Here is a 56375-nt window from a genome sequence, read left to right on the forward strand (position 1 = left end):
GCAACTCCGCCAATAACGGCGACCAGTCCTCGGGCTCGGATTCGCTCGTCAWCGRCAYCGCCCACATCGCCCTGACCGGCGGTTCGATGGGCGGAGCGGTGCTGCGCACGGCTGCGGAAGACGCGCGTGCGTCGGAGATCGACTGGTCGCTGGTCCACTTCTGGTGGGGCGACGAGCGCTTCGTCCCGCGTGACGACCCCGACCGCAACTCCCTGCAGTCGCGCCACGCGCTGCTCGATCACATCCCGGTGCCGCCGGAGAACGTGCACGAGGTGGCGGGTCCCGACAGCGGACTCACTCTCGACGAGTCCGCCGCGGCCTATGCCGCCGAGCTCGCGCGGTACGGCACGGAGGAGCACCCCTGGCCGTCGTTCGCCGTGTGCTTCCTGGGCGTCGGTCCCGACGGGCACATCGCCTCGCTCTTCCCGGATCGCGACGAGGTCACGGTGACGGACGCCGCGGCTCTGCCCGTGCGCAACTCGCCGAAGCCTCCGCCCGAGCGGGTGACGCTCACGCGTCCCGTCCTGAACTCCTCCAAGCGCGTCTGGCTCGTCCTGACCGGCGCCGACAAGGCATCCGCCCTCGGGCTGGCGCTGGCCGGCGCGAGCTACACGAGCGTGCCGGCAGCCGGCGCGAAGGGTCGCAAGCGCACGGTGTTCTTCGTCGACGAGGCGGCGGCCTCCGAGGTCTCCCCCGACCTCATCGATCAGGCGTACTGACGCCTCGCGGCCCCGCGCGGTCCGAACGCCCGCTACGGAGCGTCGGGCCGGCGGTTCTGCTCGGCCTGGGTCCAGGCATCCGACGGGTTCTGCTGCTCCGTCGACTCCTGGCTCGGCTCGGGAGCAGGCGAGGACGGCGACGAGTCGCTGCCGCGCACGATCGGGAGCTCCTGACTCTCGCTCAGCACCTGCGGGTGGTAACGGGCGAGGTTGACGACGCCCCAGACCGCGATGGCCCCGGCGACGCCGAAGATGATGAACACCCACCACGGCGCCGCAGCGGCCTCGCCGAGAACGATCATGCCGATCAGGACCGCGATGAGCGGGTCGACGACCGTGAGCCCGGCGATCACGAGGTCCGGCGGGCCCGAGCTGTAGGCGGTCTGCACGAAGTACGCGCCGACCGAGGCTGCCGCGAGCAGAGCGATCACGCAGATGGCCGTGATCCATTCGAACTGGCCGGCCTCGATCCGCTTGATGACGACCTTCGCGAGCGTGGCCACGAAACCGTAGAGGATGCCGGCGCCGATCACGTAGAACAGCGCGCGCATGCGGTGGCGGAGGATCAGCCAGCACGCCCCGAGCGCGATGATCACGACGAGGAGGAGGGCGAGGATCACGAAGAGCTCGCGTTCGGTGACCTCCTTCTCGGTGGCGTAGATGGCCGCGAAGAAGACGAAGAGGAAGATGCCGCCCACGCAGAAGATGATCGCGGTGACCGACTTCCGGGTCGGCGAATGGCCGGAGATCCGCGCGTTCAGGAGCGTCGTGATCACGAGCGCGATCGCGCCGAGGGGCTGCACCACGATGAGCGGTGCCTTCACGAGCGCGGCGAGCTGACACACGATCGCGAGCCCGAGCATCAGGGTGCCGAGGATCCATGAGGGCCGGGTCAGGAGCGCTTTGATCTGGCCGCCGGTGAGGCCGGTGGTGCCGTCGGAGCCGCTCAGGCGCTCGACCTTCTCGACGCCGCGGTGCTGGTACTGCGCGCCGAGGGACATGAAGACCGCGCCGGCGAGAGCCAGCGGGATGCCGAGCAGCAGGCCGGGGTTCTGGAAGGCGCCGACGAGCTGTTCGCCGACCTCTTCAGCCGCATTCGTCCACACCCCAGCGCTCACACTACGACCCTACCCGGCACATCGCACACAGTAGGGTTGTGACGTGGCTGTACTTCCGATTCGCATCATGGGCGACCCCGTGCTTCACTCCCCCGCATCGGCCGTCGAGGAGATCACGGACGACATCCGCACACTCGTCGCCGACATGTTCGAGACGATGGATGCCGCGCCGGGAGTCGGTCTCGCCGCACCGCAGGTCGGCGTGCCGCTGCGCATCTACACCTACGCGTACGTGGACGATGACGATCAGCCCTGGCGCGGCGTGCTGATCAATCCCGTGCTGTGGATCGCGCCGATCGAGCCGGGCGATCCCGACCCCGATCTCGAGTCGGAGGGATGCCTCTCCTTCCCCGGGGAGCGATTCCCCCTCCGTCGCTCCGAGCGGGTTCACCTCACGGCGACCGATCTCGACGGGCAGCCGGTCACGATCGACGTCGACGGCTGGCGCGCGCGGATCATGCAGCACGAGTTCGACCACCTCGACGGGGTCCTCTACGTCGACCGCCTCTCCGACGGCGACTGGAAGACGGTTCAGAAGATCGCGCGCAAGCGCGGCTGGGGTCGACCCGGAGCCAGCTGGATGCCGGGCGTCGACGACCTCGAGGGCTGATCCGCTCCCAGCGCGATCACAGCATCCTCGGAGTTGCATCACAGACTCGGAGGCGGCTAGCGTGATCGCGGCGGGCTTCTTTCTTTCGCATGCCCGCGCACCAAGAGGCTCTGTGGAGGGGACACAATCATGATGAAACTGCGCAATCGACGCGCTCTGATGCTCGCAGGTACCGCGGTGGCGCTTTCCATCGCTCTGAGCGGCTGTAGCGCCATCAACAGCATTCTCGGGGGCGGGGCCGGCGACGCCGACCGCGACCAGGAGACCGGTCAGGTCACCGAGAGCGCGAACATCGACGTCTTCGCGCTGAAGGTCGGGGACTGCAAGATGTCCAGCGCGACGGGTCTCATCGAGGCCGTCGACGTCGTGCCGTGCGAGGAGCCGCACGACGAAGAGGTCTACCACGAGTTCTCGATGGAGGACGGCGAGTTCTCCGAGGAGGCCGTCGACGCGGCGACCGAGGGATGCATCGGCGACGCGTTCACCACGTTCGTCGGCGTCGTCTGGGACGAGTCGGCCCTCGACGTCTACCCGATCACCCCGACCAAGGACACCTGGGACCAGCTCAACGACCGCGTGATCCAGTGCGTGATCTCCGACCCGGCCGGCCCGGTCACCGGAACCCTCGCGGGCGCCGCTCGCTGATCCGGACGCATGCAGTGATCTGAGCACGATTCCAGAGAGGGCCCCGCCGTTCGGCGGGGCCCTCTCTGCGTCAGGAGGCGGCCGGGCGCGCGCGCAGGTGGATGCGCTTGCCGTCCTTGCTGAAGATCGACACGATCTCGGCCGGCCCGGACCCCGCGGCCGACAGCCAGTGCGGGACCCGCGTGTCGAACTCCGCGGCCTCGCCGGGCCCGAGCGTCACGTCCTTGTCCCCGAGCACGAGCCGCAGACGCCCGGAGATCACGTACAGCCACTCCTGGCCGTCGTGCACCTTCGGCTGAGGCACGGCGGTGATGCCGGCGGGGCGGGCGGGGAAGGTGACCTTGTAGGTCTGCACGGGGCTCGATGCCGGCGAGAGCGACTCGTAGCGGATGCCCTCGACCTCCCTGGTCGTGCGTGACACCCGCGGGTCGGGGACCGCGCGCGGCACGATGTCGTCGAGACCGAGACCGAGCGCTCGCGCGATCGGCACGAGAAGCTCGAGATTCGGCGCCCGCTTTCCCGCCTCCAGACGCGACAGGGTGCTCGGGGAGATGTCGGTGAGCGCGGAGAGGTCCGCGAGGGTCAGGCTGCGTTTCTCGCGCCAGCTCTTCAGACGTGGTCCGATGAGGGCCAGGGATTCGTCGGGCACGTCGGCATCCTTTGCTGATTCAGCATGAATAGTTGCCGAAAGCGTATCAGGCGCGGAAGCTGGACGCATGATCGACGACACCTCTTCCCCCGCATCCACTCTCCGCCCAGATGAGTTCTCGCACACCCCGATCTCGGGCGAGCACTGGGATGTCATCGTCATCGGCGGAGGCGCAGCCGGACTGAGCGCCGCGCTCATCCTCGCTCGAGCCCGACGCCGCGTGCTCGTGCTCGATGCTCAGGAGCCGCGCAACCGGTTCGCGCCCCATATGCACGGCGTGCTGAGTCGCGATGGCTACTCCCCGCTCGATCTGGTCGCCGACGGCCACCGGGAGGTGCGCGCGGTCGACGGCGTGATCGTCGACGCCCGTGTCGCCAGCGCGAGCGCGATCGCCGACGGCTTCGAGGTCGTGACGGCGGCGGGCGACCACGCGACCGCGCGCCGCCTCATCGTCGCGACCGGCGCACGTGACGTGCTGCCCGACATCCCCGGACTGGCCGAACAGTGGGGACGTGGCGTCGTCGCCTGCCCGTACTGCGACGGATACGAGGCCTCAGGGCGCGCGATCGGGGTGCTGGCGACCTCCGTCGGCGGACTCCACAAGGCCCACATGCTGAGGGCGTACTCGGACGACATCACGGTGTTCACCGGCCTCGTCGACGGCATCCCCGACGAGGACCGGCTCGTGCTGGAAGCGCGCGGGATGCGCGTGGAGACGCGTGCCGTCACCCAGGTGATCACCGCGGCAGGCGAGCTGACCGGACTCGGTCTGGACGACGGCTCCACGATCCCCGTCGACGTCGTGTTCGCCGAACCCGCTCTGATCGCACTCGACGAGCCACTGCGTCAGCTCGGGGCTGAGCGCTCCGACACGCCGATCGGCCCGTGGACGACCGTCGACGCTCTCGGACGGACGAGCGTCGAGGGCGTCTGGGCCGTGGGGAACGCGGCGAACCCGGCCGCTCTCGTGCCGATCGCCGCCGGGTCCGGCGCCGCCGCAGCCCTCGCGCTGAACGGGGAGCTCGTGGCGCAGGACGTCGCTGCGGCGGCGGCGCTGGTCGCGAGCGCGGCGGTCGCATCGTGAGCGAGACCGAGTCCTCGGTCGATCCGGCGCCGAACCCTGCGGAGTTCTGGGAGGAGCGCTATCGGAGCACCCGCGGCGAGCACGGCCGGGTGTGGAGCGGTCGCGTGAACGCCGCCGTGGAGCGCGAGGTCACCGGCCTCACTCCCGGGACGGCTCTCGAACTGGGGTGCGGCGAAGGCGGGGACGCGCTGTGGCTCGCCGCGCACGGATGGACGGTGACGGCGGTCGACATCTCCGCGACGGCCCTCTCCGTCGGCCAGGCGCAGGCGCAGCGTGCGGGGCTCTCCGACCGGATCCGGTGGATCCGCGACGATCTCTCGACGTGGGAGCCGACCTCCGTCTTCGACCTCGTGACGTCGGCGTTCCTGCACTCCCCGGTCGAGCTTCCGCGTGAGGCGGTGCTGCGGCGCGCGGCATCGGCGGTGGCGCCGGGCGGGCGGCTCCTCGTCGTCGGGCACGGGTCCGTCCCGCCGGGGTCGAAGCTCAGCCACCACGACCACGACGGGCCGCCGCTCCCGACCGCCGAGGAGGTGCTGTCGTCGCTCGATCTGCCCGAGGGGTGGGTCACGGAGACGAGTGCTCTCGTCGACCGGGTGGCGATCTGGCGCGACGGTTCCGAGGTGACGCTCGTCGACGCGGTACTGCGGGTCAGGCGGGGCACGGTCGCGTGAACAGGCACGGACGCTGAGCTACGCTCGCTGAGGCGGCGCGCCCTTCCCGAAGCGCGCCGGAAGACAGGAGCACCGATGTTCACCGGCCTGAGTGCCTTCCCTCTCACCCCGCTGCGCGACGACACCTTCGACGAAGCCGCCTACACGCGACTCATCGAGCGGCTGGTCACCGCCGGCGTCGACTCGATCACGGCGCTCGGCTCGACCGGCTCCTACCTGTACCTCGACCGCGACGAGCGTCGGCGCGTCGCCCGCGCAGCCGTCGCGCTCGCGGGAGACGTGCCCGTGATGGTCGGCATCGGCGCGCTCCGCACCTCCCAGGTGCAGCGCCTCGCCGATGATGCGCAGGATGCCGGCGCGAGCGCCGTGCTGCTCGCGCCGGTCACCTATCAGGCGCTGACCCCGGACGAGGTGTTCACGCTGTTCGAGGATGTCACGGCCGGACTCTCGGTGCCCCTGGTCGTCTACGACAATCCCGGCACGACGCACGTCACGTTCACCGACGAGCTCCATGCCCGGATCGCCGCGCTGCCGAACGTGGCCTCCATCAAGATCCCCGGTGTTCCGGTGGATCCCCAGGATGCCTCCGCACGCGTGCATCGACTCCGCGATCGCATCCCCGACACGGTGTCGATCGGCGTCTCGGGCGACTGGTTCGCCGCCACGGGCATGAACGCCGGATGCGATGCCTGGTACTCGGTCATCGGTGGCACGCTCCCCGACCCGGCGCTCACCATCACGCGTGCCGCGCAGGCCGGTGACCAGGATGCCGCGACCGCCGAATCGGCCCGCCTCCAGCCGCTGTGGGACCTGTTCCTGGAGTTCGGGAGCTATCGCGTCACGGCCGCCATCGCAGAGCACCTGCAGCTCGTCGCCCCGGACTGCCTTCCGCGCCCGGTGCTCGGGCTTCGTGCCGGAGCGCGGGAGCGGGTCGCGGAGGTCGTCGACCCGCTGGGACTCCGCGGCTGAGGGTCGTCGAGGCCGAAAAGGGAATGGCCCGGAACTCGCGAAGGAGTTCCGGGCCATCTTGGCTCCCCGGCTTGGACTCGAACCAAGAACCTGCCGGTTAACAGCCGGCTGCTCTGCCAATTGAGCTACCGAGGAATGTGCACCGCTGCGCGGGCAACTCGACAAGCTTAGCAAACTCCGAGCCCCACTCGTGACACCGGGGCGGGGTCGGCGCAGGTCGGGCGTGTCGTGTTCAGTGCCGCGAATCCGACTCGGCGTTGGGAACCCAGAGCAGGTCCTTGCCGACGCCGCGAGCGACCACATGACCGCCGCGGAGCATGAGCGTCTCGGCGTTCAGCTCGCGGATGAACGCCGCATCGTTGGTCACGAGGAGAGCGGCCATCGACTCCTCCCTCCGACGACGAGTGATCGCGTCGAACACCACCGGACGCACCTCCAGGTCGAGGTTCGCGAGCACCTCGTCGGCGATGAGCACCTTCGGCTCCAGGATGAACGATCGGGCGATCGCCACGCGCTGACGCATGCCAGCGCTGAGCTCGTACGGGAACTTGGCTGCGGTGCCGAGCGGAAGGTGCAGCTCGTCGAGCAGGGTCGCGACGCGGATCGACAGCGCCTTCGTGTTGACCCGGCGCTCCCGGATGAGGATCGGCTCGGCGATCACCTCGTTGACGGTGAGACGGGGCGGCAGGTCGGCACCCGCACCCTGAGGCACGAAGCCGGTGCGATACGTGAGGATGCGGTGCTTCCGACCGGGCCTGCGCACATCGACGCCGCAGACCACGGCGCTTCCGCCGACGACGCGCACCGAGGGGTCGGTCGACCCCGCGAGGGCGGCGACCAGGGTGGACTTCCCCGAACCGGTCGGTCCGGCGACGCAGATGAGCTCGCCCGGCGCGAGAGAGAAGGTCACACCGTCGACGGCACGGGTGGGAGTGCCGTGCCCGATGCGGTCGATCACCAGATCCGAGCATTCGATCGCGTTCTGGGATTCTGGCCTGCGGGACATGTCTCCATCCTGCCCTCTGCCGACCCGGCGGGCGCGTTACGACTCGGCGAACCTCTGACGCTCCGCGTCGATGTCTCTCAGACGCATCCGCAGCGCGCGGCCGCCGTCCGACTCCGCGGGCACCCGCTGCACCGCGCCGAGCAGCTCCTGCTTCTCGCGCTCCAGCTGGCGGAGGATGAGACGACGGGCGAGATCGGTCGTCGAGGCGACCGCACCCTCCTCGTTCCTGGCGGGGAACGGCGTCATCAGCAGCTCACCGGCCAGGGACCGGTAGGGCTCGCGCACGCCGTTGACGGCATCCGTCACCCAGCCCGCCCTCGTGCGGTCAGGAGCGGATGCCACGGCCTCGCGCACGGCGTCGAGACCCGGTGTCCGGAACGGGGCGCCGAGGGCGCGGTTCAGGAGATCCTGGTCCACCTGGTGCCCGTACTGCAGGGCACCCATCAGAGCATCGCGCTCGACCGCGACGTCGGCCGTCCGGGGCAGGCTCGCGAGGGTGACGGGCGCGACGCCGGCGATACCGGTCGACGGATCGGCCTGGGGCGTCTCGCGCCGCGCCGCGGGCTGCTGCGAAGCACCGCGCGCGGCACGTTCCACCTCGCTGTGCACCTCGGTGGGATCCATGCCGAGGCGACGCGCCAGCACGCGCTCGTACCCGGGGCGCAGCAGCCGGTCCCTGATCTCGGCGACGATGGGCGCGGCCGCACGCAGCGCGCCGACGCGACCCTCGACCGTGGAGAGGTCGAAGCCGCCCAGCTTCCGGTCCATCGCGAACTCGAACATCGGCACCTTGGCGTCCATGAGCCCGCGCACCGCGGCATCCCCTCGCTGCAGTCGCAGATCGCACGGATCGAGGCTGTCCGGCGCGACTGCCACGAAGGTCTGGGCGTTGAACCGGTCGTCCTCGGTGAACGCGCGCAGCGCCGCCTTCTGGCCGGCCTCGTCACCGTCGAACGTGAAGACGACCTCGCCCGAGGCGTTGTCGTCGCCCATCACCCGGCGCAGCACCTTGATATGCTCGGTGCCGAACGCGGTGCCGCACGTCGCGATCGCCGTCGTGAGACCGGCGAGATGGCAGGCCATGACGTCGGTGTACCCCTCGACCACGACCACGCGGCGCGGATCTCCGCGCGAGATGTCGCGCTTGGCGAGGTCGAGCCCGTAGAGCACCTGCGCCTTCTTGTAGATCGGGGTCTCCGGCGTGTTCAGGTACTTCGGCCCCTGGTCGTCGTCGAAGAGCTTGCGGGCGCCGAAGCCGATCGTCTGCCCGGAGACATCGCGGATCGGCCAGACCAGACGCCCGCGGAACCGGTCGTAGACGCCGCGCTGACCTGTCGAGACGAGGCCTGCCGTGGCGAGCTCCTCACGGGTGAAGCCCTGCGCCGTGAGAGCCTTGAGCATCCCGTCCCAGCCGCGCGGAGCGAAGCCGACACCGAAGTGCGCCGCGGCCCCGGCGTCGAATCCGCGTTCACCCAGGAACCGCCGTCCGGCCTCGGCGTCCGGCGAGAGCAGCTGCGCGCGGAAGAACTCCGCGGCGGCCGTGTTCGCGGCATAGAGGCGACTGCGTCCGCTGGTCTCGGGGGCCGCTCCCCCGTCTTCGTAGTGGAGCGTGTACCCGATTCGGCCGGCGAGGCGCTCGACGGCCTCCGTGAAGCTGACGTGGTCCATCTCGCGGAGGAACGAGTAGACGTCTCCCGACTCGCCGCAGCCGAAGCAGTGGTAGTAGCCGACCTGCTGCCGCACGTGGAAGCTCGGGCTCTTCTCATCATGGAAGGGGCACAGACCCTTGAGCGATCCGACCCCGGCCGACTTCAGCGCCACGCGCTCACCGACGATGTCGGCGATGTTCGTGCGCGCCTTGACCTCGTCGACGTCGGCCTGCCGGATGCGGGGCATCAGCCCACCCCTTCGGCGACGGGCCGCCTCTCGGCGTGCGCGCCTGCCCGCGCACGGGCGTGCCGCGGCGTCCAGATCCCGACCTCGGCGGGGTCGATCTCCCCCACCAGACGGTTGTGCCAGTCGATCGCGCTCTGGTCGGTGAGGCTCGCGATCTGGTCGACCACGACGCGGGCGCGCTCGGCGTCGTCGACCGCGGCGACGAAGTCGGCGGCGAACGCGGGTTCGAGCACATCGGCGCCCGCCGACCACAGGGCGTCGGTCGACCACAGCGAGTCGGCGAGCCTCTTCAGCACGCGCCGCTGCTCCTTGTAGACGCCCTTGCGCGCGTCGATCGTGACGATCGCCTGGCCCATGATGCCCTTGAGCACCGCGATCTCGGCCTCCACGACACGGGGCACGACGACGTGAGCGTTGTAGCGCACGAGATGGCTTCCCCCGTAGGCGTCGCGGGTCGCCGAGACGGAGGCGCGCGCGAAGCGGCCGATCAGATCGCTGGTCAGGTTCTTCAGACGGGCGAGCGCCTGCCGCGACCGGTCGAAGGACGGGAGCCACATCGACTGCGAGGCCAGACGATAGAGGGCGTCGGCGAGCTCGTCACGGGTGAAGTCGTAGCCCACCCACTGCTGGATACGGCCGACGAGAGCATCGTGTCCGCGCGGATCCGCGAGCTGCGCGACGTCGACGTAGCCGTTGACGATCGCGTCCTCGAAATCGTGCACGGAGTACGCGATGTCGTCGGAGAGATCCATGATCTCGGCCTCGATGCAGCGGAGGCGACCGGGCGCACCCTCGCGCATCCACCGGAACACGGCCTCGTCCTCGGGATACACGCCGAACTTGAGTCGACCGCCCGGGTCCGGGACCGGACTGTCGACCGTCCAGGGGTACTTGCAGGTCGCGTCGAGGCTGGCCCTGGTGAGGTTGAGCCCGACGGAGTGGTCGTCGTCGTCGAGGACCTTCGCCTCGAGCCGGGTCAGGATGCGGAGGGACTGGGCATTGCCCTCGAACCCCCCGATGTGCTCGGCCCACTCGTTGAGCGCGCGCTCGCCGTTGTGCCCGAACGGCGGGTGTCCGAGGTCGTGGCTCAGGCAGGCCGTGTCGACCACATCGGCGGAGACGCCGAGGGCCGTGGCGAGCTCGCGTCCGACCTGGGCGACCTCGAGCGAGTGGGTCAGGCGGTTGCGCGCGAAGTCGGCGGTGCTCGCTGGGCTCAGGACCTGGGTCTTCGCGGCGAGACGGCGGAGCGCCGCCGAGTGCAGCACACGGGCGCGGTCGCGCGCGAAGTCGTCGCGCTCGGATCGGTGCGTCTCGGCGAAGAAGCGCTCGGCGTCGCGGGCGTCGTAGCCGTCGGCGCGCACACCGGCCTGAGAGTCAGCCACCACTGTTCTCGATCTCCGCTCCACGCATCATCTCGGAGGCCGACGACTCGATCTCCCGCGACTCCAGCCACTTGTCCGGCAGGGCCGTGCGCTTCGGGTGACCGGCGCGTCCGCGCTGGCCCTCCGCGTCGGCACCCGGGTACGGCGCGGTGTGGTCGAGTCGGCCGAGCAGGTCGTCGATCTCCGCGAGGCTGGATGCGGTGGCGAGTCCGGTGCGGATGTCTCCGCCGACCGGATAGCCCTTGAAGTACCAGGAGACGTGCTTGCGGATGTCGCGGCAGCCGCGATCCTCGTCGTCGAAGAACTCCACCAGCAGCTGGGCGTGCCGACGGAACGCGTTCGCGACGAAGCCGAGAGTCGCGTCGACCACATGGCCGGTCCCCGAGCTCGTCGCGGGGCCCGCGCCGAAGACCGCGGCCAGGTCGCCGAAGAGCCAGGGACGGCCGAGACACCCGCGTCCGACCACGACGCCGTCGCAGTCGGTCTGCGCCATCATGCGCACGGCGTCTTCGGCCGACCAGATGTCGCCGTTGCCGAGCACCGGGATGCTCGTGACCGCCTGCTTGAGCTCGCCGATCGCGTTCCAGTCGGCGTGCCCCGAGTAGAACTCGCCCGCCGTGCGGGCGTGGAGCGCGACTGCGGCGGCACCGGCGTCCTCGGCGGCGCGCCCGGCCTCGATGAACGTCAGGTGGTCGCGGTCGATGCCCTTGCGCATCTTCACCGTCAGCGGGATGGAGCCTGCGGCCTTGACGGCCTGGTCGACGATGTCGGCGAACAGCTTCGACTTCCACGGGAGCGCCGCTCCCCCGCCTCGGCGCGTGACCTTCGGCACCGGGCATCCGAAGTTCAGGTCGATGTGATCGGCGTGGTCCTCGGCGACGATGATGCGCACGGCTTCGGCGATGGTCGCCGGGTCCACGCCGTAGAGCTGGATCGAGCGGGGCGTCTCGGACTCGTGGTGCTGGATCAGGCGCATCGTGGTCTCGTTGCGCTCGACCAGCGCCCGCGACGTGATCATCTCGCTGACGTACAGCCCCGCGCCGTACTCGCGGCACAGGCGTCGGAACGCGGTGTTCGTGATCCCCGCCATGGGCGCGAGGACGACCGGCACGTCGAGATCGATCGGACCGATGCGAAGAGGGCGGGCGGGGGCGGTGGCGAGAGTCATGTCCCCTCCATTCTCCCAGACGCGGAGCCGGTGCGGATGCTGCGACCTAAGCTGTGAATATGACCGATTCTGCGCTCCGTTCGATCCCCTTCACCGACGCCCAGGGCAACGAGAAGACTCTCGACGACCTCGGTGCCGATGTGGTGCTGGTGGTGAACGTCGCCTCGAAGTGCGGCCTCACCCCGCAGTACGAGCAGCTCGAGGAGCTGCAGCGCCTCTACGGCGACCGCGGCTTCAGCGTGGTGGGCTTCCCGTGCAACCAGTTCTTCGGGCAGGAGCCGGGTTCCGTCGACGAGATCCTCGAGTTCTGCTCCACGACCTACGGCGTCTCGTTCCCGGTGAACGACAAGGTCAAGGTGAACGGCAAGAACGCCTCCGAGCTCTACAAGGCTCTCAAGGAGGCCCCGGATGCCGGAGGCAAGGCGGGCCGCGTCGAGTGGAACTTCGAGAAGTTCCTCGTGCTGCCGGACGGCGAGGTCCTGCGCTTCCGCCCGAAGCAGAAGCCGGACGCCCCCGAGATCGTCAGCGCGATCGAAGCGGCTCTGACCCGCTAGACCGCTCGACGGGCGGGTCGTTCACCTGCGCGTCACCCGAGCACCCGCCCGGGAGGCGCAGCTCCACCGGGGTCCGTTCACCTGCCGGTCGCCACCGCCCCACCGCCGGTCCTTAGTCTCTCCGCGGCGAATCCGCCGGAAGACGAAGGAGACCGACCATGCCCGACCGACTGCCGATCAGCCGGCGAACCGTCCTCACTGCCGGAGCGCTCGGCGCTCTGGGCACCGCTCTGCCGCTCGGCACCCCGCCGGCGAACGCGGCTTCGCCGTCCCCTCAGATGAAGCCCGGCAAGGCAGGGCGGCTGCAGTTCCGTGCGGACGGCACCTTCAAGGTGGTGCAGTTCAACGACACGCAGGACGACGAGCTCACCGACCGCCGCACGGTGGAGCTGATCGAGAAGGTGCTCGATCAGGAGGCGCCGGACTTCGTCGTCATCAACGGCGACGTCATCACCGGAGGATGCGAGACGCGGCTCGCCGTGAAGCAGGCGATCAACAACGTCGTCTGGCCGATGGAGGCCCGACAGATCCCCTGGGCGGTCACCTTCGGCAATCACGACGAGGACTCGCTGCCCGAGTCGGGCGTCGACGAGGCGGGGATGCTGGCGATCTACCGGTCGTACGACTACAACATGAATGCCGAGAACACCCGAGGCGTGACGGGCACGAGCAACACGATCGCGACGATCGCCTCGTCGGCGAAGAAGAACCGCGAGGCGTTCGCACTGTGGTTGATGGACTCCGGCCGCTACGCCCCCGACGCGTTGAACGGCCAGGACTTCGCCGGCTATCCGACCTGGGACTGGCTGCGCATGGATCAGGTCGCGTGGTATCGCCAGCAGTCGCAGGAGCTCGAGAAGCGCCGCGGAACGAAGCTGCCCGGTCTCATGTTCCTGCACATCGCCCTGTGGGAGCACCGCTTCATGTGGTGGGGAGGCGTTGACACCCGCACGGAGGCGGACGCCGCACGCGGCCAGGCCCGGCACGGCATCGTCGGCGAGAGGAACGAGGACGAGTGCCCCGGTCCGTTCAACTCGGGCATGTTCAACGCGATCCTCGAGCGCGGCGACGTGAAGGGCGTGTTCGTCGGGCACGACCACATCAACGACTACGTGGGCGACTACTACGGTGTCCTGCTGGGATACGCGCCGGGCGCCGGCTTCGGTGCGTACGGTCTCGACGGAGAGGAGCGCAACCGCATGCGCGGCGGTCGCGTGTTCGAACTCACGGAGGCGGGCGAGGACGTGTCGATCGCCACTCGCGTCGTCTATGCCCGCGACCTCGGCATCGACCTCACCGCCGACGACCAGCCCATGGAACCGCTCCCCCTCGCCCCGAAGCAGGAGCGCCTCTGACACCCCGAGACAGATCGAGGCGGCGGGAGCAGAGCTCGCGCCGCCTCGATATCCGAAAGGTGCCTCAGGCCTGGACGGCCGCTGCTTCGTCCTCGGTCTCTCCGCGCTTCGCCCAGAGATCGCGGAGCACGTTCTCGAACGCTGCGGGCGGCTGCGCACCCGAGATGCCGTACTGCCCGTCGATCACGAAGAACGGCACGCCCTGGATGCCGTAGGCCTGCGCCTGCGCCTGGTCCTGACGGACCGCCGGCAGGTACGTCTCGCTCTCGAGCGCCTCGCGCGCCCGATCGGCGTCGAGACCGACCTCGACTGCGAGCTCGACGAGGTCGTCGATGCGACCGACGTGCTTGCCCTCGGTGAAGTACGCGGACATCAGGCGCTCCTCCATCGCGTGCTGCAGGCCCTCGGCCTTCGCGAAGTGGAGCAGCTCGTGCGCCTTCACGGTGTTGGTGTGCTGCAGGAGATCGAAACGGTACTCGAGGCCCGCGTTCGCCGCGACGCCCGTGACGTTCGACAGCATCTGCTCGACCTGCGCGCGCGGCATCCCCTTGTGTCCGGCCAGGAAGTCGATCTCATCGCCGTCGAAGTCGACGGGGGTGTCGGGCGAGAGCTCGAAGGAGTGGAAGGTCACGGTGACCTCCGGGGCGTCGTCGTCGGCGGAGACGGCTTCGAGGCCCTTCTCGAGGTTGCGCTTGCCGATGTAGCACCAGGGGCAGGCGATGTCGGACCAGATGTCGATGGAGATGGGTTCGCTCACACCTTCATCCAACCGCATGGTTCTGTGAGCTATTCCGGATCTCGCAGTTCCGGAGCGTCCTTCGTCTCGTCGCTGCGCTCCTCACTCAGGAACCGAGGAGCGCGACAATCCCCGCGATCGATAGGATTTCCGGATGCTCTCCGCCGACGATCCGCTGCCTCTCAGGCCGGAGCGCGTGCTGATCGCGGGAGTGTCCGGGTCGGGCAAGACGACCCTCGCCGGGCGGATCGGCGACGCGTGGGGCCTGCGGCACGTCGAGATCGACGCACTGTTCCACGGGCCGAACTGGACGCCGCGACCGGAGTTCCTCGACGACGTGCGCGCGTTCGCGGCCGAGGATCGCTGGGTCACGGAGTGGCAGTACACGAGCAAGGGGACCGACGAGGTCCTCCCGCCGCGCGCGCAGCTCGTCGTCTGGCTGGACTACCCGTACCGCGTGGTGCGTTCACGGCTGCTGCGCCGCACCCTCGCCCGCGGCATCCTGCGTACCCCGCTGTGGAACGGGAACGTGGAGAAGCCGATATGGCAGATGTGGCGCGGCGAGCCGGAGGAGAACATCCTGCTCTGGCAGACGAACACGTTGCACAAATGGGCGGAGCGCATGCCCGGTGTCATCGAGCACTTCCCGCATCTCACGATCGTTCGCCTGCGCCATCCTCGGGAGACGGAGAAGTGGCTCCGCGCTCAGGCTGTCGCGTCGGGAGCGTCGACGGCTCCTCCGAAGCGGCGGTCCCGCGACAGGTAGATGCTGATCGCGCGCCACAGCTCCTCGCGGGAGAAGTCGGGCCAGAGCGTGTCGAGGAACACCATCTCCGCGTACGCCGACTCCCACAGCAGGAAGTTCGAGGTGCGCTGCTCCCCCGAGCTCCGCACGAAGAGGTCGACGTCGGGCATGTCGGGCACGTAGAGGTGACGCCGGATCATCTTCTCGCTGATCGCGTTCGGCTTCACCCTGCCCGCGGCGACATCGGCCGCGATCGAGCGCATCGCATCGACGAGCTCGATCCGACCGCCGTAGTTGACGCACATCGTGAGAGTCAGCACGTCATTGCCCCTGGTGAGCTGCTCGGCGTACTGCAGCTCCTTGATGACGCTGCCCCACAGCCGCGGCTTCCGTCCGGCCCAGCGCACCCGCACGCCCCACTCGTTCAGCTGGTCACGTCGGCGGTGCAGCACATCGCGGTTGTACCCCATGAGGAAGCGCACCTCCTCGGGAGAGCGCGCCCAGTTCTCGGTCGAGAACGCGTAGACGGACAGGTGCTTCACTCCGGCCTGGATCGCGCCCGCGACGACGTCGAGGAGCACCTCCTCGCCGGCCTTGTGTCCCTCGACGCGGTTCAGGCCGCGGCGGTTCGCCCAGCGGCCGTTGCCGTCCATGACGATCGCGACGTGCTCGGGCACCGCGGGGAACGCGGGCGGGTGCACACCCGTCCAGTCGAGCGGGCGATAAGCCACGGCATCCTTGTGCGTGTACGGCTTGGGAGTCACCGTGCTCCTTCTCCTCGGATGTCGGAAACGTGCGAGAGCGAGCGGATGCCGCGCTCCAGGTGCCACTGGGCATAGGCTCCGACGAGCCCGGCTGCGGCAGCCGACTCGGCGGGAGATGCCACGTCGATGAACTCCCAGTCACCCCTGATCAGGGCGCGGAGCAGTTCGAGGGTGCGTTCGGCGATGCGCGGGCTTCCGGCCGGCGCATCGTTCACGCACACCAGGCCGCCCAGCTGGGCGACGAACGTGCTGTGCGGTCCGGGCGCCGCACAGCGGGCGCAGTCGTCGAGCGAGGGCGCCCATCCGGAGAGAGACATCACGCGCAGCAGATACGAGTCCAGGATGCTGCGCGGCACGTGCTCGCCCCGCGAGAGCGCGCGCAGACCGCCGACGAGGAGCAGGTACTGCTCGGGCGTTGCCTCGGAATCGCTCAGGCGGTCGGCGGTCTCGACCATCGCGTTGGCCGAGGTGAAGCGGTCGTAGTGCGCGGCGATGTCGGTGCCGTAGGAGCCGAGCGATTCCGCCTGCTGCACGATGTCGAGCGAGCGGCCCTGATAGAGCTGCACATCGGCGACCATGAAGGGCTCGAGCCGGGAGCCGAACTTCGACGACGTGCGTCGCACGCCCTTCGCCACCGCACGGACCTTGCCATGCCGCCGCGACAGCATGGTGACGATGCGATCGGCCTCACCCAGCTTGTGGGTGCGCAGGATCACCACTTCGTCTCGGTAGGTGGGCACACGTCGATTATCCTCCGTGCGCGAGAATGGACGGGTGACCGAACCGCTCTTCACCATTCCGCTGTGGGCAGACCTCCTCGGCGTCGGCCTCGGTGGGGTGCAGGGCGCGCTGTTCGCCTCCGGGTTCCAGGGGCAGCGCCGACTGGACTGGCTGGGCGTGGCGATCATCGGCATCATGATCGGCATGGGCGGCGGTCTGATCCGCGACATCCTGCTCGGTCAGACGCCCGCCACCCTGCAGAATCAGTGGTATCTCGTCACGGCCGCCGGTGCCGCTCTCTTCGGAATGCTCCTCGCGGGACTCTTCAGCCGCCTGAACACCGTGATCGTCGTGCTCGATGCCGTCGTGATCGGGATGTTCGGCGCGTTCGGGACGAGCAAGGCTCTGGCTTTCGGGATCCCCGAGGTGCCCGCCGTCTTCATCGGCGTCTGCGCCGCAGTGGGCGGCAGCGTGCTGCGCGACATGCTGATGGGCCTGCCGACCGCGATCATGCACGTCGGCTCGCTCTATGCCGTCGCCGCCGGCGCCGGCTGCACGTTCATCGTGATCGCGAACGGCTTCGGCATGTCGATCACCCTCGCCGCGATCATCGGCATCGTCGTCACCGCCGTGATCCGTGTGCTGGCGGTGAGCTTCGACGTCTCGCTCCCCGAGCAGCGACGCATCTACCGCCGCAAGGTCGCCGCCGAGACGGGCGCCATCCCGATCGTCAAGCCGCGCGACTGAGCGGAGTCCGGCGTTTCGTCTCGTCGCTTCGCTCCTCGCTCAACGACCGATGGCACGTGCCTCGGTCGTTGAGCGAGAGCAGCGAGACGAAACGCCGAGACCCGTCAGACCGCGGCCAGCTGCTGCGCGCGCGTGCGGATCGAGCGGTTCACACCCGACACGATCGCCTTGAGCGATGCGGTCGAGATGTCGCCGTCGATGCCGACGCCCCACAGCCGCTGGTCGCCGACCTGCAGCTCGACGTAGGCAGCGGCCTGCGCGTCGCCGCCCGCACTGAGCGCGTGCTCGACGTAGTCGTAGACCGTGATGTCGAAGCCCTGCGCACGCAGCACCTCAACGAACGCCGCGACCGGTCCGTTGCCCGACCCTGCCACCGCGAGCTGCTGCTCGTCATCACGCAGCACGACGTCGAGCACGACCTCGCCCGACATGTCGCTGCGGGTCTGGGTCGCGAGCAGTTCGAAGCGACCCCACTTGGCCGCCGAGTCATCCGCAGGCAGGTACTCGTCGTTGAAGATCGACCAGATCTGGTCGCTCGTGACCTCGCCGCCCTCGGCATCCGTCTTCGCCTGCACCACACCGGAGAACTCGATCTGCAGCTTTCGCGGCAAGTCGATCGCGTGATCCGACTTCAGCAGGTAGGCGACGCCTCCCTTGCCCGACTGCGAGTTGACGCGGATGACGGCCTCGTACGAACGGCCCAGGTCCTTCGGATCGACCGGCAGGTACGGCACGGCCCACTCGATGTCGTCGACGGTGACGCCCTCTGCTTCGGCCCGAACGGCCATCGCCTCGAAGCCCTTCTTGATCGCATCCTGGTGCGAACCGCTGAACGCCGTGAAGACGAGGTCGCCGGCCCACGGGCTGCGCTCGGGCACGGGCAGCTGGTTGCAGTACTCGACCGTGCGCTTGACCTGGTCGATGTCGCTGAAGTCGATCTGCGGGTCGATGCCCTGCGTGAACAGGTTGATGCCCAGCGCGACGATGTCGACGTTGCCGGTGCGCTCACCGTTGCCGAAGAGGCACCCCTCGATGCGGTCGGCACCGGCCATGTAGCCGAGCTCAGCGGCGGCGATCGCCGTGCCGCGGTCGTTGTGCGGGTGCAGCGACAGGATGATGTTCTCGCGGTGGGCGAGGTGGCGGCTCATCCACTCGATCGAGTCGGCGTACACGTTCGGCGACGCCATCTCGACGGTCGCCGGCAGGTTGATGATCACCTTGCGGTCAGGGGTCGGCTCGAAGACCTCGATGACCTGGTTGCAGATGTCGAGGGCGAACTCGAGCTCGGTGCCCGTATAGCTCTCGGGCGAGTACTCGTAGTAGACCTTCGTGTCGGGGATGGTCTTCTCGAACTTCCGGCACAGGCGCGCGCCTTCGAGCGCGATGTCGATGATGCCCTGCTTGTCGGTGCGGAAGACGACCTCCCGCTGCAGCACGCTGGTCGAGTTGTACAGGTGCACGATGGCCTGCTTGGCACCGGCGATCGACTCGTAGGTGCGCTCGATCAGGTGCTCGCGCGCCTGGGTCAGCACCTGGATCGTCACGTCGTCCGGGATCAGGTTCTCTTCGATGAGCTGGCGGACGAAGTCGAAGTCGGTCTGGCTCGCCGACGGGAAGCCGACCTCGATCTCCTTGTAGCCCATGCTGACGAGCAGCTCGAACATGACGCGCTTGCGCTCGGGCGACATCGGGTCGATGAGGGCCTGGTTGCCATCGCGGAGGTCGACCGCGCACCAGCGGGGCGCCTCGGTGATGCGGGCGTCGGGCCAGGTGCGGTCCGGCAGGTGGACGTCGATCTGCTCGTGGAACGGCCGGTACTTGTGGATCGGCATCGCTGAGGAGCGCTGAGTGTTCTGCATGATGGGCTTCTTCTCTTCGTCAAGATGTACGGGCCAACACAAGCGCCGCGACGAGGAAGGCCCTAGCTCTTAGGACTCGTCGCGGCAGCTAAGAAGAAGCAGACCGCCGAAAGGCATGCGGCCATGCTAGCAGGGAAGCTCCGGTCGCGTTCGACGGTCGTGAGACGATCCCGGCGGACGCGACACTGGGGAGTATGAGCACATCGCAGCGTCGCAGGCTTCTCGCGACGGCATCCGTCTTCGGAGTCCTCGCTCTCAGCGCCTGCGCGAACGGCCCCGGCGGCTCCCCCGCCCCGACGAACACCGCGATCCCGTCAGACCAGCGCCTCGAGAACGTCACGCCCGGCCTTCCGCAGGGACGCGTGATCGGCGTCGGCACCGTTCTGGATGTCGCGGGCGACGTGCAGCTGTGTCTGGGCGCGATCATGGAGTCCTACCCGCCGCAGTGCAGCGGTGTCCCGCTCGAGGGCTGGTCCTGGGACGGCCTCGAGGGCAGCGAGACCAGCGGTAAGACGACGTGGGGCGCGTATGCGGTCTACGCGACCTACGACGGGACGCGGCTGACGAACACGGATCCGCCGATCATGCTCGCTCTGTACGATCCGGTCGCGCCGGAGGATCCGACCGGCGGCACGGAGGGCACGACGGCCGAGGTCGACCTCACCCGGATCCAAGACGACATCTCCGCCCGACTCGGACGCGATGCCCTGACCGTGGGCGCCGACCGCGGCTACGTCTGGCTGCAGGTCGTGTGGGACGACGGCACGATTCAGGATGCCGCGGACGCCGAGTTCGGCGACGACGTGGTGATCGTGACGTCGTCGCTCCGCGAGATCGACTGACCGTCGCCGGCGCCTGTGCGATCATTTCGTCATGCGCGAGACGATGACGGCGACCCGATGACGATCGAGATCCTTCTCGGTGGGTTCGTCGCAGCGTTCGGTCTTCTCTCGGTCATCTTCGCCCGACAGCTGACCGACTTTCTGGTCGCGGCCAACTACGTGATCAGCGCCCATCGCGGGGCTGACATGAACGCCTCTCAAGGACCTTGGTCGAACCGCATCCTCGGGGTCTTGTTCATGGCCTTCGGAACGTTCTTGATCGTCATCGGTGCAACTTCGGCGCCGAGTCCGGGTCGGAGCCCGTCCCAGGTAGGGGAGGTCGTCGGTCCCCTGATCGCCGCCGCGATCCTGGCGCTGATCGGACTCATCGTCCTCTTCTCACGGCGGCATCTCGCAGTTCTGGCCGCGCAGCGCCTGCGGACTCACGCCGGTGACATCTATCAAGACCCCGAGGTCGACCGGTACGCCCGGATGATCGTCTCGACGTTCGCCGCCTGGGTCTTCATCCTCGCGGCGCTCTTCTCCGCGATCGGCGTGATCATCACGCTCGGACCTTGACTCCCCGCGCTGACGAGCGGCAGCCGAACAGGGATCTCACACGTCCGGGATCAACGCGAGCTTGCCGCCGGGGTGACCGGTCGCGAGGAGGCGATGCGCCTCGGGTGCCTGGTCCAGCGCGAAGGATCGTGCCACGGGAACGACGAGGTCACCGTTCTGCGCCAGGGAGACGAGCTCGCCGCGCACCTCGTCGCGGAACCGCGTGCTGGCCGGCATGGACCCGGCGATGGCCAGGATGCCGTCGGCTTCCGCGCGTCCGAACGCGGCGATCGTGACGATGCGCCGACGGTCGGCGACGAGTGCGAGCGAGACATCCACGGCCTCGTCCGTGCCGACGGCATCGAGCGCGGCGGCGATCGGACCATCCGCCGCGTCACGCACCCGATCGGAGAGGCCCGTGCCGTAGCGGACAGGGATCCCCCCGAAGCGGCGCACCTCGTCGAAGCGGCTCTCACTGGCGGTGCCGATCACACGGATGCCGCGCAGCCGCGCCTGCTGCAGCACGCTGAGGCCGACGGCGCCCGAGGCACCGTGGAGCAGGATCGTCTCACCCGGAGCGGCACCGGTGACCGCGAGCATCTCGGCCGCGGTGGTGCCGACGAGGAGGAGGTTCGCCGCCTCGGGGTGCGTCAGCGTCGTGGGCTTGGCGAACACCTTCTCCGCGGGCACGGTGAGTTCCGTCGAGTATCCGCCGCCCACGCGGAACGCGACGACCTCGTCTCCGATGGCGGCGGCGCCCGATCCGATCGAGGTGTGCGGACCGATCGCGATCAGCTCCCCCGAGACCTCGTATCCGATGGCCACCGGGAATTCGACTCCGCCCCGCGGGGCCGCGACGTGCTTCGCATCGGCCGGGTTCACGCCGGCCGCACGCACCCGGATCGTGACCTCACCGGTGCGAGGAGCGGGCGGCTCGTAGCCGACGAAGTCCCACCCCTCCGGCGGACCAGGGGTCCGGGCGATCCACTGCGATGCCATGCTCGTCCTCAGAGGTAGCACCGGAGGCTCGTGGCGCCTCCGGAGATGTTGGCCCAGTTCCCGGCATACACGGTCGCGACGACCGCCGATCCGTTGCGCGCCTGCACGTAGCCCGAGGTGCGGGCGTTCGCCAGCGACTTCGCCGAGAACGTCGACGGAATGGTGTGATTGCCGCAGGTGCCGAACGTCAAGGTGCTCGTGCCCCCCAGCGACAAGCCGTTGTACACGCAGATGCTGTTCGTCGCGCAGCTGCCGACCGAACGGGCGGACCGCGCCTTGTCCGCATGGACGGTCAGCTCCATCGCGAGCTCCGGCCACACCGCGTGCCTCGAATCGATGAGGACACCTCCGGGAACCTCTTCGAGCATCGCCGTGATCTGCGGATCCGGCTCGGCATCGTCGGACGGAGCCGCGAAGGCCGGCGCCGAGGTCATCGCGAGGAGGATTCCGACGAGACCCGCGAGAAGGGCCGAGGTCGCACGCGTCATTCGATTGTTCCTTCCGTGACATCCCACATCTCGTAGGAGATGATCGCCCCTGCGTCGAACACCTCGTCCGCGATCAGCACGGTGCGTTCGACCCCGACGATCCGGCCCGTCTCACGCGAGATCAGGATGAGGTCACTCGCGGCCCCGTCGGGAGATTGCACGCGGATGCCCGCTACCGGTCGTCCGAGACGATCCGTTGAGGTGCCGAGTGCGACGCCGTCGCCGGCCTCCTCCAGAAGAGAGAGAAGCTCGGCGTGCTGCGCGTTCGTCAGCGTCCACTGCTGGAGGGCCGACGTGAACGCGGTCTCCACATCGAAGGCGGTGGGATCGTCTGGCATGCCGAGAGCGCGGAGCATCGCGGACATGTCAGCACCGTCGGCAGCAGGGACGGTCGTCCACGGTGTCGTGAAGTCGCCGGGTTCCATGATGAGATCAGTGACGACCTCACCGCTGCTGGTCACCTCGGCCGTGCTGTTGGCCACGGCATCCGCGGGGTCGTAGGGGACGCCCGCGATGATCGTCATCCGCCCCGAGCCGTCGGGCTCCCACGTCAGAGTCGAGAGCTTCGGAACGACCTTCGTCTCCTTCTTGCCGACCTCGACCGCGAAGCCCCACGACGCCGTCCGGACCGTTCGCACCGCCTCGGAAGGGCCCTCCGACGTGGCGAGGGCGGTGTGCGCCTCCTCGACGATGTCGGCCACCGTGGACTCCCCCTCGAAGTCCAGCGGAGCGGGCGTGCCCGCGACCGCGGCCACTTGCGGCGTGATCATCGCGAAGGCGACGACCGCGGCCGTCGCGACAGCGACGACCCCCGACGCCCAGCCCAGAGCGCGCGCACGACGGCGCTTCTTCGGCGCCTCCGTCGAGCGGAGGATGCGGTCGCGGGTCGCGATGGCCTTCGCGTCAGGGACGGCATCGCGCGGGGTGCGCCCGGGATCGGCGTCGCTCAACGCCCTCTCGAGAACCGAGTTCTCAGTCGTCACCGGATGTCACCCCCTCCAGGCCCAGCTCCGCGCGCAGACGATCCTGCGCTCGGCGAAGTGTTCTCCGCACCCGGGACTCAGAACCGCGCAACAGCTCCGCGATCTCCCCCTCCGCGAGCCCATCCCAGTACGTGAGCATGATGATACGCCGTTCCCTGGAGGTGAGGACACCCAGAGCTCGCACGACCTCGGCCTGACCGACGCGCCCCGGAGGCGCCGAATCGCCGGTGACTCCGATGTGCACCGCATCGAGCGCGGTGTGCAGCGTGAGGGCGCGCCCCGACCGAGCGCGCAGGCGCCGCTCGGCCGCCCGCAGCAGCCACACGCGGCCCATCGGCCGCGTCGGCTTGAGCCGCGACCAGGCCAGGAGGAACACCTCGGAGACGATCTCCGCCACCTCGGCGTCGTCAGCGACGACGCACTCGATGTGGTGACGCACCGACGCCCAGTGGTCGTCGAAGACGCGTGTGAAGACCTCGTTCCGCAGCGCTTCCGGGTCCGGGCTGCGCCCGTTCATGCCCGCGGGGTCGGCGGCCTGCCCGCCGCCCTCGACGTGTCGCCGGTCCTCATGTCAGAACCCGAGCCGGCCGAGCTGCTTCGGGTCGCGCTGCCATTCCTTGGCGACCTTGACGTGCAGCCCGAGGAAGACGCGGGTGCCGAGCAGCGCCTCGATGCCCTTGCGGGCACGCGCACCGACGTCACTGAGACGCTTGCCCTTGTGCCCGATGATGATGGCCTTCTGGCTGTCGCGCTCGACCACGATCGAGGCGTGCACGTCGGTCAGGTCGGTGCCCTCGCGGGGCGCGATGTCATCGATCACGACAGCGATGGAGTGCGGCAGCTCGTCCCGCACGCCGTCGAGAGCCGCCTCGCGGATCATCTCGGCGATGCGGTCCTCCTGCGATTCATCCGTGGTGATGCCCTCCGGATAGAGCGCAGGGCCCTTCGGCATGAGGCTCAGCACCTCGTCGGCGAGCACCTCGAGCTGGTCCCGCGTCAGTGCGGAGAGCGGGATGACGGCGGCCCAGTCCTCGCGGAGGGCATCGACCTCCATCAGCCGCTCGGTGATCTCGTCCCGACCCGCGGCATCCGTCTTCGTGACGATCGCGATCTTCTTCGCCCGCGCGTATCCGTCGAGGGACGCGGCGATGCGGCGGTCGCCAGGGCCGACCTTCTCGGTCGCCGGCACGCAGAAGCCGATGACGTCGACGTCGCCGAGTACCTGGTCGACGAGATCGTTGAGTCGTTCGCCGAGCAGCGTGCGCGGCTTGTGGATGCCGGGGGTATCCACGATGACGAGCTGGCCCTCCGGGCGGTTCACGATGCCGCGGATGGCCCGACGGGTGGTCTGCGGCTTCTCGCTGGTGATGGCGATCTTCTCGCCGACGAGCGCGTTCGTCAGCGTGGACTTGCCCACGTTCGGTCGACCGACGAAGGTCACGAACCCGCTTCGGGTGTTCTCAGTCATCGTGTCGTTCTCCCTCGTCCTGCGAAGCGTCGGGCTCCGTCGCCGTGCGTTCCACGAAGACCGTGGCGATTCCTCGACCGCGGCCGCGCGATGCTCCACCGGTGAGCGCGAGCCCCGAGACCGTCGCGGTCGCGCCGGGCTGCGGCACCTGGCCCAGGGCCTTGCCGAGCAGACCGCCGATCGAGTCGACGTCCTCGTCCTCGAGTTCGAGGCCGAAGAGATCTCCGACGTCCTCGAGCGAGAGCCGGGCGCTCACACGGTACCGGCCATCGCCGAGATCGACGAACTCGGCGGATACCTGATCGTACTCGTCGGAGATCTCCCCGACGAGCTCCTCGATCAGATCCTCGAGCGTCACGAGTCCCGAGATGCCGCCGTGCTCGTCGATCACCAGGCAGACGTGGACGGCATCGCGCTTCATCTGCTGCAGGAGCGTCTCCGCGCGCATCGACTCAGGCACGAAGGTGGCGGGGCGGGCGATGGGACGGATGGATGCCGCGCGCCAGGCGCTGTCGTCGCGGTACGCGAACTGCACCAGATCCTTGAGATACAGCACCCCGACGACGTCATCGGCGTCGTCGTCCACCACCGGCATCCGCGAGACGCCGCGGTTCAGGAAGAGCGACATGGCTTCGTCGGTGGTGGCGGTCGCATCGACGGTCACCATCTCGGTACGCGGCACCATCACGGCGCGGACGAACTGATCGGTGAAGTCGAACACCGAGTGGATGAGATCGCGGTCATCCTCTTCGATGAGGTCGTTGGACGCCGCCTCGTCGACCATGCTGAGCAGCTGGTCCTCGCTCGTGAACGAGCTGCGCCCGGTGCCGGGGGTGACCCGGTTGCCCAGCACGACGAGCGCCTGCGCGAGAGGGCCGAGGAAGATGCGCAGGCCGCGCACGATCGACGCGGTGCCGCGGATCATGCCTTCGGCGTGCTGCCGCCCGAACGACCGCGGGCTGGCGCCGACGAGGACGAACGTGATCGCTGTCATCAGCAGAGCGGCGGCGAGCATCGCCCACCAGTTGTTCTCGATGAGGATCGTGAACGCCACGGTCACGAGCACCGCGGCCGTGACCTCGGCCAGGACGCGGATGAAGGCGACCGCGTTGACGTGCGCGTCGAGATCGGAGGCGATGCGGCCCAGAGCCTTCGCCCGCCGTCCTTCTGTCGCCATGTCGGCGAGGTTCGCACGCGAGGCGACGCCGTAGGCGGCATCGATGGCCGACATCAGGCCGCCGAACGCCACCAGGAGCACGGCGGCGATGAGCAGGAGAGTCGCTGTCATCGGCGGCGTTCGGCCGCGGCGAAGCCTTGGATGAGCTCCTTCTGCAGTCCGAACATCTCACGCTCCTCGTCGGGCTCGGCGTGGTCGAACCCCAGCAGGTGGAGCAGCCCGTGAGTGGTGAGCAGGATGAGCTCGTCCATCAGGGTGTGGCCGGCCGCCTGCGCCTGGGTCTCCGCGACCTGCGGGCAGAGCACGATGTCGCCGAGCAGCCCGGGGGCGGTCGGGCGGTCCTCGGTTCCGGGGCGCAGCTCGTCCATCGGGAAGCTGAGCACGTCGGTGGGTCCCGGCTCGTCCATCCACTGCACATGGAGCGCCTCCATGGCGCCCTCGTCGACGAGGACGATCGCGACCTCGGCGTCGGGGCTGACATGCAGCTGGGCGAGGTTGAAGTCGGTCAGCCGCTGGAGCACGGTCTCGTCGACGTCGATCGCCGATTCGTTGTTGATCTCGATCATGCCTGTGCTCGTTTCATCAGGAGAGGCCTCGTTTCGGCATCCGGTCGCGGGGTCCTGGGCGCTGCGCACCTCGCCGGTCGGCGCGGTTGGCGAACTCCGCTGCCTGCTCGCGTTCGAACCGCTGCGCGGTGCGCTTCTCGTCGTATTCGCTGTAGGCGTCGACGATGCGACCGACGAGAGAGTGACGCACGACGTCGGCGCTCGTGAGTCGGGAGAAGTGGATGTCCTCGATGCCGTCGAGCACGCGCGTGACGAGCCGGAGGCCCGAGGAGCCCTGCGGGAGGTCGACCTGGGTGATGTCGCCCGTGACGACCATCCGGGTGCCGAAGCCGAGACGGGTGAGGAACATCTTCATCTGCTCCGGCGTGGTGTTCTGCGCCTCGTCGAGCACCACGAACGAGTCGTTCAGGGTGCGACCGCGCATGTACGCCAGCGGGGCGACCTCGATCGTGCCCGTGGCCATGAGCCGCGGAACGATCTCGGGGTCCATCATCTCGTTGAGCGCGTCGTACAGCGGTCGCAGGTAGGGATCGATCTTGTCGGTGAGCGTGCCGGGGAGGAACCCGAGCCGCTCCCCCGCCTCGACGGCAGGCCGGGTCAGGATGATGCGGGTGACCTCCTTGCGCTGCAGCGCCTGGACGGCCTTCGCCATCGCGAGATAGGTCTTGCCCGTTCCGGCCGGACCGATGCCGAACACGATCGTGTTCTCCTCGATCGCGTCGACGTACTCCTTCTGCCCGAGCGTCTTCGGCCGGATGACCTTGCCGCGCGTCGTGAGGATCGCCTCGCCGAGCACCTCACTCGGACGCGGACCGCCCTCCTGGCGCAGCATCCGCGCCGAGTTCGAGACATCGCTCGGGGCGAGGTCGTGACCCGCCCTGGTCATCGCGAGCAGCTCGTCGACGAGGCTCTTGGCTCCGGCGACTGCCTCCCGCGAGCCGCTCAGGGTGATCTCGTTGCCGCGCACGAGGACCTGCACGTCGCGGTGCTCCTTCTCGAGCATGCGCAGCAGCCGGTCCTGCGGACCGAGCAGCTGCACCATCGCGACGCCGTCGGCGTAGATCTTCTCGACCGACTCCGGCGGCTGCGCGCCGAGGCTCCGCTCCTGGGGCTCGTGATTCTCAGGCACCGACACTCTTCTCCGTCAATCCGCCGGCCAGCACATGCGCGTGGACGTGGAACACCGTCTGTCCGGCGTTCGCGCCGGTGTTGAAGACGAGGCGGAAGTCGCCGTCGTCGGTGTGCGTCGCCGCGAGTTCCTTCGCGAAGGCGATCATCTCGGCGAGCAGAGACGGATCGCCGGCAGCGAGCTCGGCGACGTCACGGTACTCGGCCGACTTCGGCACAACGAGAAGATGCACCGGCGCCTGCGGCGCGATGTCGCGCAGCGCGAAGACGCGATCGGTCTCGCCGAGGATCTCCGCGGGGATCTCCCCGTTCAGAATGCGCGTGAAGATCGAGGGTTCCGTCATGGTGTCAAGTCTACTGACCGGCACGTACTCCGGCCCGTGGGTCCGTGATCACCAGCGCCCGAGCGCGACCGACAGCACCGCGACGGCGGCAGGGCCGGCGGTGGAGGTGCGCAGCACGGTCTCGCCGAGGAGCACGCGCTCCGCACCGGCATCCGTCAGCAGGGCGAGCTCCTCATCGGAGATGCCTCCCTCGGGGCCGACCACCAGCACCAGATCGCGGCCATCCGGCTCAATAGCCGAAAGCCGGACCGGGGCCGTCGGATCGAGCAGCAGCACGCGGTCGGTGCTCGCCCGCGCGGCGAGCTGCTTCGTGGTCGCCGGAGCCGTGACCTCGGGCACCCAGGCGCGATGCGCCTGCTTCGCCGCCTCTCGGACGATGGTCGACCAGCGCTCGCGCCCCTTCACGGCCTTCGGGCCTTCCCAGCGCGACACGCTGCGACCGGCCTGCCACGGCACGATCTCGTCGACGCCGAGTTCGCATGCGGCCTGCACGGCGAGCTCGTCTCGATCGCCCTTCGCCAGCGCCTGCACAAGGACCAGCCGCGGCGCGGGCGCCGGATGCTCGACACGCTCCTCGATGCGCACGTCGACGCGTGACGGCGCCACCTCTTCGGCGACGCCCGCGAGCCACACTCCGGCGCCGTCGCCGACCGTCACCGCCTCGCCGACGCGGAGTCGACGCACCACGGCCGCGTGCTTCGCCTCGGCACCGGTCAGCGACACGACGTCTCCGACACAGGCATCCGTCGACGACTCGACGAGGAAGTGCAGCGCCACGATCAGTGCCCGCGGAACCGGTCGCGGAGCTTGGAGAAGAGTCCCTGCTGGAACTGCGCCAGCTGCGGACCGGGAGCCTTCGCCTTCTTCGCGAAGTCCTCGATCAGCGCACGTTGGGCGGAATCGAGCTTCGTCGGCGTGACGACCTGCACGCCGACCCGCAGGTCACCGCGCTGCGAACCGCGCAGCGGAGTGATGCCGCGGCCCTTGATCGTCAGCACGTCGCCCGACTGCACGCCGGGACGGATCTCCAGATCGACCTCGCCGTCGAGTCCCTGGATCGAGGTCTCGGTGCCGAGGATCGCATCCGTCATCGACACCTCGAGGGTCGCGAGCAGATCGTCGCCCTCTCGACTGAAGGCCTGGTGCGCGTTCACGGTCACCTCGACATACAGGTCGCCGTTGGGGCCGCCCGCCTTGCCGACCTCGCCGGAGCCCGGGAGCTGCAGCCGGAGTCCGGTCTCGACGCCTGCCGGGATGTCGAGCGACACGGTGCGGCGCGAGCGCACGCGCCCCTGGCCGCCGCAGGTTCCGCACGGGAACGGGATCGTGGTGCCGTAGCCCTCGCAGGTGCCGCAGGGCTGGGAGGTCACGACGTTGCCGAGCAGGCTGCGCACCTGGCGCTGCACGTGTCCGGAACCACCGCAGATGTCGCACGTGACGGGCGAGGTGCCCTCCTGGCAGCACGAGCCCTGACAGGTCTCGCAGAGCACGGCCGTGTCGACCTCGATGTCGCGATGCGCGCCGAACACGACGTCGCCGAGGTCCAGCGTCACGCGCACGAGCGCGTCCTGGCCCCGCTCACGACGCGAGCGAGGGCGCCCGCCGCGGCCGCCGCCCTGAGCCGCGCCGAAGAACGTCTCGAAGATGTCTCCGAAGCCGCCGAAGCCCTGGAAGTTGCCCGCAGCCCCGTCTCCGCCGCCCATGTCGTAGCGCCGTCGCGAGTCGTCGTCGCTGAGCACGTCGTACGCGTGCGTCACGAGCTTGAACTTCTCGGCGGCCTCGTCGCCCGGGTTCACATCCGGGTGCAGCTGCCGTGCGAGGCGCCGATACGCCTTCTTGATCTCATCGGTGGAAGCGTCTCGGGACACCCCGAGAACCTCATAGTGGTCCGCCACAATCGCCTTTCTGCGTGTGTCTCTCGTGGCCGTCGCCTCAGCGACCGGCCTCGTCCTCGTCGAGCATCCGCGACAGGTAGCGGGCGACCGCCCGCGCCGCCGCGAGGTTGCTCGGATAGTCCATGCGCGTCGGCCCCATCACGCCGACCCGTGCCGTGCCGCTGGGGGCGGCGTAGTTGCTGGCGACGATGGATGCCTCGCCGAGACCGAACGGCTCGTTCTCGGTGCCGATGCTCGCGCCGAGCCCGTGCTCGTCGGTCACCATCTCGCCCATCAGCCGCAGCAGGGTGACCTGCTCCTCGATCGCCTCGAGGATCGGGTGGATGCTGCCGCGGAAGTCCTGCTCGCGCCGTGCGAGCGTCGCGGCTCCCGCCATGACCAGTCGCTCCTGGCGGAACTCGCCGAGCTCCTCGATGACGACGGCGGAGAGCGTGCGCAGCGCGATGTCCTTCGTCTGGTCGTCGGCGGCGACGAGGTTCTGCAGCCGCTCGGCGGCATCGCTCACCGCCTGCCCCGTGATCAGGGCCGAGAGTCGCGCGCGGAGGACCGCGGTGTCGGCCTCGTCGACGTCGACGGGGAGCGGAGTCAAACGCTGCGAGACGCCGCCCGCGTCGGTGACGAGGACGATCAGCACGCGGTTGGGAGCGAGCGCCACGAGCTCGAGGTGCGTGATGTGCGCACGGGCGAAGGACGGGTACTGCGCGAGCGCGACCTGACCGGTGAGCTGCGTGAGCACGCGGACGGTGCGGATCATCAGATCGTCGAGGTCGGTGGGAGCGGTCAGGAACGACTCGATGGCGGTGCGCTGGGCGACGCTGAGCGGCCGCAGCTGCGCCAGATGGTCGACGAAGACGCGATAGCCCTTGTCGGTGGGGACCCGGCCCGACGACGTGTGCGGAGCCGTGATCAGCTCCTCGTCCTCGAGCAGCGCCATGTCGTTGCGGATGGTCGCCGCCGAGACGCCGAACGAGTAGCGGTCCACGATGGAGCGGCTGCCGACGGGCTCGTGAGTCTCGACGTAGTCCTGCACGATCGCACGGAGAACCTGGAGTCCTCGCTCTGAGACCATCGCCTTCCCCTTCCGCTGACACTCGGACGCTCGCTGGCACTCTGATGCCCCGAGTGCCAATCCTACCCCGCGCAGCCGGGTATACCCCGAAAGGCGCCCTCTAGGATGGCGCTCATGACGACGACGCCGCCCACCGCGATACTCTCCGGCGGCATCGTCCGCGGAACTCTCGACGCCGGCGTCCGCCGCTTCCTCGGCATCCCCTACGCCGCCGCTCCCTTCGGGTCGAACCGGTTCCGCGCACCGCAGCCGGCAGCGGCGTGGGACGGCATCCGCGAGGCGGTGGACTTCGGTCCGACTCCCCCGCAGCTGCCGTACCCCGGTCCGATCGGCGAACTCCTCGGCAGCGTCCGCATCGACGGCGACGACATCCTCACCGCGAACGTCTGGGCACCGGAGGATGCCGCGGCTGCGCCCGTGCTGCTCTGGATCCACGGCGGCGCCCTCGAACGCGGCACGGCGGCCCTCGGACTCTACGACGGCACGCGCTTCGCACGCGCGGGGATCGTCTTCGTCTCGATCAACTACCGGCTGGGATCCGAGGGCTTCTCGGTGCTCGACGGCGCTCCCCGCAACCTCGGCCTGGAGGATGCGGCCGCTGCCCTCTCCTGGATCCACCGCGAGGTCGAGGCGTTCGGCGGCGACCCGACGCGGATCACGGTGATGGGCGAGTCGGCAGGCGGAGCGATCGTGGCCGGGCTCCTGGCGAAGGAGACATCCCGCGCGCTCATCGCGCGCGCGATCATCGAATCCGGACCGCTCGAGGCGCAGACGCCGCGGAAGGCCGGCCGGATCTCGGTGCAGCTCGCGAAGCGGCTCGGGGTCCGCCCCGATCGCGAGGCCTTCGCCGACATCTCCCCCGACAGCCTGCTCGAGGCCAGGCGGCAGCACGCCGCCGGTTCCTCCCCGCTGGGCGGCGCCCCCGGCTTCCAGTTCGCGATCGACGCGGAGACCCTCCCCCGCTCCCCGCACGAGGTCCTCCCCGAGATCGACACGCCACTGCTCATCGGCAGCAACACCGACGAGTACCGGCTGTGGTTCCCGCCGGCCGCGCTCGACGGCATCAGCGAGCTGAAGCTCCTCGCGGCCCGTCTCGCCCTGCGGATCCCGCGCGCTGCCGTGCGGGCGTATCGTGCGGAGTTCCCCGGTGCGTCGACCGGCGAGATCTTCGGACAGCTCGCCACCGACGTGCTGCTGCGGGCTCCGCTGACGCGCCTCGCACAGAAGCGGACGGCACCGACCTACGTGTACGAGTTCGCGTGGAACAGCCCGGTGCGAGACCTCCGCGCGGCGCATGCGCTCGAACTCGGATTCGTCTTCGATCGCCTCGACGATCCCGAGGCGCAGCGTCTCGCCGGGCCGGATGCGCCGCGAGAGCTCGCCGCGGAGATGCACGCGTCGTGGATCGCCTTCGTGAAGACCGGCGATCCCGGGTGGCCGGTGTTCGGCCCCGAGCGCCGGACGCGCGTGTTCGACACGATCAGCGCGACGGTGCCGCAGCGGCGAGCGGCCGGGTTGGACCTGCTGCCGGGCTGAGTCAGTCGGTCAGCTCGCGCACCACCGCGTCGGCGAGGAGCCGACCTCGGAGCGTCAACTGGACGCGCCCCTTCACGGCGGCGACCGGATCGACCAGCCCGTCGGCGATGAGCCCGGCGACTCGCGTGCGGTTCGCCGGCGGCACCTCGTCGATCGCGATCCCCTCGCGGATGCGGCTGAGCAGCAGGATCCGCTCCAGCAGGCGGGACTCGTCATCAGGTCGCTCCGTGCCGGCGGCGGGAGATTCGGATGCGGCGAGGCGCTGGGCGTACGCGGCGGGGTGCTTCACATTCCACCAGCGCAGCCCCGCGACATGGCTGTGTGCACCGGGTCCGAACCCCCACCAGTCGCTTCCGCGCCAGTAGGCGAGGTTGTGCCGTGAGCGGTTCTCCTCAGTGGTGCGACCGTGGGCGGCACGCGCCCAGTTGCTCACCTCGTACCAGTCGAAGCCGGCCGCGGCGAGGCGGGCATCGGCGAGCTCGTACATGTCGGCCTGCAGGTCGTCGTCGGGCGTCGGGACCTCTCCGCGTCGGATCTGCCTCGCGAGCTTCGTCCCGTCCTCGATGATCAGGGCGTAGGCCGAGATGTGGTCCGAATCGAGTTCGAGCGCAGCATCGAGCGATGCCTCCCAGTCGCCGAGCGACTCGCCGGGCGCGCCGTAGATCAGGTCGACGCTGACCGCGAGGCCCGCATCCTTGGCCGCGGCGACCGCGGTCCGCACGTTCTCCGGGCGATGCGTGCGATCGAGCGCGGCGAGCACGTGCGGGACCGCGGACTGCATGCCGATCGAGAGCCGCGTGACTCCGGCGTCCGCGAGCGTGCGCGCGACGCCGGGGGTCACCGTGTCGGGGTTGGCCTCGACCGTGACTTCGGCGTCGTCGACCAGGCCGAACGCGGATGCCGCGGCGTCCAGCATCCGCGCCAAATCACCCGCCGGGAGCAGCGTCGGCGTGCCGCCGCCGAAGAACACGGTGTCCATCGGCCGCAGGGCACCGGCGTCACCGAGCACACGGTGTGCGAGATCGATCTCTCCGATCAGCGTGGAGGCGTAGTCCTCCTGCTTGGCGCCCCGCAGCTCGCTCGACGTGTAGGTGTTGAAGTCGCAGTACCCGCAGCGCACGCGGCAGAAGGGCACGTGAAGGTAGGCGGAGAACGGCACGCTCGGATCGACCGGAAGATCGTCGGGCAGCCTGCCGTCCGAGGGCGCCGGATCGCCGAGCGGGAGCGGTCCCGCCATCAGTGCTGTCTCGACATCAGACGGGCGTCGCGTAGAGCGGGGAGATCGCGCGGAGGTAGCGGGCGAACAGTTCGCGTCGACGGCGCTTCACCAGTGCGGGCACCGTGCGGTAGAGGAGGGAATTCGGCGCGTCGAACGCGCGCACGGTGAACCACACCTCGTCGTTGTCCTCGCGCCACTCGACGTCGAACGACTCCTCGCCGCTGACGACCGAGCCGCCGACGGTGCCGAGCACGAATCCGATGCGCCGGGTCTCCTCCGTGACCGAGATCACGCGGAGCTCGGAGTCGGCGCGCATGCCGCCGATGCGCCCCTTGAGGTGCAGCGTCATGCCTGCCCCGACGAACGGCGTGCCCTCGGCGTCGTAGCGCGGCTCGACGTCGTGCTTGCTGGGAGCGATCGGGTTGCCCTCGGCATCGAAGCTCACGCCCGCGTAGGCCGGTCCCGGGGCGGGGCGGAGATCGTCGACCGAGAGGCCGGCCGCGCGCTGCGCCGTCCACGAGAGGAGCGCTTCGCCGGCGATCTGGAACCGCTCGGCGCCGCTTCCGATGCGCCACGACTCCTCGGCAGGGATGCTGCGTTCCGGTGGGTACTGCATCAGATCGGGCGCGTGGGTCGCACCCACGGCCGCATAGTCCACCGTGTCGTCTCGGAAAGTCCCGCGCCGCATGAGTTCCAGCCTACTTCGGGTTCCCTGAGGGTTCACCCCCACGCGCCGCGCGAGGTCACATCCCGGGATCCTGAGCTGTCGTAGGGCCCAACCCTGGGTCCCTGATCCTGTCGAAGGGCCCACCCCTGGGTCCCTGAGCCTGTCGAAGGGCCCACCCCCTGGGTCCCTGATCCTGTCGAAGGGCCCACCCCTGGGTCCCTGAGCCTGTCGAAGGGCCCACCCCCTGGGTCCCTGAGCCTGTCGAAGGGCCCACCCCCTGGGTCCCTGAGCCTGTCGAAGGGCTCGCGAGTTATCCACAGCCGTAACGATCTCGTCCCCGGAATAGCGGCACCATTGGCCATGGCATGGACGTATATCCTCCGGTGCGATGACGGCAGCTTCTACACCGGAAGCACGAACGGCGATCTGGAATCACGAGTCTGGGAGCACAACAACGATGAGGACTATGCCGCACGCTTCACCCGGAAGCGTCGCCCCGTGGTGCTCGTCTACGCAGAGCAGTTCGACACCGTCGATGCAGCCTTCCGGCGGGAGAAGCAGATCCAAGGTTGGAGTCGTGCGAAGAAGATCGCTCTGATCGAGCTGAGGGGGCAGGACCTCCCGGCGCTCTCCAGGTCGCGAGGGGGCGACGCTTCGACAAGCTCAGCGACCCAGCACCAGAACCAGCCAGCCCCCGACGCTTCGACAAGCTCAGCGACCCAGCACCAGGCGAACCAGTCAGCCGGCGACGCCTCGACGAGCTCAGCGACCCAGGAGGCGAACCTCCGTGGATGAGCTCAGCCTCGCGTGGGGCCCTGAGCCTGTCGAAGGGAGTGAGTCGCGGCGTCCTGCACGATGCGGACGTAGCGCGCGTGCGTACGGCGCTGAAGGAAGCGGAGCGCCGGAGACATCAGCAGCCAGAAGAAGGACGACGGGCGCGAGATCGACCGCGCGGTGAACACTCCCCGCTCGTCGATCCGGAAAGACTCCTCGCCGTAGATCGGATGCCCCGGCCTCGTCTCGTAGCCGAACCCGCGTTCGTCCGCCCACACGACTCTGATCGGCTCGACGAAGCGGATGCCGAGGACGCGCTTCGCGAGCACGCCCTCCGCGTCGGCGGCGGGGCTACCCGCGGGAACCTCGAAGCCGGCGCGCCGCTTGAACTCCCACGAGCGGACGAGCGCGGCGACCGCGACGACCGACTCCGGCGGCACGACCGTGGAGTGCTCGGCACCGCGCATCCCCTCCGGCACGTTCTCGAGCAGTCGGCGGGTGAGACCGCGCTCGTATGCCGGGAGGCGCATCCCTACTTCTTGTCCTTGCCCTCGACGTCTCCGGACAGCGCGGCGATGAACGCCTCCTGGGGGACCTCGACGCGGCCGACCATCTTCATGCGCTTCTTTCCCTCCTTCTGCTTCTCGAGGAGCTTGCGCTTGCGGGTGATGTCACCGCCGTAGCACTTCGCGAGCACGTCCTTGCGGATCGCGCGGATCGTCTCGCGGGCGATGATCCTCGCGCCGATCGCGGCCTGGATCGGCACCTCGAACTGCTGGCGCGGGATCAGCTTGCGCAGACGCTCAGCCATCATGGTCCCGTAGGCATAGGCCTTGTCGCGGTGCACGATCGAGCTGAACGCGTCGACCTTCTCGCCCTGGAGGAGGATGTCGACCTTGACGAGGTCTGCCTCCTGCTGGCCCGACGGTTCGTAGTCGAGGGAGGCGTAGCCCTGCGTCTTGGACTTCAGCTGATCGAAGAAGTCGAAGACGATCTCGCCGAGCGGCATGTTGTAGCGCAGCTCGACGCGCTCCTCGGAGAAGTACTCCATGCCGAGCAGAGAGCCGCGACGCCCCTGGCAGAGCTCCATGACAGTGCCGACGTAGTCCTTCGGCAGCAGGATCGCCGCCTTCACCATGGGCTCGGAGACCGAGCCGATCCGTCCGTCGGGGTACTCGCTCGGGTTGGTGACCGTGACGGTCTCCCCCGTGTCGGAGGTGAGCACCTCGTAGATCACGCTGGGTGCGGTGGTGATGAGATCGAGCCCGAACTCGCGCTCGAGACGCTCGGTGATGATCTCGAGATGGAGCAGCCCGAGGAAGCCGCAGCGGAAGCCGAAGCCGAGAGCGACCGAGGTCTCCGGCTCGTACGCGAGCGACGCGTCGGACAGCTTGAGCTTGTCGAGCGCCTCGCGCAGGTCGGCGTAGTCGCTGCCGTCGATCGGGTAGATGCCCGAGAACACCATGGGCTTCGGGTCGGTGTACCCCGGAAGGGCCTGCGTCGAAGGCTTCCGCGCCGTGGTGACCGTGTCGCCGACCTTCGACAGACGCACGTCCTTCACGCCGGTGATGAGGTAGCCAACCTCGCCGACGCCCAGACCCTTCGAGGGGACGGGTTCGGGACTGGAGACCCCGACCTCGAGCGCCTCGTGGTTCGCGCCGGTGGACATCATCTGGATGCGCTCGCGCGGAGCGAGGCTGCCGTCGACCATGCGGACATAGGTGACCACGCCGCGGTAGGCGTCGTAGACGGAGTCGAAGATCATCGCGCGGGCAGGAGCATCCGCATCGCCGGTGGGCGCGGGGATCTCCTTGACGAGCCGGTCGAGCAGCTCCTCCACACCCACGCCGGTCTTGCCGGAGACGCGAAGGACGTCTTCCGGCCTGCCGCCGATGAGGGATGCGAGCTCCTTCGCGTACTTCTCGGGGTCGGCCGCGGGGAGGTCGATCTTGTTGAGCACCGGGATGATGTGCAGATCGTTCTCGAGAGCGAGGTAGAGGTTCGCGAGCGTCTGCGCCTCGATGCCCTGCGCCGCATCGACGAGCAGGATGGCGCCCTCGCACGCGGCGAGCGAGCGGGACACCTCGTAGGTGAAGTCGACGTGACCGGGGGTGTCGATCATGTTCAGGGCGAAGGTCTCGCCCTCGATCTGCCACGGCATCCGCACCGCCTGGCTCTTGATCGTGATGCCGCGCTCGCGCTCGATGTCCATGCGGTCCAGGTACTGGGCCCGCATGTCGCGGTCGGACACCACCCCGGTGATCTGGAGCATGCGGTCAGCGAGGGTCGACTTGCCGTGATCGATGTGGGCGATGATGCAGAAATTGCGGATCTGCGCAGGCGGCGTCGCGGCAGGCTGAAGAGGTGTGAGGGCGCGTGGTGACATGTCCCGTCGATTCTACGGTCAGGGCAGGCTAATGCTCGATTCGCCCGATGCGGTGATATTCTGCCCAGGTTGCCCGGGAGCAATCCGTGACACCGGATCCCGAGAGCGATAGGACTCCGTCACAGACCTCGTGCAGGGCGTCGCGTCGCGCAAAGAGGTGGATGGTGATTGAATGTCTACCCGGCTCAGCGTTGCGTCGGCGATCCCGCGCATCTCTGTAAAAGAGAAAGAATCATCACCTTGATCAAGTATCTCGTGCGCCGTGCACTCGGCTGGCTGCTCATGATCGTGGTCGCGACGAACATCACGTACTTCCTGGCGTGGGGCTTCCTCGATCCGCGCAGCAACTACGTGGGCCGACGTCCGCCGCTGACCGAAGAGCAGATCGTCCACACGCTCGCGCCGCGCAACCTCAGCGACACCGTCCCGCTCATCGAGCGGTGGTGGACCTGGCTCACCGGCATCCTCCTCCGCTGGGACTGGGGCGTCAGCCCCACGGGCGGCTCGGTCAACGAGCAGGTCGCGTACCGGATGTGGGTCAGCGCCGAGCTCGTCCTGGGTGCGACCATCCTCACGACCGTCCTCGGGATCGCGCTGGGCGTCTACACCGCCTCGCGCCAGTACAAGCTCGCCGACCGGATCGGCCAGGCGACCAGCATCATCACGATGAACATCCCGATCGTCGTCGCAGCCTTCGCGATCGTGCTCCTCGCGATCGGCCTGAACAACGCCACCGGCATCCGCATCTTCTACGTGACGGGCAACGCGAGCCGAGGAGTCGAAGGGTTCTTCCCGGTCCTCATAGACGTCCTTCAACATCTGACGCTGCCGACGATAGCGCTCGTGCTCGTCGGCTACGCCGGCATCCACTTCCTGCAGCGCTCGCTCCTGCTCGACAACATCGGCGCCGACTACGTGCGCACGGCACGGGCCAAGGGCCTGACGAAGCAGCAGGCCATCCGCAAGCACGCCCTGCGCACCTCGCTGATCCCCGTCGCGACACAGGTCGCCTTCACCATTCCCGCGATCTTCACCGGCGCGGTCCTCACCGAGACGATCTTCGCCTGGAACGGCATGGGCAAGTACTTCATCGAGACCATCACCAAGAACGACGTCCACGGCACGGTCGCGGTCGCAGCCTTCGGCGCCGTCCTCACCGCGATCGGCGCGATCCTCGCCGATGTCGCCGTCGTGGTGCTCGATCCTCGAGTGAGAGTGAGCTGACATGACCTCGGAAATGATCGACCCCACCGTCGAAGCAGCGCCGAGCCCCGCCGGCCCCGAGACGACGCGCGTCGCGACTCGGCGCCTGTCGAAGTGGACGCTGTACTCGCGGCGCTACGCCCGCAACAAGGGCGCCGTCGCCGGCCTCGTCATCTTCGCCCTGCTCGTGCTCTTCGCGATCTTCGGACCGCTCATCGCGCGCTACGACCATGTCGAGCTCGACTTCCTCGCCCTGAGCACCGGCCCCACGGCCGAGCACTGGTTCGGCACCAACAACGCCGGCAACGACCTCTTCGCCCAGGTGGCCGTCGGGCTGCAGCGCTCGCTGATGATCGCGGTGACCGTATCGGTCGGCGTGACCATCGTCTCGGCGCTCGTCGGCACCGCTGCCGCCTACTTCGGCGGCTGGACCGAGCGGATCGCCCTGCTCGTCATCCACTTCATGATGGTGATCCCCTCGTTCCTCATCCTGGCGATGATCTCCAACAAGTCCGGTGGCGACTGGCGCGTCATCGCGCTCATCATGATCTTCGTGATCGGCTGGTACTTCCCCGCCCGCGTGATCTGGACTCTCGCGCTGTCACTGCGCGAGCGCGAGTACGTGAGCGCCGCCCGGTACATGGGCGTGCGCGGTTTCCGCATCGTCCTGCGCCACCTGCTGCCGAACATCGGATCGCTCCTCGTGATCAACTTCACCCTGGGCGTCGTCAACGCGGTCGTGGCCGAGACCGGTCTGTCGTTCCTCGGGTTCGGCGTCAAGATCCCCGATGTCTCCCTCGGCGCGCTGATCGGCGCGGGGTCGAGCTCGTTGATCACGTCGCCCTGGCTGTTCTACTTCCCCGCGGCCGCGCTCACCCTTCTCACGGTGTCGATGGCGCTCGTCGCCGACGGCCTGCGCGATGCCCTCGATCCCACCTCTGCGGCTGGAGGCCGAGCATGAGCAACGTACTCTCCGTCCGCGATCTCACCGTCAGCTTCGCCTCCGAGGCGGGACGCGTCGAGGCCGTCCGCGGTGTCTCGTTCGATCTCGAGGCCGGCAGGACTCTCGGGATCGTCGGCGAGTCCGGGTCGGGCAAGTCCGTCACCTCGCTCGCGATCATGGGGCTCCTCGACGAGAACGCCAAGGTCACCGGGTCGATCATGTACGAGGGCAAGGAGCTCCTCGGCATGACCGACAAGCAGCTCTCCGTGATCCGCGGCAACGGCATGTCGATGGTCTTCCAGGACCCGCTGACGTCTCTCACCCCCGTGTTCACGGTGGGCGACCAGCTCATCGAAGCGCTGACCGTGCATCGGAGCCTGTCGAAGAAGGATGCCTGGAACCGCTCGGTCGAGCTGCTCAAGCTCGTGGGCATCACCGAGCCGGAGCGACGGATGAAGTCGTTCCCGCACGAGTTCTCCGGCGGCATGCGCCAGCGCGTCGTGATCGCCATCGCCATGGCGAACAACCCGAAGCTCATCATCTGCGACGAGCCGACCACGGCACTCGACGTGACGATCCAGGCGCAGATCCTCGATCTGATCGAGAAGGCGCAGCAGGAGACCGGCGCCGCTGTCATCATGATCACCCACGACATGGGCGTCGTCGCCCGCACGGCCGACGACGTGATGGTGATGTACGCGGGGAAGCCTGTCGAGCAGGCGCCCGTGCACGAGCTGTTCCACAAGACCCGGATGCCGTACTCGATCGGCCTGCTCGGCGCGATCCCGCGCGTCGACAAGGCGGAGAAGGAACCTCTCACCCCGATCAAGGGCAACCCGCCGCTGCTGATCAACCTGCCGGACGCCTGCCCGTTCGCCGACCGCTGCCCCATCGTGATGGACGCGTGCCGCACCAGGGAGCCCGAGCTCCTTCCGGTCGCGACCGGCTCCGGCGACCAGCACCGCGCCGCGTGCATCCGCGCCCACGAGATCGAGGACGGCGGCCTCCTCGGCGGCATCCCCGTGTACCCCGTGCGCGAGGTTCCGGAGAGCCCGCTGGCGAAGCTCCCGCGCGAGGAGCGTCCGATCACCCTCGAGGTCAAGAACCTCACCAAGACGTTCCCCCTTCTCAAGGGCGCGTTCCTGAAGCGCAAGGTCGGCGAGGTGCACGCCATCAAGGGCGTCAGCTTCGACGTGCGCGAGGGCGAGACGATGGCCATCGTCGGCGAATCCGGCAGCGGCAAGACCACGACCCTCCTGCAGATCATGGACATGGTCAAGCAGACCGACGGCGACATCGTCATCGCCGGGACCAGCGTCAACGACATCCACAGCCACAAGGTCGAGCGTCAGCTGCGCCGCGACATCCAGATCGTGTTCCAGGACCCGATGGGCGCGCTGGATCCTCGGATGACGGTCGCCGACATCATCTCGGAGCCGCTCTTCGCGATCGGCACCCCCAAGGAGGAGGCGCACCGCCGGGTCGACGAGCTGATGGACCTCGTCGGCCTCAACCCCGCGCACAGCGACCGCTTCCCGCAGGCGTTCTCCGGTGGACAGCGGCAGCGCATCGGCATCGCCCGTGCTCTGTCGACCAACCCCAAGATCGTCGTGCTGGATGAACCGGTCTCGGCGCTCGACGTCTCGATCCAGGCGGGCGTGATCAACCTCCTCGACGAGCTCAAGGCGAAGCTGGGGCTCTCGTACCTCTTCGTCGCGCATGACCTCTCGGTGGTGCGCCACATCGCCGACCGCGTGGCCGTGATGTACCTCGGCGACTTCGTCGAGCACGGCGACGTGGACGAGGTCTTCGAGAACCCGCAGCATCCTTACACGAAGGCGCTGCTCTCGGCGATCCCGGTCCCCGACCCCGACATCGAGCGCACACGCCAGCGTGTCGTGTTCGATGCCGAGACGATGACGACCCGCCCCGTTCTCGCCTGAACGAGCCTGGGACCGGATGCCGGAGAGCATGGGTCACCGTCCGATAACGGTTAGGCGGTATTCACTGTCGCCCGCTGTGGTTCGGAAGCCGTCGAACTATTCTTCCCTTTATGAATCGCCGAAAGGCGGAAGGAGCACCATGAAGAACAAGAAGTTGTTGGGGGCCATCGCGATCAGCGGCGCCCTCGCACTCGCCCTCGCGGGTTGCGCGAGCGGCTCCGGTAACACCGGCGGCGGGGACAACGGCGGCGGCGAGACCGTCGAGACCAAGGCAGCGGACTACAACCCGCAGCCCCGCGAGAACCTGAAGGAGGGCGGCGAGGTCAACTTCGAGATCAACGAGGTTCCCGAGCAGCTGAACGCCTTCAACAGCGACGCCAGCGCCGACACCGCTCGCCTCTGGTACTACTACATGCCGCAGCTCCTCCTGGTCTCGCCGGAGGGCGAGGTCACGAAGAACGACGCGTACCTCGATGCTTACGAGATCGGCGAGGACGGCGGCAACACCACGCTGACCTTCACGTTCACGGACGAGGCCCACTTCAACGACGGCACCGACATGGACTGGACCGCCATCGACGCGACGTGGAAGGCGAACCGCTCGTACGACGAGGGCTTCAACCCGAACGCGACCGACGGCTACAAGCAGATCACCTCGGTCGAGCAGGGCGACTCGGCGAAGACCGCCGTGGTCACCTTCGACGGCATCTACGCCTGGCCCTCCATGGCGTTCCTCACGGGTGGCGTCCTGAACCCGAAGCACGCCGACGTCGAGACGTTCAACAACGCCTACATCGGCAACCTCAACGCCGAGTGGGGTGCAGGTCCCTACACCGTCGACGAGTTCGACGCGAACGCGGGCTTCGTCTCGTTCAAGCCGAACCCCGAGTGGTGGGGCAACGCTCCGCTCCTCGACAAGGTAACGTTCACGGCTCTGGAAGACGACGCCGCGATCAACGCCTTCAAGAACGGTGAGATCGACCAGGTCGAGGCCGGCAGCCAGGAGCGTCTGGCCCAGGTCGAGGACGTCGACGGCGCTGTCGTCCGTCGCGCTCAGCAGACTGCCAAGACGGTTCTCATGGTCGACGGCGACAAGCCGCAGTTCGCAGACCTCGAGGTCCGCAAGGCGTTCTTCATGGGCATCAACATCGATCAGCAGAAGCAGATCGCCTGGAACGGCCTCGGCTACGAAGAGGGCCCCGCAGGCTCGCTCAACATGTACTCCTTCCAGGACGGATGGAGCGACGCGTTCGGCGAGGCCGGTCTGAAGTACGACGTCGACGGTGCCAAGAAGCTCCTCGACGACGCAGGCTGGGTCGAGGGCGAAGACGGCATCCGCGAGAAGGACGGCGTCAAGTTCACGGTCATCTACCCGATCTTCAGCAACAGCCCCGTTCAGGAGGCGCTCGCGAAGTCGCTGCAGGCTCAGCAGAAGGAGATCGGCATCGACGTGCAGATCGAGGTCCGCGCGTCGGCTGACTTCTCCGACGACTTCACGTCGAAGAACTGGGACATCTTCGGTCTCCGCTTCACCGACTCCGACCCGTTCGGACCGGCCTGGATGTGCCAGATCTACTGCTCCGACAGCGGCCTGAACCTCTCCGGTACGGGCACCGCCGACATCGACAAGCAGATCGCTGACGAGGTCGAGTCGCAGAAGGACGCCGAGAGCTGGACCGCGGCCGCGATGAAGCTCGAGCCGAAGATCATCGAGGAGACCTGGGGCGTCATCCCGCTCTACAACGGTCCGTCGGTGTACGTGGCGCAGAAGGGGCTGGCGAACCTGACCCCGGAGCCCTACGTGGGTCTCGACCTCTTCGGAGTCACCCCGGTCGAGAACCTCGGCTGGGAGAAGTGATCCTCCCGGGTCACTGAGCTCGTCGAAGTGACCCGCAGCGGGGTCGGTGGTTCATCCACCGGCCCCGCTTTCCTTATGCTGAACGCGTGAGCGTCCAGATCGTCTTCGTGCACGGCATCCGCACGTCTGCGACCATGTGGCGCTCGCAGCTCGCCCACCTCGATGCCCGCGGGTACGCGTACACCGCGGTCGACCTTCCCGGTCACGGCTCCCGCATGCAGGAGGACTTCACCCTCCACGAGGCGCTGCACACGATCGATGCCGCGGTGCGAGCGGCCGCGGAGAACGGACCGGTGCTTCTCGTCGGCCATTCGATGGGCGGACTGCTCTCGCTCACCTACGCGGGCGGGGCGGACACGCCTCCGGTCGCCGGGGTCGTCGCTGCCGCCTGCACCTCGCTCCCCCGCGGCGCCGGTCTCTCCGCCTATCGGCTGCTCTTCCGCGCGGTCGATTCGCTGCCGGATCGCGGTATGTGGATCACCCGTCGCATGCTGGCAGCGACCATCCCGGCCGAGAACCGCTCCGACTTCGCCGCCGGCGGCTACGCCTTGGACACACAGGATGCCGCGCTGCGCAGCCTCTCCACCCTCGATGTCGCGACGGCCGTCGAGCGGATCACGATCCCCCTGTGGTTCGTGAACGGCCAGTACGACCAGCTGCGGGTGAACGAACGACTGTTCCAGCGCCTCGCGCCCCATGCCGAGCTCATCGTCGTACCGCGGACGACGCACCTCGTGACGGCGATGCGCCCACGCGTGTTCAACGCCGTCCTGGAACTGGCGGTCGCGACGATCGACGCCGCCGACCGCTCATGACCGCGCGGGCTGGCGGGCGAAGGCCGTGAGCGCGCCCCCGACGAGCGAGAGCACGGCGGCGGCGACGAACACGAGCCAGAATCCACCGACGAGTGCGACGAGAGCCGCCCCCAGCACCGGACCGATCAGCTGCCCCAGCGCCGCGGTGACGTTGACGATGCCGAGGTCGCGCGCGTGGTCCTGCTCGTCGGGGAGCAGGTCTGCGGCGAAGGCGAGCCCCACGGTCGAGAAGGCTCCGTACCCGAGCCCCATCAGCGCCGCTGCGACCATCGTCATCTCGAACGTCGGGACGAGCGCGATCGCGACACCGGATGCCGCCTGCACGACCGTCGCCGCGACGGTCAGCGTGCGCCGATTGCCGGTGCGATCGGACACGATGCCCGTGAGCACCGCGGCGATCACCACGAATACCGTGTAGACGAGGATGAGCAGCAGCAGGTTGTCCTGCGCGACGGCGCTCGGCTGTCCGAGCCCGTGCAGGAGGAAGAACAGGAAGAGGGCGGTGCCGAGCGCGTTGCCGATGTTGGTCACGAGCCGACCGGACAGCATCCAGGCGAAGTCGCGGTCGCGCAGCGACGCGAGGGTCTTTCGACCTTCGCCCTTCGGCCGCAGCTCCGCCGTCCCCGGAGGGTCGGGCAGGAGCAGCGCCGCCGCCGTGCCGATCACCGCGATGATGCCGGCGAGCAGGAGATATCCGGCGACGATGCCGAGACCGAGGAGCACGACGAGGCCGACACCCAGCACGATGCCGACTGCCTGACTCGATCCGACGGCGGCAGCCGCGGCGCCGCGCTGTGTGGTGGGCAGCTGATCCGCGATCAGCGCGGTGAAGGCGGCGGAGGAGACGGCGACGCCGATCGAGACGCCCACCCATCCGGCTCCCACCGCCCAGGGGCCGCTCGCGAATCCGGTGAGCACGAGGCACACGGCGGTGAGCCAGACGCCGCCGAGGGCCCAGGGCCGTCGGCGGTGCCGTCCGGCGGCAGCGCGATCCGAGAGCGCTCCCGCCGCCGGCCCCGCGACGATGCCGGCAAGTCCGCCGATCCCGAGGACGAGCCCCGAGGAGACCACGCCGCGGATCCAGTCGTCCTCCGGAGTGTCGAGCTGGAGAGGCAGGAGGAGCTGCACGGGCGTCAACTGCACGGTCCAGATGGCGAGCCACGCCAGCGTGAACAGCGACATCCACCGCGCGCCGGCCCTGGTCGCACCGCTCATCGTGTCTCCTCCCGAGCTGCTGCTGCGGAGCGGGCACCGGCGATGAGGTCCCGATACCAGTCGTACGACGCCTTCGGGGTGCGCTCCCCCGTCGCGAAATCGACGTGGACGAGACCGAAGCGCTGCGTGTAGCCGTCCGCCCATTCCCAGTTGTCGAGGAGAGACCACACCGTGTACTCCTCCACGGGGACTCCCGCGGCGATCGCCTCTCCCACGGCCGCGATGTGGCCGGCGAGATACGCGATGCGATCGGCATCCTCCACGCGCGCGGCGCGGTCGGGTTCGGGGAAGGAAGCGCCGTTCTCCCCGATGATGACGGGAGGGAGCAGCGGATGCCGCGCGTGCAGGTCGACCAGCAGATCGCGCAGCGCCACCGGCATGATCGGCCATTCGGGACCGAAGCCCGTGACGGGAACGCCGGGTGTCGGCACGATGTCGAACGGGATGGGGCTCGACGCATCGGCGGCGGTGACGGTGGTCGGGTTGTAGAAGTTGATGCCGTAGAAGTCGATCGACGCGCGGATCGCATCGAGGTCGCCGTCCTGCACAGGCATCGCAGGGAGGCCCCAGGCCGCGAGATCCGGATACTCGCCGGCCAGGAGCGGCTCGCTGAACACCCGGTTGTGGATCAGGTCGTAGAGGGCTGCGGCGTCGCGGTCCTCCGCTGTGTCGTTCAGCGGCAGCACCCAGGTGTGGTTGTTGACCAGGCCGACCTGTGCGGAGGCCCGGGAGCGGATGACCTGGGCGGCGCGGGCATGCGCGAGGAGCTGGTGGTGCACCGTCGGCAGGGCGTCGAAGAGGAGTTGTCGCCCCGGGGCCAGCGCACCGACCGCGTAGCCCTGCAGCGTGGTCATCGCCGGTTCGTTCAGCGTGTACCAGTGCGCGACGCGATCGCCCAGGCTGTCGACCACGATCGCCGCATAGTCGGCGAAGCGCTCGACCGTATCGCGGCTCAGCCATCCGCCGTCGGCCTCGACCGCGCTGGGCATCTCCCAGTGATACAGGGTCGGGAACGGCACGACGTCGACCTCCAGCAGGCGATCCACGAATCGCGAGTAGTGATCGAGTGCCACGGTGTTCGCCGTGCCGCGACCGTCGGGCTGCACGCGCGCCCACGGTATCGAGAAGCGGTAGCGATCGAGACCGAGACCGGCGACGAGAGCGACGTCTGCTTCGGGATGCCGATAGCTGTCGCACGCCAGATCGGCCGTGGAGGCGTCTGTGATCGCGCCGGGGGCCTCGAGGAACTCATCCCAGATCGATCGGCCTCGGCCGTCGACGTCGCGAGCCCCCTCGATCTGGAAGGCGGACGTCGCGGCAGACCAGCGGAGTCCGGTGGGCAGGGGCGATCGGGTGGGGACGGCGGTCATGTGGCTCCTCGACATCGGTGTCCGGATACCGTTGATTCTGCACCCGGTACCAGCAGATCCGCGACTCAGTGTCGCTTCTCGTGGTCGTTTCGCGTGATCGAGCCGTCTGCTGATAGACTCGACTCTTGGCTTGCGTGTGGGTTCTTCCCTCACGACCGCTGTGCAGCAGCCCTCTTCTGCTGCCGGCATTCCCATCACTCCTGTACAGAAAGTGTCCACACGTGGCAAACATCAAGTCGCAGATCAAGCGCAACAAGACCAACGAGAAGGCTCACGAGCGCAACAAGGCCGTGAAGAGCGAGCTCAAGACGCTCATCCGCTCGACCAAGACGGCTGTCGCTGCCGGCGACAAGTCCGCCGCCGAGGCCACCCTCAAGAAGGCCGCCGTCAAGCTCGACAAGGCCGTCAGCAAGGGCGTTCTGCACAAGAACCAGGCCGCGAACCGCAAGTCGGCACTCGCCAAGCAGGTCTCCGCTCTCTGAGCATCAGCTTCTGAATCAGCCCGCCTCCTCGAGGCGGGCTTTTTCGTTGCCCGATGTCTGCACCGGCGGTGTCACGCGCCGAACGGTTCCCGTGTGGCGATGACCGTGACCATTCGCTCGAGCGCGAAGATCGGGTCGCGCGCCGCGCCCTTGACCTCGGCGTCGGCCCGCGCAGTCGCCTGGATCGCCATGCCGAGTGAGCGCTCGTTCCACCCGGCGAGGTCGCGCCGTGCACGATCCACCTGCCAGTCCTTCATGCCGAGGCGCTGAGCCAGCTGCCTGCTGGGTTCGCGGTTGCCCGCCACTCGCGCCATGGTGCGGAGCTTCATGGCGAATGCGGCCACCATCGGAACGGGGTCGGCGCCGGACGACAGCGCATGGCGCAGCGCGATCAGCGCCTCGCCGTAGCGACCGGCGATCGCCGTGTCTGCGACGACGAAGGCCGAGACCTCCACCCGCCCGCCGTAGTACCGGGTGACGGTGTCTTCGGAGATGTCGCCCTCGACGTCGCCGATCAGCTGCTGGCAGGCCGCCGCCAGTTCGGTGAGGTCGTCGGCGAAGGCCGAGACCAGTGCGCGCAGCGCCGGAGGCGCGATGCGCTTCTTCGCGGAGCGGAACTCCCCCGCCGCGAAGTCGACCCGATCGCTGTCGCGTTTGATCGCAGGCACCGCGATCTCGATACCGCCGCCGTTCCCGGCACGCAGCGCGTCGAGGAGCTTCTTGCCTCGGACGCTCGCACCGGTGTGCCGCAGCACGACGGTCGCGCCCTCCTGAGGATGGTCGAGGTACGACACCGCCTCCTGGATGAACGCGTCGGTGCACTTCTCCACGCCGGACACGCGGACGAGCCGCGGCTCGCCGAACAGGGACGGCGAGGTGAGCGACAGCAGTGTGCCGGGTTCGTAGTCGTCGGCGCGCACGTCGCTGACCTCGAGCGAGGGATCCTCGGCGCGAAGGTAGTCGCGCACGCCCGCGATCGCGCGCTCGGCGCAGATCTCCTCGGGTCCGAAGACCAGCACCAGCGGTGCCGGATGCGGCTCGCGCCACGACACCTGGGGGATCTTGCCGGCCTTCGCGCCGCCACGGGAGGGGGGACGCGAAGCTGCCATGGATCCAGACTACCGGGGGCCGGGGACACGGCGACGGTCCCGGTCACCGTTCCGTCCAGACCTGCAGCTCCTCATCGCGGATGCCGAGCAGGATGCGCCCCTGCGTGTCGGTGCGCAGGTTGTGGGCGCCGGTGGCGGTCAGCATGTCGAGTGCCGCGTCCCGAGGATGACCGTAGTCGTTCTCGGCTCCGGCGCTGAAGATCGCCGCGGTCGCCCGCACGGCTTCGTACAGCCCCGGATCCTGATCCGCGCTGCCGTGATGGGCGACCTTCACCACCGCATATGTCCCGAGCCGCACGGTGCGCAGCAGCATGCGCTGCGGCTCGGCCGCGAGGTCTCCGAGGAAGAGCGAGCGGGGTACTCCCCCGCCGTCGAAGTCGACCACCACGCTCGCGTCGTTGCCGGGCGGGAAGGCCGCGGAGTCCCGGATCGGCCACAGCACCCGCCACGCGGCGGACCCCAGACGGCCCCGCAGGCCGGCTGAAGCCGGTGTGAGACGCGCTCCGCCCGCGACCAGGTCGTCCAGGAGCCTCTCGTCGGCCGGCTCCGCCGTGGGGCCGTGCAGCACCGCATCGACCTTTCCGAAGACCGCCGCCGTTCCGCCGACATGATCGAGGTCGAAGTGCGACAGCACGAGCAGGTCGACGTGCTGGATGCCCAGCGACGCCAGGCACTCGGCCAGCGGACCCGGTTCCGGCCCCGTGTCGATGAGCGCCACCTGCCCGGCGGAGCGCACGAGGAGCGCGTCGCCCTGCCCCACGTCGCATGCGGCGATCGACCAGCCGTCGGGTGCCGTCGACGTGGCCAGCGGCCCCGAGAGGGCGAAGTGCGCCCCGGCGAGCGAGAGCGTGACGATGAGAACGCCCGCCGCGCCCTGTCGTGCGACCGCGGCCACGCGCGCGACCCGCGGAGGGAGCGAACCGCGCCATCCGATGAGCACGGACGCCATCGACACGCCGACCGCGAGCACCAGCAGCGCGCTGGCGAGCCCGGCCGGGAGCAGGATCTGAGCGATGGGCAGCTGCGCGGTCGTCGTCGCCGTCGTCGCGATCCATGCGGCCGGCAGCCAGGCTGATGCCGTGAGCAGGTCGGCGAGGGGCGGTATCGGTGCGGCGAGGCACGCGAGCAATCCCATCACCGTCGCGACGGGCGCGGCCGGCGCCGCGAGCAGGTTGGCGGCGATCCCGATGAGCGACTGCTGCTCGGCGAAGAGGGCGATGATGGGCCCGCAGGCGAGTTGCGCGGCGAGCGGCACGGCGATCGCCAGCGCCACCGGCGCGGGCATCCATCGCGTCATCCCGCGGCTCAGTGGCGGCGCCAGCAGGATCAGCGCCCCGGACGCAACGACGGACAGGGCGAAGCCGGGTGTCGCAGCCAGCCACGGGTCGGCCAGCAGGACGACGACGACGCAGAGCGCGAGCATGCCCGCGCCCGCAGTCGGTCTTCCGAGCAGCACGGTCAGCATCGCCACGCCGGCCATCACGCTTGCACGGATGACGCTCGGCTCGGGAGTGACGAGCACCACGAATCCGGCCAGCGCCATCGCCGCCAGCACGACGCGCAGCATCCGCCCTCCACCGCACAGTGCGGTCAGCCAGAACACGGCCCCGACCACGATCGCGCAGTTGGCACCCGAGACCGCCGTGAGATGACTGAGCCCGCTCGTGCGCATGTCGTCGGTCAGTTCCTGCGTCACGGCCCGGGTGTCTCCCACAGCGAGTCCGGGAAGCAGGCCGGAACCCGGATCGGGCAGCCGAAGCGAGCGCTCGACGAAGGCCAGCCGCAGCGCCGCAGCGGCACCGAACACGCCTGCTGCCGGCGAGACCACCTCGGCCTCGCCGCCGAAGACGACCAGCGCCGAGCGCTCACCCGCATCGGTCGCGGCTGCCTCTCCTGTGACGCGGATCCGCGCTCCGAGGTCGAAGCCGTCGGCCGGGTCGATGCCGATCCGCACGGGTGCCGCCAGCGGCCTCGCCTGCCCCGGCGGTCCGACGTCGATCGAGACGGCCTCGAACCAGAGCCGTCCGTCCTGACCGGTCGACGCCGACGATGTCACCTCGGCGACCACCTCGACCACGCGTCCGTCCCACTCCGCGATGCGGTCACGCGCGGGTGACGCGAACCCCGTCGACATCGCCACCGCGGCACCCGCGGCCAGTGTCACCATCAGAAGTCCTGCGCCGGCATGGAGCCCGCCATGACGTCGCCGCCACGAGAACGCCCCGAGAACGGACACGGCGGCGATCCCGCAGATCGCCGCGCTCCCCCACGCCGACCCCGGGACGAACACGCAGAAGAGGGCCACACACCACACCGCGGCCGCGAGCGGCAGCAGACGCAGATCGCGTGGCCTCATACGCGCACGGCCTCGCGGATGCCGGCCAGCAGCTTCACGCCGATCCCCGGCACGGCGAGCAGATCGTCCACCGAGGCGAAGCGCCCGTTCTCGTCGCGCCAGGCGATCATCCGCTCCGCGAGTGCCGGCCCGATGCGCGGCAGGGTCTCGAGCGCCGCCTGGTCAGCGGCATTCAGGTCGATGCGGTCGTCCCCCGGCGCCGCGCCGCCCGAGGCATCCGAGGTCGCCCCCACCGTGGGCACGACGATCTGCTCGCCATCGGCGAGGACACGCGCAAGGTTCACCGCCGCCAGGTCGGCGTCGTCGGTCGTGCCTCCTGCTGCCGCAAGGGCATCCACCAGCCTCGCATCGAGATCGAGCACGTAGAGCCCCGGGTGCGCGACCGCGCCCAGCACGTGCACGTAGAGCTCACCCGTCGGGCCCGCAGTCGCACCGGCTTCTGCCAGCGGCAGGGAATCCACCGGCTCCGCCTGGCCGCGCAGGATGCCGAAGCCGACCGCTGCCGAGAGCACGACGAGCGCGAGGACCACGCCCGCCCCGATGCTCAACCGCAGGCGACGTCGCGGCGGCGGCGGGGGCGGCTCTGGAGGCATCCCGCAACGCTAGGCCGCCCCGGACAACCGACGAAGCCTGAGAACCAGGCACCGGGGACAATCCCTCAGGATCGGTCCCCGGTGCAGGAAGCGGTTCTAGCCCTTGACGACGAAGCTGACGATCTTCGGCGCGCGCACGACGACCTTCACGATCTCGCGGTCGCCGATCGATCGGATCACGCGCTCGTCCGCGCGGGCGAGTGCCTCGAGATCGGCCTCGCCGATCCTCGCCGACACCTCGAGCTGGGCGCGCACCTTGCCGCCCACCTGCACGACGGCGGTGATCGTGTCCTCCACGAGCAGCGCCGGGTCGGCCGAACGCCAGGTGACCAGGCCGACGGACGGCTCGTGCCCGAGGATCTCCCACATCTCCTCCGCGGTGTGCGGGGCGATGAGGTCGAGCATCACGGCGATGGTCTCCGCGGCCTCGCGCACGGCGGGGTCGGACGCACCCGCAGCGCCGTCGATCGTCTTGCGCGTGATGTTGACGAGCTCCATCAGGCGGGCGACCAGCACGTTGAACTTCGTCTGCTCGACCAGCGCAGGAGCCTCGGCCAGCAGCTTGTGCGTGGCACGGCGCAGCGCCGCGTCACCGCTGGCGAAGACGACGTCGACGGGGCTGTCGACCTCGCCCGCGATCCGCAGGGCGCGCGCCAGGAACTTCTGCGCACCGGTCGTCGAGACGTCGGACCAGTCCTTGTCGTCTTCCACCGGTCCCGCGAACGCCAGACCCACGCGCAGGGCGTCGGCGCCGTAGGCGTCGAGCTCCTCCTCGAACAGCACCAGGTTGCCCTTGCTCTTCGACATCTTCGCGCCGTCGAGCAGCACCATGCCCTGGTTGATCAGATTCGAGAACGGCTCGGTGAAGTCGATCAGCCCCATGTCGAACAGCACCTTGGTGATGAAGCGCGCGTACAGCAGGTGCAGGATCGCGTGCTCGACGCCGCCGATGTACGAGTCGACCGGTGCCCAGCGCGACGCCTGAGCGGGGTCGAAGGCGACCGTGTCGCTGTTCGGCGACAGGAAGCGCAGGAAGTACCACGAGCTGTCGACGAAGGTGTCCATGGTGTCGGGGTCGCGCAGCACCGGGTCGCCGGTCTGCGGATCGACGGTCTGCACCCAGCTCTCGGCCGCGCCCAGCGGCGACGAGCCCTTCGGCTTCAGGTCGAGGCCCTCGACGCTCGGCAGCTTCACCGGCAGCTGGTCCTCGGGAACCGGGATGATCCGGCCGTCCTCGGCGTGCAGCATCGGGATCGGGGTGCCCCAGAAGCGCTGGCGCGAGATCAGCCAGTCGCGCAGACGGTAGTTCTTGGCTGCGCGCCCGGTGCCCGACGCCTCCAGCTGCTCGATCGCGCGGGCGATCGCGTTGCGCTTGGACAGGCCGTTCAGCGCGCCCGAGTTGATCATGCGGCCTTCGCCGGTCAGGGCGATGCCGGTGGACGCCGGGTTCTGCTCATCCAGAGCTGCACCGGTGTCGATCGGCACGCCCTCCTCGTCGACCTCGATGACCGGCATCGCACCGGTGACGGGGGCCGTGGTGTCGACGACGACCTTGACCGGCAGGTCGAAGGCGCGGGCGAAGTCCAGGTCGCGCTGATCGTGCGCCGGCACGGCCATGACCGCGCCGTGGCCGTAGTCGGCCAGCACGTAGTCGGCCGCCCAGACCGGCAGCTTCTCGCCGTTGACGGGGTTGATCGCGTAGCGCTCCAGGAAGACACCGGTCTTCGGACGGTCCGTGGACTGCCGATCGATGTCGCTCTCCTTCTGCACCTGCTCCAGGTAGGTGCGGAACCGCTCCTGCACCTCGACCGGCGCGCCAGCAGCGAGCTCGGCGGCCAGGTCGGAGTCCGGCGCCACGACGAAGAACGTCGCTCCGTGCAGCGTGTCGGGGCGCGTCGAGAAGACCGTGACCGGCTCGTCGCGTCCTTCGATGCGGAAGTCGACGTCGGCACCGACCGAGCGGCCGATCCAGTTGCGCTGCATCTGCAGCACCTTGTGCGGCCAGAACCCCTCGAGCTGGTTCAGGTCGTCGAGCAGACGGTCGGCGTAGTCGGTGATCTTGAAGTACCACTGGGTCAGCTTCTTCTTCACGACCTCGTAGCCGCAGCGCTCGCAGCGGCCGTCGACGACCTGCTCGTTCGCCAGCACCGTCTGGTCGTTGGGGCACCAGTTGACGGCGCTCTTCTTGCGATAGGCCAGCCCGCGCTCGTGCAGCTTCAGGAACAGCCACTGGTTCCAGCGGTAGTACTCCGGGTCGGAGGTGTGCAGCACGCGCGACCAGTCGAAGGAGACGCCGTACGACTGGAACGCCTTCTTCTGCTGGGCGATGTTCTGGTACGTCCACTCGCGGGGGTCGGCGCCCTGCCGGATCGCGGCGTTCTCGGCCGGCAGGCCGAACGAGTCCCAGCCGATCGGGTTGAGCACGTTGTGCCCGCGGTGACGCCAGAAGCGCGCCACGATGTCGGAGTAGAGGTAGTTCTCCGCGTGTCCCATGTGCAGGTCACCGGAGGGGTACGGGAACATCGCGAGCACGTAGCGCCGCGGGCGGGTGTCGTCATCGCCGCCGGTGAGGAATGTCTCGTTCTCCGCCCAGTACTTCTGCCACTTGCTCTGGATGGCGTGCGCCGACGGGGTCTCCTCGTCGGCGGGACCGAAGGACAGGTTCTCAGACAACGAACGCACGACCAATCTGCAGGGAAAAACGGGATCAGTTCAGGATATCGGAACGCCAGAGCACGGGCATTTCCGCACCGAGCGCTGCCAGCGGGGCCCGCGCCTTGGTCGCGACCTCGGCCACCTCGGCGACGGCGACCGACCCCCAGGTGATTCCGCCCCCGGCGCCGATGACCGCCTCATGCTCGTCGATCACGATGCTGCGGATGACCATCGCCAGGTCGACGGCGCCGTCGACGCCCACATACCCGAAGCACCCCGCGTAGACGCCCCTCGGGCCGCCCTCGAGCTCGTGCAGCCGCGTCATGGCCGAGAGCTTCGGCGCGCCGGTCATGCTCCCGGCCGGGAACGTCGCCGCGAGCAGGGCCCCGACCGTGGTGCCCTCAGCCGCCGTTCCGCTGACCGTGCTGACCAGCTGGTGCACGGCGGGATAGCTCTCCACTGTCCACAGGCCGTCCACTCGGATCGAGCCGGGCACGCACACCCGCGAGAGGTCGTTGCGCATCAGGTCCACGATCATCACGTTCTCGGCGCGCTCCTTGACGTTCACGGCGAGCTCGGCGGCGAGCGCGGCATCCGTCTCCGGGTCTGCATGGCGGGGGCGCGTCCCCTTGATGGGCCGGGAGCGGATCACTCCTCCCCCAGCGTGGAGGAACTGCTCGGGACTCGCGCTCAGCAGCGCGCGCCCTCCGATACGGAGGAAACCGCCGTGATGCGCGGGCGTGGCTGCTCGCAGGCGTTCGTAGACCGCGACCGCGTCATGCGCCCCCGGGACCGTGAAGCGCGTCGTGAGGCACAGCTGGTACGCGATGCCCGCGCGGATCAGCTCGCGGCAGCGTTCGATGAGAGCGGCATACTCCTGGGGATCGTGGCGAGCCTCGGCGATCCGAGGAGCGGCGCCGTCCGCGCTGCGAGGTTCTCCGTCCGGACGACCGGATGCCGCCGCGACGGCGACCGCCCAGGTCTCGGCATCCTCCTCCGCACTGAGCGTCCACGTGCGCCCGGACGCGTGATCGAAGGCGACGACGCGGGTGACACGCAGCCAGGAGGAGCCCGCGGCATCCCCGTCGTCGGAGACAGGGGCCCCGGCCGCGCTCGCACCGCTCTCGTAGTCGCGCCAGCCGACCCACCCGCCGGTCAAGGGCGGGAGAGCGCCGTCCGTGGGGGCGACGTCGAGACGCACGTCCTCCGGAAGGTCAGATGGCTCCCCCGTGCCGACGAAGCTCCAGCCCTCGGTCGCAGCCGCTCCGGCATCGAGCCAGAACACGTCGGCCGCCTGGTCCTCCAGCATCCGGAAGACGCTCGCCGGGTCCACCCACCGGGGCAGCTCTCGGGGACTCAGGCGTTCGCTCACGCGTCCAGCCTAGGACCGGGCTGCTCCCGTATCCTCATGAGGTGGACGACCTCCTGCTCTGGCTCCTCGACACCGTGCAGTCGATCGATCCGGTCACGCGCACGCTGGTGGCCGGGCTCGCCGTCATGCTGGAGACGAGCATCCTGATCGGGCTCATCGTCCCGGGCGACACGATCGTCATCATCGCCTCCATCGGCGTCACCAGCCCGCTGGAGGGCATCGCGATGGGGATCGCCGTCGTCATCGGCGCACTCATCGGCGAGAGCATCGGCTTCTTCCTCGGTCGCTGGCTCGGTCCACACATCCGCGCGTCGTGGCTGGGACGGAGGATCGGCGAGAAGAACTGGGTGCGCGCCGAGAACTATCTGGCGCGCCGCGGAGGCATCGCCATCTTCCTCTCCCGGTTCCTCCCGGTCCTGCACTCGCTCGTCCCGCTCACCGTCGGCATGAGCGAGTACCCGTACCGCCGGTTCCTCGCGTGGACCGCACCCGCGTGCGTCATCTGGGCCACGGCGTACGTCAGCGTCTCCTCACTGGCGGCCGGGAGCTTCCGGGAACTCGTCGACCGGGTGCATTTCGCGGGATACATCTTCGTCGGCATCATCGCTCTGTTCCTCGTGCTCGCCTTCCTCGGGAAGAAGCTGCTCCAGCGCCTGGAATCCCGTCACCTGGAGACGGAGGACGCGGAGACGGACGCCGACGTGAAAGACTGAGGCAATGGCTTCCGCACCCCCGGCGCCCCGGATCCACTGGTTCGCGCGACTCGAGCACCGCCTCCACGTCTGGCGTGAGGGCCGTGCGCGTCGCCGCGGACGGGTCGCGACGATCCTGCCGTTCCCCGGATACGGCGGACCGGGCTGGGTCCGCGTCGTCGGCCGCGTCCTGATCGTCCCGCCGCAGCGCCGCACCCGCGACGGCGAGCCGGCGAGCGTCCGGGGATGGCGCAGCTTCGTCGGCATCCCGGTGAGCTTCGCTGCCGTCGCCGT

The 56375-nt window shown here is 69.0% G+C and carries 55 protein-coding genes and 1 tRNA gene (1 of these 56 running past the window's edge); 22 read left to right on the top strand and 34 right to left on the bottom strand.

Annotation, left to right across the window (positions count from 1 at the left end; genetic code table 11):
* Positions 1-719 (top strand): 6-phosphogluconolactonase (gene pgl, locus DC434_RS17665; RefSeq protein ID WP_243408998.1); only part of this gene is annotated, 719 nt, incomplete at its 5' end.
* Positions 720-751: 32 nt separating this feature from the next.
* Here pgl and DC434_RS17670 read toward each other — a convergent pair.
* Entirely contained in the window at positions 752-1837 is a 1086-nt protein-coding gene (locus tag DC434_RS17670) for a DMT family transporter (protein ID WP_243408999.1), read from the bottom strand.
* Between the two features lie 43 nt (positions 1838-1880).
* Between DC434_RS17670 and def the strand changes: the two genes are divergently transcribed.
* Together def and DC434_RS17680 are read left to right on the top strand one after the other, a co-directional pair.
* Positions 1881-2447, top strand: a complete 567-nt coding sequence (gene def / locus DC434_RS17675; protein WP_116636636.1) for a peptide deformylase — start codon at positions 1881-1883, stop codon at positions 2445-2447.
* Positions 2448-2576: 129 nt separating this feature from the next.
* A complete protein-coding gene (locus DC434_RS17680) occupies positions 2577-3092 on the top strand; it encodes a septum formation family protein (protein ID WP_116636637.1) in 516 nt (171 codons plus the stop codon).
* Between the two features lie 70 nt (positions 3093-3162).
* On the opposite strand, the gene DC434_RS17685 is transcribed toward DC434_RS17680, so the two are convergent.
* Complete coding sequence (locus DC434_RS17685; RefSeq protein WP_243409000.1) at positions 3163-3741, bottom strand: XRE family transcriptional regulator; 579 nt, start codon at positions 3739-3741, stop codon at positions 3163-3165.
* Between the two features lie 67 nt (positions 3742-3808).
* Between DC434_RS17685 and DC434_RS17690 the strand changes: the two genes are divergently transcribed.
* From DC434_RS17690 to DC434_RS17700, 3 genes are all read left to right on the top strand, one after another.
* Positions 3809-4825: an NAD(P)/FAD-dependent oxidoreductase gene (locus DC434_RS17690; RefSeq protein WP_116636639.1), complete on the top strand. Its 1017-nt coding sequence runs from the start codon at positions 3809-3811 to the stop codon at positions 4823-4825.
* Positions 4822-5496 (top strand): class I SAM-dependent methyltransferase, encoded by a 675-nt coding sequence (locus DC434_RS17695; RefSeq protein ID WP_116636640.1) that lies wholly within the window; start codon positions 4822-4824, stop codon positions 5494-5496. The genes DC434_RS17690 and DC434_RS17695 overlap by 4 nt, the downstream gene beginning before the upstream one ends.
* Before the next feature lie 75 nt (positions 5497-5571).
* Positions 5572-6465, top strand: coding sequence for a dihydrodipicolinate synthase family protein (locus DC434_RS17700; RefSeq protein ID WP_116636641.1), 894 nt, complete (start codon positions 5572-5574; stop codon positions 6463-6465).
* A gap of 59 nt (positions 6466-6524) precedes the next feature.
* Here DC434_RS17700 and DC434_RS17705 read toward each other — a convergent pair.
* From DC434_RS17705 to dusB, 5 genes are all read right to left on the bottom strand, one after another.
* Positions 6525-6600: transfer RNA gene (locus DC434_RS17705), tRNA-Asn, on the bottom strand.
* Between the two features lie 97 nt (positions 6601-6697).
* A complete protein-coding gene (locus tag DC434_RS17710) occupies positions 6698-7471 on the bottom strand; it encodes an ATP-binding cassette domain-containing protein (RefSeq protein ID WP_116636642.1) in 774 nt (257 codons plus the stop codon).
* A gap of 36 nt (positions 7472-7507) precedes the next feature.
* Positions 7508-9367, bottom strand: coding sequence for a DNA primase (gene dnaG / locus DC434_RS17715; RefSeq protein WP_116636643.1), 1860 nt, complete (start codon positions 9365-9367; stop codon positions 7508-7510).
* Positions 9367-10752 carry a deoxyguanosinetriphosphate triphosphohydrolase gene (locus DC434_RS17720; RefSeq protein ID WP_116636644.1) on the bottom strand — a complete coding sequence of 462 codons (1386 nt, stop codon included), beginning with the start codon at positions 10750-10752 and terminating at the stop codon, positions 9367-9369. Before DC434_RS17720 ends, dnaG begins: the two co-directional genes overlap by 1 nt.
* A complete protein-coding gene (gene dusB / locus DC434_RS17725; protein WP_116636645.1) occupies positions 10742-11917 on the bottom strand; it encodes a tRNA dihydrouridine synthase DusB in 1176 nt (391 codons plus the stop codon). Before dusB ends, DC434_RS17720 begins: the two co-directional genes overlap by 11 nt.
* Before the next feature lie 59 nt (positions 11918-11976).
* Here dusB and DC434_RS17730 point away from each other — a divergent pair, with 59 nt between their 5' ends.
* Together DC434_RS17730 and DC434_RS17735 are read left to right on the top strand one after the other, a co-directional pair.
* A complete protein-coding gene (locus tag DC434_RS17730; protein ID WP_116636646.1) occupies positions 11977-12471 on the top strand; it encodes a glutathione peroxidase in 495 nt (164 codons plus the stop codon).
* A 158-nt stretch (positions 12472-12629) separates the two neighbouring features.
* Positions 12630-13826, top strand: a complete 1197-nt coding sequence (locus tag DC434_RS17735) for a metallophosphoesterase family protein (RefSeq protein WP_165808126.1) — start codon at positions 12630-12632, stop codon at positions 13824-13826.
* 64 nt (positions 13827-13890) lie between these two features.
* Here the strand turns inward: DC434_RS17735 and DC434_RS17740 are convergent, their stop codons facing one another.
* Positions 13891-14583, bottom strand: a complete 693-nt coding sequence (locus DC434_RS17740; protein WP_116636647.1) for a DsbA family oxidoreductase — start codon at positions 14581-14583, stop codon at positions 13891-13893.
* A gap of 133 nt (positions 14584-14716) precedes the next feature.
* On the opposite strand from DC434_RS17740, the gene DC434_RS17745 reads away from it, so the two are divergent.
* Complete coding sequence (locus tag DC434_RS17745; RefSeq protein ID WP_116636648.1) at positions 14717-15328, top strand: AAA family ATPase; 612 nt, start codon at positions 14717-14719, stop codon at positions 15326-15328.
* Here DC434_RS17745 and DC434_RS17750 read toward each other — a convergent pair.
* Both DC434_RS17750 and recO read right to left on the bottom strand, forming a co-directional pair.
* Positions 15268-16071, bottom strand: coding sequence for an isoprenyl transferase (locus tag DC434_RS17750; protein ID WP_116636649.1), 804 nt, complete (start codon positions 16069-16071; stop codon positions 15268-15270). The two genes, DC434_RS17745 and DC434_RS17750, sit on opposite strands and share 61 nt — an antisense overlap.
* The gene (gene recO / locus DC434_RS17755; RefSeq protein ID WP_116636650.1) at positions 16068-16811 is read right to left on the bottom strand and encodes a DNA repair protein RecO; all 744 of its coding nucleotides are present in this window, start codon (positions 16809-16811) and stop codon (positions 16068-16070) included. The genes DC434_RS17750 and recO overlap by 4 nt, the downstream gene beginning before the upstream one ends.
* A gap of 34 nt (positions 16812-16845) precedes the next feature.
* Here recO and DC434_RS17760 point away from each other — a divergent pair, with 34 nt between their 5' ends.
* The gene (locus DC434_RS17760) at positions 16846-17538 is read left to right on the top strand and encodes a TRIC cation channel family protein (RefSeq protein WP_116636651.1); all 693 of its coding nucleotides are present in this window, start codon (positions 16846-16848) and stop codon (positions 17536-17538) included.
* Positions 17539-17642: 104 nt separating this feature from the next.
* On the opposite strand, the gene leuA is transcribed toward DC434_RS17760, so the two are convergent.
* Positions 17643-19397: a 2-isopropylmalate synthase gene (gene leuA / locus DC434_RS17765; RefSeq protein ID WP_116636652.1), complete on the bottom strand. Its 1755-nt coding sequence runs from the start codon at positions 19395-19397 to the stop codon at positions 17643-17645.
* 194 nt (positions 19398-19591) lie between these two features.
* Between leuA and DC434_RS17770 the strand changes: the two genes are divergently transcribed.
* Both DC434_RS17770 and DC434_RS17775 read left to right on the top strand, forming a co-directional pair.
* Positions 19592-20239, top strand: a complete 648-nt coding sequence (locus tag DC434_RS17770; RefSeq protein WP_243409001.1) for a hypothetical protein — start codon at positions 19592-19594, stop codon at positions 20237-20239.
* Positions 20240-20296: 57 nt separating this feature from the next.
* Positions 20297-20797: a hypothetical protein gene (locus DC434_RS17775; RefSeq protein WP_116636654.1), complete on the top strand. Its 501-nt coding sequence runs from the start codon at positions 20297-20299 to the stop codon at positions 20795-20797.
* A 36-nt stretch (positions 20798-20833) separates the two neighbouring features.
* On the opposite strand, the gene DC434_RS17780 is transcribed toward DC434_RS17775, so the two are convergent.
* The 12 genes from DC434_RS17780 to hrcA form a co-directional block, all read right to left on the bottom strand.
* Complete coding sequence (locus DC434_RS17780; RefSeq protein ID WP_116636655.1) at positions 20834-21775, bottom strand: NADP-dependent oxidoreductase; 942 nt, start codon at positions 21773-21775, stop codon at positions 20834-20836.
* 8 nt (positions 21776-21783) lie between these two features.
* Positions 21784-22263, bottom strand: a complete 480-nt coding sequence (locus DC434_RS17785; RefSeq protein ID WP_116636656.1) for a hypothetical protein — start codon at positions 22261-22263, stop codon at positions 21784-21786.
* Entirely contained in the window at positions 22260-23246 is a 987-nt protein-coding gene (locus tag DC434_RS17790) for a hypothetical protein (protein ID WP_116636657.1), read from the bottom strand. The genes DC434_RS17785 and DC434_RS17790 overlap by 4 nt, the downstream gene beginning before the upstream one ends.
* On the bottom strand, positions 23236-23763 hold the full coding sequence (locus tag DC434_RS17795; protein WP_116636658.1) for a sigma-70 family RNA polymerase sigma factor: 528 nt from the start codon (positions 23761-23763) through the stop codon (positions 23236-23238). Before DC434_RS17795 ends, DC434_RS17790 begins: the two co-directional genes overlap by 11 nt.
* Before the next feature lie 54 nt (positions 23764-23817).
* Positions 23818-24714: a GTPase Era gene (gene era, locus DC434_RS17800; protein ID WP_116636659.1), complete on the bottom strand. Its 897-nt coding sequence runs from the start codon at positions 24712-24714 to the stop codon at positions 23818-23820.
* Positions 24707-26002 (bottom strand): hemolysin family protein, encoded by a 1296-nt coding sequence (locus DC434_RS17805; protein ID WP_116636660.1) that lies wholly within the window; start codon positions 26000-26002, stop codon positions 24707-24709. Before DC434_RS17805 ends, era begins: the two co-directional genes overlap by 8 nt.
* Positions 25999-26457 carry an rRNA maturation RNase YbeY gene (gene ybeY, locus DC434_RS17810; protein ID WP_017202321.1) on the bottom strand — a complete coding sequence of 153 codons (459 nt, stop codon included), beginning with the start codon at positions 26455-26457 and terminating at the stop codon, positions 25999-26001. The genes DC434_RS17805 and ybeY overlap by 4 nt, the downstream gene beginning before the upstream one ends.
* Before the next feature lie 16 nt (positions 26458-26473).
* On the bottom strand, positions 26474-27499 hold the full coding sequence (locus DC434_RS17815; protein ID WP_243409007.1) for a PhoH family protein: 1026 nt from the start codon (positions 27497-27499) through the stop codon (positions 26474-26476).
* Between the two features lie 79 nt (positions 27500-27578).
* The gene (locus DC434_RS17820; RefSeq protein ID WP_116636661.1) at positions 27579-27929 is read right to left on the bottom strand and encodes an HIT domain-containing protein; all 351 of its coding nucleotides are present in this window, start codon (positions 27927-27929) and stop codon (positions 27579-27581) included.
* 48 nt (positions 27930-27977) lie between these two features.
* Positions 27978-28706 carry a 16S rRNA (uracil(1498)-N(3))-methyltransferase gene (locus DC434_RS17825; RefSeq protein ID WP_116636662.1) on the bottom strand — a complete coding sequence of 243 codons (729 nt, stop codon included), beginning with the start codon at positions 28704-28706 and terminating at the stop codon, positions 27978-27980.
* 2 nt (positions 28707-28708) lie between these two features.
* Positions 28709-29824: a molecular chaperone DnaJ gene (gene dnaJ, locus DC434_RS17830; protein WP_116636663.1), complete on the bottom strand. Its 1116-nt coding sequence runs from the start codon at positions 29822-29824 to the stop codon at positions 28709-28711.
* Between the two features lie 37 nt (positions 29825-29861).
* On the bottom strand, positions 29862-30893 hold the full coding sequence (gene hrcA, locus DC434_RS17835) for a heat-inducible transcriptional repressor HrcA (RefSeq protein ID WP_116636664.1): 1032 nt from the start codon (positions 30891-30893) through the stop codon (positions 29862-29864).
* Positions 30894-31007: 114 nt separating this feature from the next.
* On the opposite strand from hrcA, the gene DC434_RS17840 reads away from it, so the two are divergent.
* Positions 31008-32429 (top strand): carboxylesterase family protein, encoded by a 1422-nt coding sequence (locus DC434_RS17840; protein ID WP_243409002.1) that lies wholly within the window; start codon positions 31008-31010, stop codon positions 32427-32429.
* A gap of 1 nt (position 32430) precedes the next feature.
* On the opposite strand, the gene hemW is transcribed toward DC434_RS17840, so the two are convergent.
* Together hemW and DC434_RS17850 are read right to left on the bottom strand one after the other, a co-directional pair.
* Positions 32431-33666, bottom strand: a complete 1236-nt coding sequence (gene hemW, locus DC434_RS17845) for a radical SAM family heme chaperone HemW (protein WP_116636666.1) — start codon at positions 33664-33666, stop codon at positions 32431-32433.
* Positions 33667-33682: 16 nt separating this feature from the next.
* The gene (locus DC434_RS17850) at positions 33683-34336 is read right to left on the bottom strand and encodes a DUF1990 family protein (protein WP_116636667.1); all 654 of its coding nucleotides are present in this window, start codon (positions 34334-34336) and stop codon (positions 33683-33685) included.
* Between the two features lie 339 nt (positions 34337-34675).
* Here DC434_RS17850 and DC434_RS17855 point away from each other — a divergent pair, with 339 nt between their 5' ends.
* Positions 34676-35110, top strand: a complete 435-nt coding sequence (locus DC434_RS17855; protein WP_116636668.1) for a GIY-YIG nuclease family protein — start codon at positions 34676-34678, stop codon at positions 35108-35110.
* Between the two features lie 2 nt (positions 35111-35112).
* On the opposite strand, the gene DC434_RS17860 is transcribed toward DC434_RS17855, so the two are convergent.
* Both DC434_RS17860 and lepA read right to left on the bottom strand, forming a co-directional pair.
* A complete protein-coding gene (locus tag DC434_RS17860) occupies positions 35113-35619 on the bottom strand; it encodes a DUF1990 family protein (protein ID WP_116636669.1) in 507 nt (168 codons plus the stop codon).
* A gap of 2 nt (positions 35620-35621) precedes the next feature.
* On the bottom strand, positions 35622-37475 hold the full coding sequence (gene lepA, locus DC434_RS17865; RefSeq protein ID WP_116636670.1) for a translation elongation factor 4: 1854 nt from the start codon (positions 37473-37475) through the stop codon (positions 35622-35624).
* A gap of 240 nt (positions 37476-37715) precedes the next feature.
* On the opposite strand from lepA, the gene DC434_RS17870 reads away from it, so the two are divergent.
* The 5 genes from DC434_RS17870 (at position 37716) to DC434_RS17890 (ending at position 44237) form a co-directional block, all read left to right on the top strand.
* Positions 37716-38699 carry an ABC transporter permease gene (locus DC434_RS17870; protein ID WP_116636671.1) on the top strand — a complete coding sequence of 328 codons (984 nt, stop codon included), beginning with the start codon at positions 37716-37718 and terminating at the stop codon, positions 38697-38699.
* A 1-nt stretch (position 38700) separates the two neighbouring features.
* Positions 38701-39639: an ABC transporter permease gene (locus DC434_RS17875; protein WP_243409003.1), complete on the top strand. Its 939-nt coding sequence runs from the start codon at positions 38701-38703 to the stop codon at positions 39637-39639.
* Positions 39636-41564 carry an ABC transporter ATP-binding protein gene (locus tag DC434_RS17880; protein WP_116636673.1) on the top strand — a complete coding sequence of 643 codons (1929 nt, stop codon included), beginning with the start codon at positions 39636-39638 and terminating at the stop codon, positions 41562-41564. Before DC434_RS17875 ends, DC434_RS17880 begins: the two co-directional genes overlap by 4 nt.
* 139 nt (positions 41565-41703) lie before the next feature.
* Positions 41704-43422, top strand: a complete 1719-nt coding sequence (locus tag DC434_RS17885) for an ABC transporter family substrate-binding protein (RefSeq protein WP_116636674.1) — start codon at positions 41704-41706, stop codon at positions 43420-43422.
* Positions 43423-43508: 86 nt separating this feature from the next.
* Entirely contained in the window at positions 43509-44237 is a 729-nt protein-coding gene (locus DC434_RS17890; protein ID WP_116636675.1) for an alpha/beta hydrolase, read from the top strand.
* On the opposite strand, the gene DC434_RS17895 is transcribed toward DC434_RS17890, so the two are convergent.
* Both DC434_RS17895 and DC434_RS17900 read right to left on the bottom strand, forming a co-directional pair.
* Positions 44232-45452, bottom strand: coding sequence for an MFS transporter (locus DC434_RS17895; RefSeq protein ID WP_116636676.1), 1221 nt, complete (start codon positions 45450-45452; stop codon positions 44232-44234). The two genes, DC434_RS17890 and DC434_RS17895, sit on opposite strands and share 6 nt — an antisense overlap.
* Complete coding sequence (locus DC434_RS17900) at positions 45449-46822, bottom strand: GH1 family beta-glucosidase (protein WP_116636677.1); 1374 nt, start codon at positions 46820-46822, stop codon at positions 45449-45451. The genes DC434_RS17895 and DC434_RS17900 overlap by 4 nt, the downstream gene beginning before the upstream one ends.
* A gap of 221 nt (positions 46823-47043) precedes the next feature.
* On the opposite strand from DC434_RS17900, the gene rpsT reads away from it, so the two are divergent.
* Positions 47044-47304, top strand: a complete 261-nt coding sequence (gene rpsT / locus DC434_RS17905; RefSeq protein WP_116636678.1) for a 30S ribosomal protein S20 — start codon at positions 47044-47046, stop codon at positions 47302-47304.
* Positions 47305-47375: 71 nt separating this feature from the next.
* Here rpsT and holA read toward each other — a convergent pair whose 3' ends face one another.
* The 5 genes from holA to DC434_RS17930 form a co-directional block, all read right to left on the bottom strand.
* Positions 47376-48413 carry a DNA polymerase III subunit delta gene (gene holA, locus DC434_RS17910; RefSeq protein WP_116636679.1) on the bottom strand — a complete coding sequence of 346 codons (1038 nt, stop codon included), beginning with the start codon at positions 48411-48413 and terminating at the stop codon, positions 47376-47378.
* 43 nt (positions 48414-48456) lie between these two features.
* A complete protein-coding gene (locus DC434_RS17915; protein ID WP_243409004.1) occupies positions 48457-50769 on the bottom strand; it encodes a ComEC/Rec2 family competence protein in 2313 nt (770 codons plus the stop codon).
* A complete protein-coding gene (locus tag DC434_RS17920) occupies positions 50766-51362 on the bottom strand; it encodes a ComEA family DNA-binding protein (RefSeq protein WP_116636680.1) in 597 nt (198 codons plus the stop codon). Before DC434_RS17920 ends, DC434_RS17915 begins: the two co-directional genes overlap by 4 nt.
* A 96-nt stretch (positions 51363-51458) precedes the next feature.
* Positions 51459-54044 carry a leucine--tRNA ligase gene (leuS, locus tag DC434_RS17925; protein ID WP_207769998.1) on the bottom strand — a complete coding sequence of 862 codons (2586 nt, stop codon included), beginning with the start codon at positions 54042-54044 and terminating at the stop codon, positions 51459-51461.
* Positions 54045-54069: 25 nt separating this feature from the next.
* Positions 54070-55389: an anthranilate synthase component I family protein gene (locus DC434_RS17930; protein WP_116636682.1), complete on the bottom strand. Its 1320-nt coding sequence runs from the start codon at positions 55387-55389 to the stop codon at positions 54070-54072.
* Between the two features lie 41 nt (positions 55390-55430).
* Between DC434_RS17930 and DC434_RS17935 the strand changes: the two genes are divergently transcribed.
* Both DC434_RS17935 and DC434_RS17940 read left to right on the top strand, forming a co-directional pair.
* Positions 55431-56102 carry a DedA family protein gene (locus DC434_RS17935; RefSeq protein ID WP_116636683.1) on the top strand — a complete coding sequence of 224 codons (672 nt, stop codon included), beginning with the start codon at positions 55431-55433 and terminating at the stop codon, positions 56100-56102.
* Between the two features lie 4 nt (positions 56103-56106).
* A protein-coding gene (locus DC434_RS17940) for a phosphatase domain-containing protein (protein WP_116636684.1) crosses the window boundary here: on the top strand, positions 56107-56375 show its beginning. Its footprint extends 757 nt past the window's final position; 269 of the gene's 1026 nt are visible here — the first part of the coding sequence; it begins with the start codon at positions 56107-56109; the stop codon falls past the right edge of the window.

This window comes from Microbacterium sp. TPD7012, from assembly GCF_003075395.1.
Classification (GTDB): Bacteria; Actinomycetota; Actinomycetes; order Actinomycetales; family Microbacteriaceae; genus Microbacterium.

Excerpts from the sequence above, each read along its gene's own strand:
- leuA (WP_116636652.1), bottom strand. The coding sequence starts at position 19,397 with ATGCAGAACACTCAGCGCTCCTCAGCGATGCCGATCCACAAGTACCGG.
- DC434_RS17875 (WP_243409003.1), top strand. The coding sequence starts at position 38,701 with ATGACCTCGGAAATGATCGACCCCACCGTCGAAGCAGCGCCGAGCCCC.
- DC434_RS17795 (WP_116636658.1), bottom strand. The coding sequence starts at position 23,763 with ATGAACGGGCGCAGCCCGGACCCGGAAGCGCTGCGGAACGAGGTCTTC.
- DC434_RS17840 (WP_243409002.1), top strand. The coding sequence starts at position 31,008 with ATGACGACGACGCCGCCCACCGCGATACTCTCCGGCGGCATCGTCCGC.
- dusB (WP_116636645.1), bottom strand. The coding sequence starts at position 11,917 with ATGACTCTCGCCACCGCCCCCGCCCGCCCTCTTCGCATCGGTCCGATC.
- DC434_RS17730 (WP_116636646.1), top strand. The coding sequence starts at position 11,977 with ATGACCGATTCTGCGCTCCGTTCGATCCCCTTCACCGACGCCCAGGGC.
- DC434_RS17850 (WP_116636667.1), bottom strand. The coding sequence starts at position 34,336 with ATGCGGCGCGGGACTTTCCGAGACGACACGGTGGACTATGCGGCCGTG.
- DC434_RS17815 (WP_243409007.1), bottom strand. The coding sequence starts at position 27,499 with ATGGTGCAGCTGCTCGGTCCGCAGGACCGGCTGCTGCGCATGCTCGAG.
- DC434_RS17855 (WP_116636668.1), top strand. The coding sequence starts at position 34,676 with ATGGCATGGACGTATATCCTCCGGTGCGATGACGGCAGCTTCTACACC.
- DC434_RS17785 (WP_116636656.1), bottom strand. The coding sequence starts at position 22,263 with ATGACGCGTGCGACCTCGGCCCTTCTCGCGGGTCTCGTCGGAATCCTC.
- era (WP_116636659.1), bottom strand. The coding sequence starts at position 24,714 with ATGACTGAGAACACCCGAAGCGGGTTCGTGACCTTCGTCGGTCGACCG.
- holA (WP_116636679.1), bottom strand. The coding sequence starts at position 48,413 with ATGGCAGCTTCGCGTCCCCCCTCCCGTGGCGGCGCGAAGGCCGGCAAG.
- DC434_RS17745 (WP_116636648.1), top strand. The coding sequence starts at position 14,717 with ATGCTCTCCGCCGACGATCCGCTGCCTCTCAGGCCGGAGCGCGTGCTG.
- ybeY (WP_017202321.1), bottom strand. The coding sequence starts at position 26,457 with ATGATCGAGATCAACAACGAATCGGCGATCGACGTCGACGAGACCGTG.
- DC434_RS17805 (WP_116636660.1), bottom strand. The coding sequence starts at position 26,002 with ATGACAGCGACTCTCCTGCTCATCGCCGCCGTGCTCCTGGTGGCGTTC.
- hrcA (WP_116636664.1), bottom strand. The coding sequence starts at position 30,893 with ATGGTCTCAGAGCGAGGACTCCAGGTTCTCCGTGCGATCGTGCAGGAC.
- DC434_RS17860 (WP_116636669.1), bottom strand. The coding sequence starts at position 35,619 with ATGCGCCTCCCGGCATACGAGCGCGGTCTCACCCGCCGACTGCTCGAG.
- DC434_RS17920 (WP_116636680.1), bottom strand. The coding sequence starts at position 51,362 with ATGCCTCCAGAGCCGCCCCCGCCGCCGCCGCGACGTCGCCTGCGGTTG.
- DC434_RS17915 (WP_243409004.1), bottom strand. The coding sequence starts at position 50,769 with ATGAGGCCACGCGATCTGCGTCTGCTGCCGCTCGCGGCCGCGGTGTGG.
- DC434_RS17680 (WP_116636637.1), top strand. The coding sequence starts at position 2,577 with ATGATGAAACTGCGCAATCGACGCGCTCTGATGCTCGCAGGTACCGCG.
- DC434_RS17885 (WP_116636674.1), top strand. The coding sequence starts at position 41,704 with ATGAAGAACAAGAAGTTGTTGGGGGCCATCGCGATCAGCGGCGCCCTC.
- DC434_RS17710 (WP_116636642.1), bottom strand. The coding sequence starts at position 7,471 with ATGTCCCGCAGGCCAGAATCCCAGAACGCGATCGAATGCTCGGATCTG.
- DC434_RS17690 (WP_116636639.1), top strand. The coding sequence starts at position 3,809 with ATGATCGACGACACCTCTTCCCCCGCATCCACTCTCCGCCCAGATGAG.
- lepA (WP_116636670.1), bottom strand. The coding sequence starts at position 37,475 with ATGTCACCACGCGCCCTCACACCTCTTCAGCCTGCCGCGACGCCGCCT.
- DC434_RS17880 (WP_116636673.1), top strand. The coding sequence starts at position 39,636 with ATGAGCAACGTACTCTCCGTCCGCGATCTCACCGTCAGCTTCGCCTCC.
- hemW (WP_116636666.1), bottom strand. The coding sequence starts at position 33,666 with ATGGCGGGACCGCTCCCGCTCGGCGATCCGGCGCCCTCGGACGGCAGG.
- DC434_RS17775 (WP_116636654.1), top strand. The coding sequence starts at position 20,297 with ATGACGATCGAGATCCTTCTCGGTGGGTTCGTCGCAGCGTTCGGTCTT.
- DC434_RS17700 (WP_116636641.1), top strand. The coding sequence starts at position 5,572 with ATGTTCACCGGCCTGAGTGCCTTCCCTCTCACCCCGCTGCGCGACGAC.
- DC434_RS17895 (WP_116636676.1), bottom strand. The coding sequence starts at position 45,452 with ATGAGCGGTGCGACCAGGGCCGGCGCGCGGTGGATGTCGCTGTTCACG.
- DC434_RS17900 (WP_116636677.1), bottom strand. The coding sequence starts at position 46,822 with ATGACCGCCGTCCCCACCCGATCGCCCCTGCCCACCGGACTCCGCTGG.
- DC434_RS17735 (WP_165808126.1), top strand. The coding sequence starts at position 12,630 with ATGCCCGACCGACTGCCGATCAGCCGGCGAACCGTCCTCACTGCCGGA.
- DC434_RS17780 (WP_116636655.1), bottom strand. The coding sequence starts at position 21,775 with ATGGCATCGCAGTGGATCGCCCGGACCCCTGGTCCGCCGGAGGGGTGG.
- dnaG (WP_116636643.1), bottom strand. The coding sequence starts at position 9,367 with ATGCCCCGCATCCGGCAGGCCGACGTCGACGAGGTCAAGGCGCGCACG.
- DC434_RS17770 (WP_243409001.1), top strand. The coding sequence starts at position 19,592 with ATGAGCACATCGCAGCGTCGCAGGCTTCTCGCGACGGCATCCGTCTTC.
- DC434_RS17820 (WP_116636661.1), bottom strand. The coding sequence starts at position 27,929 with ATGACGGAACCCTCGATCTTCACGCGCATTCTGAACGGGGAGATCCCC.